Source organism: Bradyrhizobium sp. USDA 4369 (assembly GCF_054056435.1).
In genome coordinates this window covers 338,695-393,547 of the sequence record NZ_JBSRYH010000001.1, presented here as the reverse complement: position 1 = coordinate 393,547, position 54,853 = coordinate 338,695, and the positions used below count along the sequence as shown (strand labels likewise).

Genomic DNA, 54,853 nt, shown 5'->3' with positions numbered 1-54,853 from the left:
TGGCGAGGCGATCGCGATCGATCGCATCGCGGGTCTGCTCGAGGAGACATTGAGCGACGTCGTCGAGAAGATCCTGCTGCTGTCGAAGGATGCGATGTCGATGGTTTATGCGTTGAGCGAGCTCAACGGGAACGTCAACCGCGTCGACTCCTGCATGGAGGAGTTGAACAAGATCAACCGCGTCACCAACATGCTGGCGCTCAATGCCAGGATCGAGGCGGAGCGGGCTGGAACGGCGGGCGCAGCGTTTCGTGTGGTCGCCGGCGAGGTTCGCGAGCTGTCGAGCGCCACGCAGCGGTTGTCCGTCGACATGGCGACGGAGCTGCATGCTGTCACCCAGGGCATCGAGAACGGCCACGAAACGCTGCAGCGCGTCGCGACCATCGATATGTCGCAGAACCTGATGGCGAAGGACCGTCTCGAGCGGCTCATGAATGCCCTGATCGAGCGCGGCGGCAACCTGACCGAAGTCGTCAATGAAGCCATGAAGGAAGCCGAGGTGATCTCGGCCGACGTCGCCGGCATGATCACGGGCATCCAGTTCCAGGACCGAACGCGGCAACGGCTCGAACACGTGGTCGACACGTTGCGCGTGGTCGACGAGGCGCTCGACGAGCTCAAGACGACGACGGCCGATGTCCTGGATGAACCGGTCGTGGAGGTGACGAGCGACAATGAATGGGTCAAGACGCTGCTCGATCGCTTCACGCTCGGCGAATTGAGGTCGCGCTTCGTCGCGCAGATTCTCGAAGGCAAGCAGCCGGCCGATCCGAGCGAAACGGAGGCCAGCCCTTCGCAAACCGGGACCATTGAGCTGTTTTAGGAGAGACAAGCATGCAGATCCACATGGACAACGCAGGTGGTCCGATCGCGATGAGCGGCGAGTTCACCTTCAGCGATCATGTTCCGTTCAAGCAGATGGTGACGGAAATCTTCGCCGCTCCCGGCCGGTCGGTCGTGATCGATCTTTCCAAGCTGGACTTCATCGATTCGGCCGGTCTCGGCATGCTGTTGCTGGCCCGGGACGAGGCCAAGAAGAATCATCGTGAGCTCATCCTGCGGCGGCCGAGCGGGCAGGTGAAACGCATGTTCGCGGTCACCAAGTTCAACACGCTCTTCACCGTGGAGGAGTGATCCTCGATGTATGTGTCGGTCGACCGGCAGGTTCCTGCAGACGCGTTCCTGTCCTGCTGGAACGGCGCTTCGGAACAGACGCTGCAAGCTGCCTTGGCGCGGCCCGCGCGTCGATGCATCGAAGCCGGGCTTCTCGACCGCTCCGCTGAGACTTACGAAGGCGCGGATCTGTCCGCCGACAAAGTTCTCAGTCTCGTCATCACGACGCGCTCCGCGTATCGCCACTCTGTCGTGAAGACCTATGTTCAGGCGCTCGGCGAGCGTCTTGCGCTCACCGAGGATCTGCGGATCAGGGTTTATAGCGCCGTGCAGGAGGCGCTGATGAACGCGGTTCTGCACGGCAATCTCAGGATCGACGGTGGGCTGCGTGGCAGCCTCGACGGCCTGATCGCCGCCCAGGCGATCATCGAGACGAAGCTCGAGTCTCCGGAGGTCGGCAGTTCGATGATCTGGTTGGACGCAGATTGGACGTCGTCCGCGCTCGCCATCACGGTCCGCGACAGTGGCGATGGTTACGATTACAGCGGCGTGCGGCCCGCAGCCGAAGATGGCATGTCGGGGCGTGGGCTCGAGATTCTCCAGGTGTTCTCCGACCGGGTGACCGTGCTGAACGGCGGTACGACGGTCAGGCTGGAGTTTCAGCTATGCCCTTGAGCGTACAGGGGAGCGAGGTGACCTCCGAGGACAGAATCCTGAGCGACGACATCACCGGCGCAAAGATCCTGATCGCGGATGACGATCCGCTGTGTCGCCAGCTCGTCGCCGGCGTCCTGCGGCAGCAGAAATTCACCAGGCTGGAATTCGCCGATGGCGGCCGCTCCGCCCTGGAGCAGGTCAGGAGCTTCCGGCCGGACCTGGTGCTGCTGGACATGCAGATGCCGGATCTGAACGGACTGGACGTCTGCGGCCAGTTGCGCGCCGACCCCGACTTTGCCGACGTTCCGATCCTGCTGCAGACCGCGACCGTCGACCGCAAGAAGATGGGAGAGCTGTTCTCCGGCGGTGCCTCTGATTTCCTGTCCAAACCGGTCAATCCGTCCGAGCTGATCGCACGTGTAGTCGCGCATATCGAACGCTGGAACTCGTTGCGCGAGTTGCGCTTCTATCGTGAGCGCATCTCACGCGAGCTCGAGGCGGCGCGGCGCATGCAGTTCGAGCTGCTGCCCGAGCCTGCGGCCTTGCAGGAGGCGGCGCACGCGCTCGGTCTGCGGATCGCGTCCTATAATCGGCCGTCCTCGGAGCTCGGGGGAGATCTCTGGGGCGTGCTCCCGATCGACGACGGATCGTTTGGAATCTTTCTGGCTGATTTCACCGGCCATGGCGTCAATGCCGCTCTCAACACCTTCCGCCTGCATGCGCTGATCCACGAATACAAGGAGCTGCACGGCGATCCGGGCGCGCTGGTCTCGATGCTCAATGAGCGCCTGGTCCGGCTGCTGCGCATCGGGCAGTTTGCGACATTCCTCTACGTCGTCGTGGATCATCAGAAAGGCGAGATCAGGTTCGCGTCCGCTGGCGCGCCGCCGGCGATCCTGGTTCAGGGCCCGGCGGCGCGAGCCCGGCTGTGCGATACGAGCAGCCTTCCGCTCGGCATCGAGCGAGGCGTGCAATATCTCACCTCCAAGCGCAGATTTCCCGCCGGCTCGCTGCTTCTGCTGTTCAGCGATGGCCTGCCCGAATTCCCGAATGCGAAGGGCCGCAGGATCGGCGACAAGGGGCTGGTCACGGCGCTGAATGCCTGTCCTGCCGGACTGACGCCCAAGGAGGTGATCGACCAGCTCTGTGCCGCTGCAGGCATCACAGCGACCAGCCCGCTGCCCGACGATACCACGATCGTCTGCCTTGACCGTCGCATCGCGCTGCAGGCAACGCCGTGCGATGACGGCAGGGCCGTCCGCGCGCCGGCGGCCAAGCAGGTGCCGACGAACCCGTCGAACGGAGCGCGGTGAGATGATCGCGGCCCATGATCAGCCGCTGCTCGATCAGGATCAGCTCGATCTGCTGCGTGCGGCGCTCGACCCTGGCGCGCTGCGGGCGATGTTGGCGCAGCTGCCTGCCGCGGCCGCGGCCGCGCTCGCCGCCATCACGGCGGCGCTTGCGGCAGGCGATCTCGACGGTGCGCGAAAGGCTGCGCATGTGCTCAAGGGATCCTGCTCGAGCCTCGGCGCCGCGCGGCTGGCTGAGATCGCGCGGGACATCGAGCTTGATTGCGCGACCACGGCCGAGATGGCGGCATGCCTGCCGCTGCTGTCGGAGACCATCGAGGCGACCGCGGATGCGCTGAGCAGAGTGGCGGAGCGCGCATGACGCCGCCGATGCCGAACCCGACGGGGGCGTCGTCCGGGACGCTGCTTGAAGCGATGCAGGTGCAGGCGCCGTCGGCCGCTGCGGGCGCACCGTCCTTCCGCATGTTCCTGGCGTCGGTTCTGGCCGCTGCGGCGACGGTCGTGGCGGTCGAGCTGCTGACGGATCTGCAGAAGGATCGTATCGTGTCGCTGCTGATGCTCGCCTTTGGCGCCGTGGTCGTCATGATCGTCCTGACATCGATGCTGATCCGCAAGAGCCGGCACGCCATCGCGCTCGCGAACGCACTGGCCAGGCAGAACGATCAGCTGGCGCAGACCACGCGGCTGCTGAGCGATGCGCAGCGGATCGGCAGGCTCGGCCATTGGGTGACCGATCCCAGCGGCGAGTTCGCGGTATGGTCCGATGAACTGTTCGAGATCGTCGGACTGGAGCCGGTCGATCAGGTCGCCTTCGCCAAGATGCTCGAGATCATCCACCCGGATGATGTCGGAGCCTATGTGCGCGCGAGAGACCGGTCGCGCGCGACCGGCTGCGCCTTCATCCAGGAGCTTCGCTTCGTCACACCGAACGGCCAGGTCCGCTGGGTGAGGATCGAGGCCAATGCCAGCGACGAAGCCGACGGCGTGTTTCGCGAGCGCTTCGGCATCGTCCAGGACATCACCGAGCGCAAGCTCGCCGAGATCAACGCGGATCAGGCCCGGCTGCTGCTGATGGATGCCATCGAGTCGCTGACCAATGGCTTCGTGCTGTTCGACAAGGACGATCGCTTCGTGATGTCGAATACGACATTCCGCGAAATGTTTCCGGCTTGGACCGTCCTGATGAAGCCGGGCATCTCGTTCACCGAGCTGATGCGACGGGCTTATGAGCACGGGCTGATCCGGTCGAAGGGCGATCGCTTCGAGGAGTGGCTCGCGCGCAAGACGGCCTGGCATCTCGGCGGCAGCCGGATGATCGAGCACCGCGAACTCAACGGCCGCTGGATCCAGAGCGTCGATCATCGCATCTCCGATGGCGGAACGGTCTGTCTGGTGACCGATATCACCGCCTTCAAGACGGTTCAGGCCGAGCTCGAACAGAAGCTTGCCTATGTCGAAGCCATCCGCTCCGACCTCGAGCAGCAGACGCAGGAGCTGGAAGCGAGAGGGGCCGAGCTGCGCGCGGCGCGTGATGCCGCTGAAGCCGCCAATCGGGCCAAGTCGGATTTTCTGGCCATCATGAGCCACGAGATCCGGACGCCGCTGAGCGGCATGGTCGGCATGGTCGATCTGTTGCGCGGCACCTCGCTCAGCGAGGAGCAGAAACGGTACACGGCGCTGGCCAAGGAATCGGCGGACCTGCTGCTGGAGGTGATCAACGACATTCTCGATTTTTCGAAGCTCGAAGCCGGGCGGCTGCAATCGGAATGCATCGATTTCGACGTTCCGAATCTGGTCGAAAGCGCGGTCTCGTTCATGGGCGAGAAGGCCAGGAAACGCGGCCTCGATCTCAAGGTCAGCCTCGCGCCGGGCCTGCCGCAATATCTCGAGGGCGATCCGACCCGCATCCGCCAGGTGATGCTGAACCTGGTCGGCAATGCGATCAAATTCACGGAGCACGGCTCGATCGAAGTGCGCGCCTCGCATCGCGAACTGGATGGCGGCGTCGTCGACCTCAGGATCGAGGTGATCGACACCGGCATCGGCATGTCGCCGGAGATCCTGGCGCAGATCTTCGATCCGTTCGTCCAGGCCGACACGTCGATCTCGCGCAAATATGGCGGCAGCGGCCTCGGGCTTGCGATCTGCAAGCAGCTCTGCACCATCATGGGCGGCAGCATCGGCGTCGACAGCGAGCTCGGCCGCGGCAGCCGCTTCTGGTTCGAGACCAAGTGCCGGTGCGGCGAGGCGCTGGCGCTGCCGGCCGAGACGGTCGTGACGAGTGTCGACCGCCCGCTGGACATTCTGGTCGCCGAGGACAGCCCGATCATCGCGACCCTGATCCAGAGTCTGCTGGTGAAGCAGGGGTTCAGGCCGACGATGGTGGTCAATGGCGCCGAGGCGATCGTCGCCATCTCCGACAAGGTCTACGATCTCGTCCTGATGGACGTGCAGATGCCGGAGATGGACGGCATCTCGGCCACCAAGGCGATCCGTCAACTCCCGGGTCCCGAGCGCTACGTTCCGATCATCGCGCTGACCGCGAATGCGCTGGTCGGGCAACGCGAAACCTATCTGGCGGCGGGCATGAACGACTATGTGACCAAGCCAATCCAGCCGCCGCTGCTGTTCGCCGCGATTCGTCGCTGGGCGCTGCCGCAATATGCCGACGCGCCGCCGCTGCAGGCGGGCGGCAACGGGCAGCTTGAGATGTTCGTCTCCTGACCCTGTCGCCGCAAGCGGCGATCGCCGGCGGCTTGGACCATCCGGGGCCGACGCCGGCGCCCGCGCACGTGCAGCCGCGGCGCCCAATGAGAATGGTCCAAAGCAGGATTTGCTACGGTGGACCCAGCCGGCAGCAGGACTGTGCCTTCGTCGCAGCAAGCAAAAAAATTCTGTGAGATTGCGACTTGCTCACGACACGACTTTGATGGCGCATCATTGGCGCTGGCCGCGCGGCGTGTCGCGCGGGAGGAAAGATCGATGTCGGACGTTGCAATCAACTCGGCCAATCAGGCCGTGACCAAGGGAAACCTGACGGAGGACTGGCCGGCGCTGGTCATCGGCTGATCGGCTATAGTCTCGGCCTCGGCATCATTCTCTTGGTGATCCTGGTGGCGATTAATCACCTGTTTCCCGTGCAGCTGTAAGGACACCGCCACACGCGGCCGTCATTGCGAGGTGCCCCAAGGCGACGAAGCAATCCAGAGTCCCTGTGAGGCCCTGGATTGCTTCGCTGCGCTCGCAACGACGCAGTCATGCAGTGGGACGAGCGAAGAGTGGGCAAAGCGGCGCGTGCGTCCACCCTGCGTCGACGGTTCCGGCCAACTACACCACGTGGAAATTCGACACCGAGTCGTTGGCGAGCTGGGCGACCAGCTGCAGCTCCCAGTCGATATAGGCCTGCATCGCTGCGGTGGCGTTGTCAGTGCCCTCATAGGGGCGCTTGTAGACGTCGTCAGGCGTGGAGATCCATGACTGGCGCTCCGTGTCCAGGGCGTGTCCCGCATCCGTCCAGGCGCGCGTGCCGCCCGAGAGCACGCGGAGCTCCCGCTCGGTGGCCGCCCGGGCGTCGGCGAGCGCAAAAGCAGCCTCCGCGCCGTCGGCGCTGACGAGCACGATCGGGCCATCACCGGGCAGCCTGGCGAGATCCGTGGCAAAGCGGGACGCCAGCACGAAATGCGCGGCCGGAATGTGCCCGGCCTTGTAGGCCGGACTGCGGGAGAGGTCGACGATCGTCCAGGACGCGGTGTCGGCTGCGAGTTCTGCAACATCGATCGCGGCGCCGCCAAGGTCGGGCAGCGCCGGCCGTCGCGCGGCCGGGATCACGGTTTCGGTCGGCGCAACGACGTCAGGTCCGATGATCGATGCATCCCACCCCATCTGTGTCAGCCAGGAGGCCGTCATGCGGGCGCGCACGCCGTCATCATCGAACAGCACCAGCCGCGCGCCGCGGACGCCGACCCATTCGTCGGTCGCCTGCACCAGCTGGCCGCCGGGCGCCAAGGCGAAGCCGGCCGGATGGCCGGCGGCATATTCCTCGGGCGTGCGGACGTCGAGGCAATAGAGCGTGCGCGTGCCGGCCTCGGCCTGGAAGCGCGCGAAGGTTGAGGCATCGAGCTCGCCGACCCCGACGCGCGCGGCCCAGGCCTTGGCGTCGGCCAGCGCCGCCGCGTAGCTCGCCTGCGGCCGATCCAGGACGCGCGCGGTCCTGCCGCGCTCGACCTGGTGGCCGGCCAGCGTCCAGCCGATGGTGCCGTTGCGCAGCGCATAGATCTTGTTCGGCAGCCCGGCATTGATCAGCGATTGCGTGCCGATGATCGAGCGCGTGCGGCCGGCGCAATTGACGATGATGGTGGTGTCGGGTGAGGGCGCGATCTCGCGCGCCCGGAATGCGAGCTCGCCGCCGGGCACGCTGACCCCGCGCGGAATGCTCATGGTGCGATATTCCTCGAACCGCCTTGCGTCGAGGACGACGAGATTGGACTCGCGCTCGATCAGCGCCTTGGCGTCGTCGGCGGACAGTGACGGGGTGTGCCGGATCGCCTCGACCAGCTCGCCGAACGCCTTGCTCGGCACGTTGACGTCGCGGAACACTTCGCCGACCCGGGCATAGCCCGCGAGCCCGCCGTCGAGGATCGACACGTCGCGATAACCCAGTGCATGGATACGCGGCACCGCGCGCGCCGCATGGCCTTCGCCGTCGTCATAGACCACGACCGGTGCGCTCAGCCGCGGGATCAGGTCGTGAATGCGCAATTCGATCTGCGACAGCGGCAGCGACACGGCGAAGAACGGATGCGACAGCGAGTAGGGGCCTTCCTCGCGGACGTCGAGCAGCGCCACCTCCTCCTGGGCTCGCCACCGCCGACGCAGCTCCGTCGGGGTGGTGAAGCGGACCTGGTCAGGCGGCGTTGCGGTCGGGCCAGAGGTTGGGGACGGTGTCATTCGAATATCCGGAGATGAAGTCCTTGGCGGCGCCGGTCTCCGCGTCGAACACCGCGCGGCGGATGCGGCCGATATTGCCGCCATAGACGTGGATGCTGATCGAGGAGCGGTCCGCCAGACCGTTGCTGATGGCGTGGATGTCGCCAATCTGTGGCGATACCGCGGCGGTTTGTCCAGCCCGCAGCCGTTCCGGCGGACCAGCGCGCAACGTCCCGTCCGGCAGCCGGTCATAGCTCACCGAGAGCTCCTCGCCCCTGAGCACGCCGACCAGGCCCCAGACGCGATGATCGTGCACGGGCGTACCTTGGGCCGGACCCCAGACGAAGCTGACGATCGAGAACCGCTCCAGCGGATCCGCATAGAGCAGATATTGGCGGTACTTCTCGCCGCCGGCCACGGCATAGGCCTCGGGCAGCCAGTCGTCATGTCCGACCAGCTCAGCAAGCTTGGGCGCGAGTGCGGCGAGCAGCGTCGCCTCGTCTGCGGTGCCTGCAATCAGGCGTGCGGTAGCGGCGACGAAGTCGCGGAACCGCGCGATATCAGTCATGGTCGACTCGTGGGATTGGACGGAGTGTCGAAGCCGAGGCTGCTTCGCTCACACGTGAGGGCCGAGCATCGCGATGTAGAACAGATCCTCGTTCGACAGCTCCGCCGCAGGACGCCGGATAAGAGGGCCACCAGCAACGGCACGGCTATCAGGCTGCCATTGCGCCATCAGATGGCCGAGCAAACTTCCGAGCCAGCCTTCAAGCCAGCTTTTGAGCCATGAGACGTAGCGCACGATCGCCTCCGCTTCGTTTGATCATGAGTTTGATATCATGCCTCGATCGGGATCGAACAGGGCCGGTTGCAGCCCTGCATCAATTTGGCAGATCATGCCTGCTGAAGCGCGTCGTCTGCAAATTCCTTTTCCGTGTCATGTGACTCGCGCTCGTCTGCTTCTCCCAATCCTGAGTCCGCGTCGGCATTCCGGCCCATGAGGCTCGCATGCCAATGGGTCCGGAACGCCATCCACGAGGCGTGATCTTGAAACGCGACCTCGGCGAACCATTCTACGGTCACGGCGCCGCTCGGCCAGTAGCGCTCCTGATCGTGCCAGCACACCACCGGCCAGCGCGGATTGCGGTAGGAGCGCCCGCTCTCGTCATGCAGCGACGGCCGGCCGAGATGATCGATCAGCCATGACATGACCTCTGGAAGAAAGGTCGCGGCGAACGACACGCCGTGGCGGCCGAGCCGTTGCGGCATCCGCATGACCCGCTGATCGATGATCGCGAAGGCCGGTGGCACGGCGCCGACATTGAACTGCCGGATCATCAGCAGGCGGAAACCGCATTCGCCGAGTTCGGCGGGAACGGCGTGGATCGCCGTCGGCTGCAGGGGAGCCGTCATGTTCATACCAGTGCTCCTTTCGCCTGTTCGAGCATCTCGTCGGGGGCAAGCTCTTTGCCGTCGCGCAGCACCAGCGCGCCGAATTTCGCGGCGAGCGCAGCGCAGATCGCAAGCGCTACTGCCTCTTCGCGCGGATCGCCGCCCCATGAGAGCGTCATCGCGACATCGCGTTCATCATGACGCGGCGGCGTGACCTCGGTGAAGCGCAGTCCGAATCCGGCGTCCTCGCCATCCAGCGTGCAAGGCAGGTAGCTCGCGCTCTGCAGCGGCGCATAGGTCTCATCGAGTGTCAGTGTGAATGAGAAGCGATCGATTGCCTGCTGCAAAGATGCGCGCGCAGGCACCTCAGCGCGCTTCAGATAGGCGGTAAGAACGCGGGCCATCCCATCTCTCCCGTCGGCATGCGCACGATGCCGGGCGCACAACCGTCACCTCAGGCGTGGAGACGGGCATCTGGCCCGAATCCGACGCGACGACATCAACAATCTCCGACATTGCTGCCGGTCAGGATTGTCTGATCAAGTTTCGTGCCAGTTGCCGGAGTCTCAATGCAGACGATGGCCGTCCGGGTCGTCCTGCGGAGATACGAATTGCGCAATCGCACCCGATTGATGGTGCACCATCCGCCAGACGCCGCCGATGCGTGCGAAGTGATTGGCGGCGGCGAGCGCCGCCCCATCCACCAGCTCGATGCAGAGAACGTGGCCGTGGTCGCCGTCGACGATCGCGTGCGGATCGGCACAGACGATCTGCGGCCGACCCGGATGGTTGATGATATCGCGCCAGGTTCTGATCACGGCGGCGCGGCCAACGATCGGCGACCATCCCGGATGGATGCAGGAGATGCCGTCGCGATCGGCCCAGAGCGCCGCAAGCGCGGCAAAATCACCGGCCGCGAAGGCTGCATAGAAGGCCGCGTTGGCCGCCAGGAGGTCGCTCTCGTCACTCATCTAGATGAGGTGGGCCAAGCCGCTGGTAAAATCAAGCGATGTTTGGAACCTCACAACGCTGGCTCGCAAAAACTTGCAAGCTTTTTGCAAGACCCGCTTGCAACGTCCTTGCAACGCATCAGCCGAGGTCCTGTCATGCTCGAAACGGCCATTGTCGGGGGTGGATTGTGCGGAATCGCACTTGCACGCAGCTTGCGACAACGCGGTGGAAGCTTCGCCTTGTTCGAAGCCCGACATCGCTTGGGAGGACGTGTCCTCTCTGCGCGCAGCAGCACGGGACTGGCGCTGGATCTCGGCCCGACCTGGTTCTGGCCCGACACCCAGCCGCTGCTGACCGGGCTGATTGCGGAGCTTGGCCTGTCTGATTTCGCCCAGCACGACGACGGCACGGTTCTGCACCTGAAGGAGGCGGACAAGAGCCCGGAGCAGATCAGCGGGCCGCCGCTCCACCAGGGAGCGCGCCGGCTCTCGGGCGGCATGACGAAGCTGATCGAGGCGCTCGTCCGTGATCTCCCGCCATCCAGCAGCCATACTGGCCACGAGCTGATGCGCGTCATCGATTGCGGCACGCATGTGCGACTGATCTTCGCGACATCGACAGAATCGGTCGCCATCGAGGCCAGGCGTGCCGTGCTGGCGCTGCCGCCGCGGCTGCTGATCGATCACGTCGGTTTTCTTCCCCGAACTCGACGATGCGACCTTCGAGGCGATGCGCAGTACGGAGACCTGGATGGCGGCCCAGGCCAAGGTCGTGATCGCCTATGACCAGGCGCATTGGCGTGACAAGGGCCTGTCTGGCAATGCTTTCGCGAGCCACGAGCAGGCTGTCGTCGGCGAGATATTCGATGCCTGCGATGAAGGAGGTGACAGAGCTGCGCTTGGCGGCTTTCTCGCCTTTGCGCCCGCTCTGCGCGGGACTTTCGCCGTCGGTCTTCCGATGTTGATGGACAGCCAGATGGTGCAGTTGTTCGGCGCGGAGCTGGATGGCGGCGAGCAGCATTATCAGGACTGGGCGACGGAGCGCTTCACCTGCAGCGCACTGGACCGCACCACGCCGCGCGGCGAGCACAGCGAAATCGCCAACCCGATGCTGCGGCGGCCGCTATGGGACGGGCGGCTGCATCTCGGCGGTGCCGAGACAGCAAGCCATGCGGCCGGTTATCTCGAAGGCGCAATCAATGCGGCCCGGCGCATCGAGCGCGCGATCGCCCGCGCCGCCGACGCGCCGGTCGGCGCGCGCGCCGGCATGGCCCTCGACGAGCCACTGACCGGCAATGAGGCCAGCCTCGCCTGGTTTGCCGCCTGGGTCGCCGCGCAGCGTGATGCGGCCTTCGACGACTACCGCCAGCGGCTCAACCGCAGCCTCGCGACGCAGCAGCGCGAGCAACTGACACAGCTCGCGGTTCTCGGCGCCATCGAGCAGGTGTTCGCAGCCGCGCTGCAGGTGCTCGATGCCCTGACCTTCGACATGCGCAACGTGGCGGTCGAGCGTGGGCGCTCGGCTTTGATGCCGGAAATCCAGAAGCCGTTCCGCGATGTCATGCAGTCGCTGCTCGACGACGCCATCGCCTTCAACCGCACCTCCTGCGCGCTGTCGAACTTTCCGTTCGAGCACAGGCCGCCGAAGGATTATGTGCAGACCATCCTGCGCGACATCGCCGCCGCCTGGCAGGAGTTCTCGCTCGCCGCCAATCGCCTGCTGCTGGCCAAGGCTGACGCGGTGCGCCAGCCGAGCGGGGTGTCGTCGTGACACCGGAACCGTCGGGTGACGACCGATGAAGCTGCAGATCGAACGTCCGACCATCGAAGCCATGGCGGCGGCCTTTCCGCACCTCACCCCACTCAAGGAGCAGCTGCGGTTCGGTGACAAGGTGGAGGTCAACGTCGCGCAACTCGCAGGCGCCGAGCTGGAGTTCTTGCGCGACGTCTATCAGAAGGCCGGTCCCGAATGGCACGCCCGCGCGGCGCATATTACGACCCTGCAGCGGGCATTCAACGATGCCGGCGCGCGCTTTGCCGAGAACGAGCTGGAGCAGGTTCTGCCCGCGATCGCGCGCTATCTGACCTCAGGTGCCATCCGCGGCTGGATGTTCACGGCCAACGTCGCCAGCCGGCCGCTGCCTTATGTCGTCACACGGCTCGACTACACCGCGCCGTCCAACGACGAGGCCGGCCGCGTCTTCATCGAGCTGAAGGCCAACGCCAAGGGATCGATCACCACGGCCACCTTGCGCATTTCGGCTGGTGACATCGTCGGCCGGACCGTCGCCGAGATCTTCGCCGCCAAGGGGGTCCTCAAGGAGACGCCGGAGCTGATCGCTGCCTATGATGAGACCGCCGAGCGCTATTTCGCCTGGCGCGGTCGCTATGGTGCGCAGTTTTCCGGCCGCGGGACCGGCTTTTTCGCCGATGATCCTAACGCCTCGCATCGGGACTTGGACTGGTCGCGAAAGGACGTAATCGTGCTGTCGTCCGGTGGCGGCAGCGCGCGGCTGGTCAACGACGAAGGGATTCTGACCGAGCGTGCGCTCACGCTCGAGGTCACCGGCGACATTCTCGGGCAGTATTTGCGCAAGGCCGCCAAGAGCAATCTCTACGATGCCGAGCAGGAGGTCGAGGACTCCAAGGCGGCGATCCCGAAGGGGATGTTCTGCAAGATCCCCGTTCATCCCTACATGCTGATGTTCCACCTCGATCTGCACCATTATCTCTGGGTGCATGCCGACGATATGACGCCTTATGCCTATCAGCCCGAGCTGAAACAAAAGCTGGTGCTGCCGGAGGAACAGACCGACCTGATCGACATCCTCACGGCCGAGATGGATCTGTTGATGGACGATATCGTGGCGGGCAAGTCGGGCGGGACCACGGTGCTATGCGCGGGGCCGCCCGGCGTGGGCAAGACGCTGACGGCGGAGGTCTATGCCGAGATCATCGGCCGGCCGCTCTACCGGGTACATTCCGGGCAGCTCGGGCTCAGCGTAGCAGCGATGGAGACTGCGCTGAAGGATGCGCTGACGCGGGCGCAGCGCTGGGGTGCGGTGATGCTGATCGACGAGGCGGACGTCTACATCAAGCGGCGCGAGGACGACATGACCATGAATGCCGTCGTCGGCGTGTTCCTGCGCGTGCTCGAATATTTCAACGGCCTGCTGTTCCTCACCACCAACCGCATCGACGATATCGATGAAGCCATCGTGTCGCGCTGCATCGCGCTCATCAAATTCCAGGCGCCGGACGCCGCAGCGCGCCGGCGGATCTGGCAGGTGATGTGCGAGCAGTTCGGGCTGAAGGTCGAAGCCGGCCTGGTCGAGTTGCTGGTCGAGACGTTTCCGGGCGCCTCGGGGCGCGACATCAAGGGGCTGGCCAAGCTCGTCGCCAAATATTGCCACCATAAGAGCGTGCGCCCGACCATCGACGTGTTCCGCCGCTGCGCGATCTTCCGCGGCATCGATCTCGGTGATCATACATTGGTGGCGGAGGCGGCGGAGTAGAACGCCACTCTGCTCGCCTCCGACTGGCGAGAGGTGAGACCCTGGCGTCGACGCCAACGGCCGAAATCCCGTTGGCACGTCATTGCGAGGAGCGGAGCGACGAAGCAATCCAGGGCCGCACGCGTGGCTCTGGATTGCTTCGCTGCGCTCGCAATGACGCCGTCGCGTTGATGGAGCTCACAAGCTCCAGAGTTGGCTGCCTGGCACCAGCAGTGCCTGTGCGTCGGCCGTGGTCGAGAAGGACCTATAACTCTCGCACGAGTAGGAGCTACTCGGCACTCTTCCCCAGCGTCGCCGGATTATAGCCCTCTTCGCGCAGCACGCGCTGCACGACGGGCCGTGCCAACATCCGCCGGTAGTGTCCCAGCAGATTGGCCGGCAGCGCGATGCCGGTCTTGTCGGCCCAGAACGCGACATAGAACAGGATCGGATCGGCAACCGAGAATTCGCCGCCGAGATAGGGCTGGTCACCAAGCATATTCTTCAGGATCGCAAAGCCTTTCACCACGATGTTGCGGCCGAGTGCGCGCACCGACTCCTGGTCGGCCTCGTTGCGGCTGAAGGAAGGCGTGGCAAAAATGCGCGCGAAGCCGTGGCCATGCACGGTCCCCGCGATGTAGGTCATGGCTTCGAGCAGCCGCGTTTCGGTTTCGACATCTGACGGCCAGAGTTTCGCCCGAGGCCGCGAGCGGCCGAGCCAATAGGCGATCGCTGGCACCTCGGTCAGCACGCTGCCGTCGCTGCGCACCAGGGCAGGGATCGTGGATTTTGGATTGATGGCGACGTAGTCCGGCTTGAAATTGTCGCCCGCCGGGAGATTGACGATATAGGCCTCGAACACCTCCTCGAGCTCCTCCAGAATGATGTGGATGCCGGTCGAACACGAGCCCGGCGTCATGTAGAACTTCATCGCGGCCATCATTGTCTCCAACGCGACATCGCACATGCCTTGGATGCACTCGGCACGCTTCATGCAAGGATCGGGACAATTTCGAGAGGGACGTGCCGTGGCTCGGCAAGCCGAGCTGCCGTCGTCGGCTTTGCGACAGGAGACGACATCACGGTCCCGCTGCTGCCGTCGTATCGATCAGGGAGCGCCGTGCATGACCGAACGTGAGCCGGAAGTCTTCGTCATCTGTCCGACCACGAGCATCGCGAAGGGCGAGGCGAAGGCGTTCAGCCTGTCGCGGATTGGCGACAATGGCGAGGCGCGGCCGTTTCCGATCGTGATCGTCCACACCGCGTCGATTGGCTTCGTCGGCTATGTCAATACGTGTCCGCACGAGGGCAAATGGCTGAACATCGGCAGCGGCCGGTTCTTCAACGCTGACCGGACGCTGCTGCGCTGCGGCCGTCATGGCGCGACGTTCGAGATCGACACCGGCCTGTGCCACGCCGGGGCCTGCGAAGGCCAGAGCCTCGAGCCGATCGCGCTCGCCGTCATCGACGGCGACGTCTGCCTGTGCGGCGTCGCGCTGGTCGAGGACGTCAACTATCCCGATCCGTTCGATGATCTCGATGAGACCATGGAGATCATGATCCACCCGGATTGATTGACGGATGCTGCCCGCCGTCATTGCGAGGAGCGAAGCGACGACGCAATCCATAGTCCTGGTCCAGCTCTGGCTTGCTGCGCTTCGCTCGCAATGACGCTCATTGGGTCAACGGAGTTCGACGCATCATCTCAAAACCCATCCGCCTTCTTGCCCCAGGGATGGCTGCCGCGCACCAGCTGGGCCTTGATTCCGGCCTTCTCGACATCGGCTTGGGATTTGAAGAACGTCGCCTCGTGCACCAGTGTGCCGTTCTTGGTGGTGACAGCGACATAGCGCGCCACCGTGTCGATGTCGCAGAGATAGTCGCCGCCGGGATCGGCGGCGCTGCGCAGATTGCCATCCCAGTCCACGAAGAAGCCGTCGCTCATGTCTTTCTCCACCTTCGTCTATTCAAGTCTCGGGCTGATCGGCGACCAGTTGCGCATAAGCGCGCGCGACGATGGCCCGGCATTGCAGTAGGCGCGCATGCTCGGCCTTGCCGATGCTCACCGTCTCGCCGTCGCCGTCGGTCGCGGCCATTGCCGCCTGCCATGCCTCGAACAGCGCCTTCTCAAGCTGATAGATCCGCTCGCTCGCCCGCTCCAGATAAGGGATCGGATTGGCGCGGACATTGGCCTCGTGCAGCGCGTCGAGGCTGAGCAGCGTCCGGAACCGGCGTTCAACTTGGCGCTGCTGTCGTCCGAAATCGTGCTCGATGACGGTCATGGTCTCACCTCCGGCACCGGACCGGCCGAGGCCTTGGCCGCCTGACGCAGCAGGCTGAGGCATTCGAGCGAGGCGGCCATGTCGAGCGCCGTGAAGCCGTCCAGCGTCTCGGCGCTGACATCGGCGCCCTTGGCGAGGAGATGTGCGACCACGTCCGCTCTGCCGGATGACGACGCATACATCAGCGCCGTCGCGCCATTGTCGTTGCAGTTGTCGAGCTCGATTCCGGCCTCGACCAGCGCATCGATGGCATCCAGGTGCTGGCCGACGCAGGCGAGCCACAGCGCGTTGTTGCCGTCGGCGTTGGTCGCAGCGACCGCCGCGCCGGCGGCGAGCAACTCGCGGATGATGGCGACATTGCCGAGATGGGCTGCCTTCATCAGCGGCGTGGTGCGATTGGCGATGCGAGCGTCGACGTCATCAGCGGGAAATCCCTCAGCGGCGAGCCAGGCCGCCAATGTCGGGCCGACATTCGCTGAGCCGTTCCGCGCCGGGACGCGCTGCCGCCAGGCTTCGTAGCCGCCATCGAGGCTATAGACCTCCGCGAAGCCGAAATCGGAGAAGGTCTGTGCGTACTCCTGGCTGGCATGGCCGTGATAGCAGTAGATCAGGATCGGCGTGCGCCGGGTGGTGCCGGAGATCAACGCCGAGAGATTGCCCTGGGTGAGATGCTGCGCGCCGGTGATGTGGGCGGCGTTGAACGAGGCCCGGTCGCGCACGTCGAAGCGCAGCACGTCGTCGCGCTGCAGCAGCTCGGCGGCCTGACCGACATCGATGCGTTGGAACGGGATACGCGGTCTCATGTCAGGACTCCCGCTTCGTTGCGCGTGCGGCCGGGATAGGCCGGCAGCGTGGTGATGCGATCGTCGGTCAGGGGGCGGCCGACGGTGAAGTGGTAGAGCGTCTGATGATCGGTGCCGGCGACGCCGAGCATCTCGTGCACGGACTCGTCGAAGAAGCAGCCGATCCCGGTGCCGCGCAGGCCCGCCGCCTCGGCTTCGAGATACAGCACCTGGCCGATCAGGCCGGCCTCCCAATGAAGTTGGCGATAGCGCCAGGGACTCTCGCGGATGAGCGGGGCGAACTCGGCGAGCATGGCCACCGCAAAGCAGCTGTCGCCGGCGATGGCCTGATGACAGCTCGCGGTCCGGATCACGCCGCGGCTGTCGGTCGGCAGCAGTTGAAACAGCGGCAGATCATCGTGCGTGCTCGCGACGCGTTGCCAGTCGAACTCGGCACGCAGCGCACGGCGCAGATGGCTTTCGGCGTCGCCGCTACGCGGCAGCGCATAGAGGCCGGGCGTGAGACCATCGACGCGATGCACGAACAGGAGTGGATGCAGCCGGGGCGTGAACGGCCAGGCCTCCCAGGGCGGTGCGGCGCGCGGCAGCAGCGCGGCGAGCAGCTGATGGAATGCGGCGAGCGCCATCGTGAATTTCGCATCGAAGCGCTGGGCGCTGCGTCGGCTGAGAATGAGGTCGGCTGCGCGCGACCGCGATGAAGCGGCGCGCGGTGGGTGGGATGGCGGCGCGGGGGCCGCATCACGACCGTCGCCGCTCGTCGCGACGCTCACCTCGGCGATCACCGGCCAGCGATAGAGCGGGTGGCGGTCGAGCCGATTGGCCTGTCCCGTCCAGTCATCGTCGATCGCGGCAGCAGAGGGCAGTGGCGGCCGCGCGCCTGCGGTCGCGTCACGCGGCGTGATCGTGAACAGCACGTCGGCATCCTCGGCCTCGACACCGGCGAAATCGCCGGCGCGATCGAGCCCCATGATCGCGGCCAGCCTGCTGCCGTCGAGGCCGTCGACGATTCGGGCGGTCCAGCCCAGCGCGGCGGCCGCGTAGCAGACAGCGCCGATTGCGTGTCCGATGTCGAGCTGGCAGTAGCGGAACGCGCGCTCGCCATATTTCCACGCCTCGCGCCAATGGATCGAGGACAGGCCGAGCCACAGCCGCGGCTCGCCTGATGATGCGGTGATACGGCGGCAGCGCTGCTCCAGCACGTGATCGCGGCTGACATAATGATGCAGGCCATCGCTGAGGCCGTTCACATGTTCCGCGATCACATAGGCTTCGGTCGGGTGCAAATTGCCGCTCGACGGATTGCAGCGCAGCGCCCAGCGATCCGGGCCGAACTCCTTCCACGCGCTGAGCCCGAACGACAATTCCAGCACCAGCGCGACACTATCGATGGTCAGCGGCTGCACGGGGGCGCTGCCGCTGCAGGCGTCGGCGAAGCTTGTGACGAGACGGTCCGAGGTCAGCGGCAGCGCCGTGCGCGGGCTGCCGGCGAATTCGCGGAACGGATTGGGCTGCGCATCCCAATCCAGCGTCTCCGGTCCCGCCGCATAGCGCTTTAGGCTATGCCTGGTGCGGGCATGGTAGGCGAGCACGATGTCGGCGGCAGCCGGGAGCCCTGCCGCGCTGGACGGTGACACGGACATGATCCCTCACAGGGCGCGACGCGTGCATTCGCGCATGGTGGATGGTCGCTGGGTGACCGGATGCGACGGAGCAAAATCCGTTCCGACGTGGTGCGGCTGTCTCGACATCGTCATTCCGGGCTTACCGCTGCGCGTCGCCGCGCAAATCGTGTGCGACTCCGGACAGAGCCATCCGGCTCTGTCCGTTTGTCGACATCAGTGCCGGTGCACACTGCGCGACGCCGTGGCGTCGATCAGCACGGCGACCTTGGCTGCGATCGACAGCCACGCCCGGTGCGCGTCGACCTTGTGGCCCAGCTTGAAGCTGTCGGCCATGCGGGTCGCGAAGGCCGGTCCATCGCTGCCATGCTGGTGCGCGATGATCCATGCCGTGCGCCAGAGGTCGCTCTCGGTGGTCACAGCGCTACAGATCCAGCACCAGCCGGTCGCCCTTGGCGCGCGACACGCAGGGCAGGAAATAGCCCTCGGCGCGCTGCGCCGCCGACAGGCGCTTGTCGCGATGATCGATCTCGCCCTCGACAATCCTGGTCTTGCAGGTGCCGCAGAGGCCCTGTTCGCAGGAGGTCGCGATCTTGACGCCGTTCTCCTCGAGAAATGCGGTCACGGTCTTGTCGCCCGGGATCTTGAACGTCGCGCCGGTGCTCTTGATGGTCACATCGAACACCTTGTCGAGCAGCGCGGCGGCCGCCTTCGCGGTGAAGCGCTCGACATGGATACGCTCCTCGGCGAAGCCCTTCTGCTTGGCCTGCGCGATGATCGGATCCATCCACCAGTCGACGCCGCAGATGAACAGCTGGGTGTCGTCGGGACGGTCGGCGAGCAGTTCGGCCGCTTTCAGCAGCTGATTGTCCTCGCTGGATTCTTTGTAGTACCTGGCATTATCGGCGAAGGCCGAGCCCTCGATGGTGCCGCGAAACGAATCCGGCGACATCAGCGCGAACACGTAGTGCAGCTCGAACGGGATGGCCTTGGCCTTCAGCGTGTCGGCGATCGACAGGATCGGCGTCACGCCGATGCCGCGCGCCAGCAGCAGCGCGCGCTTGGTGTCCTTGGGGATCTTGAAGCGGTTGCGCGGCCGGCTGACCTGCAGCCTGTCGCCTTCATTGATGTCGAGATGCAGCGCCTTGGAGCCGCCGCGGCTGTTGGCGTCCTTCCAGACGCCGATGCAATAGCGGTTGCGCTCGGCGGCGCTGTTCAGCAGCGAATATTGCCGCGTCAGCCCGTTCGGCAGGGTGACGTCGATATGGCTGCCGGGGGTGAAGCCCGGCAGCGGCTGGTCGTCCGCCGGGACGAGCTCGAACGAGGCCATGTTGTGCGCCTCGATGGCCTTCCTGGCCACGACGACGGTGTGCAGGGTGTCGGACATCTGACAACTCCATCTTGCGACCCGGCTCATGAGCAGCCGATGCAAAGGGAGGGCCAGAGGTCGGGCGTGCGTCACTGCGCGTCGATCGCGTCCGCCTTGGCGCCGCCGGCGACCGAGTAGCGCATCGGCACCTTGCGCGTCTTGAGGAAGGCCTCGAGGGTCTCGCCGCGGAACGCCGCATAGACCTCCGGGTTGGAGACGCCGATCACGGCTGCCATCTTTTCCAGCACGAAGAAGCTGACACCGCGTCTGATCATCTCGATCCATCTGCGGTTCCGGATCAGCTCTCGCTCCTCTTGCGAGAGGCTGTATTCGTCCGCCAGCGCGTCGAATTCCTCAATGAATCTCTTGCGATGCGCCGGGATGACGAGCCGGTGCAGGAAGTCGTTGATGCGGAAATTGGCCTGGCTGCGCGCGTGAGTGAACGGGTAGGTGCCGGGCAGCGTCTCCGCGCCCTGCAGCTCATGGGCGATATGCGCGCGATAGGCCGCGACCTCCTGCGGGGCGGGTAAGGCGCCGAGATCCTCGAACACCAGCGTCGCGATATTGGTCACCGATGGCGCGTAGGTCTGTTTGTGGACCAGGCGGACCTTGTCGGAGAGCGCGCCGCGCATGATCAGCCACATGATCACCTCGGCGCCTTCCATGCCGCCCTTGAAGGCGTAGTCGGCGATCCGCATCGCCGTCAGCTTCTCGGGCTCCTTCTCCAGCAGATCGAGGAATTCGTTGTCCCAGTCTTCGTTGAGGAAGCCGGCGCGCTCGCCATGGACCTGGTGCGACAGTCCGCCGGTGGCGAAGATCGCCACCTTCAGATCCTCCGGATAGCTCTCGATCGCCTTGCGCAGCGTCCTGCCGAGCTTCCACATCCGCTTGGCACTGGGAATCGGCAGCTGCAGCACGCCGACCTGCAGCGGGACGACGGTGCCCGGCCATGGATCGCTGGCGTCGCCCATCATCGACAGCGGCGACAACAGGCCATGATCGACCGGCTTGCCCTGGAAGAACGACAGGTCGAACTCGTCGGCGACCATCGCAATGGCGATGTGCTGCGACAGGCCGAGATGGCCTCTCGCCGGCGGGACGTTGCGTGGTCCGCCGCCTTCGTCGGCCGCGACATAGCTGTCGTCAATGCCGAGCGCGAAGGCCGCGTAATGGTCGAAGAAGAAGGAGGTGACGTGGTCATTGTAGATCATGAACAGGACGTCGATGTCCTTCTTCCTCACCCAGTTGCGCACTACCGCGAAGCCGTCGAAGATCGGCTTCCAGGCGGGGTCGCTCTGCTTGTTGGTGTCGCGTGCAAAGCCGATGGTGGGCGAGTGCGACGCGCCGATGCCACCGATGATCCGGGCCATGTCTCCCTCCGCGAAATGCGATGCCGCCTCTGGCTGACGCGCGGCGGCACGTGGGCGGCGAGCCTACGAAGTTTCCCTGGCTAGACAATGATGCTATTATGCACGGATCGTTTCTCTGCATGGACGCGTAGACCGAAGATGAAGTGGCGGATCGAGGACATTCCCGTGTTCCATGCCGTGGTGGCCACGGGCGGCATGACCGGGGCGGCGCGCTCCCTGGGCATGCCGAAATCCTCGGTCAGCAAGTCGGTCGCCCGCCTGGAGCAGGACCTCGGCATCCGCCTGTTCGACCGCAATTCGCGCCGCGTCCGCGTCACCCGTGAGGGCGAATTGTTCTTCCAGCAATGTCAGAAGATTCTCGACCAGGTGTCGGAGGCCGATGCCGTCATGACCGGGCTGGTCGGCGTGCCCAGCGGCCGGCTGTCGGTTGCCCTCCCGCCGGCCTTCTGCGAGGAGATCCTGGCGCCCAAGCTCGCCGAATTCCACCGCCGCTATCCGCGCATCGAGCTTGATGTCGAGGCGACCACGCGGGCGATCGACATGCTGGCCGATCGCTTCGACATCGCGGTGGTGGTCGGGGTGCAGGAGGATTCCGAGCTGGCGCAGAAGGTCTTGATCGGCGGCCGCCTGATCTGGGTGACGAGCCCCGCCTATCTCGCCGCGCATGACATCGGCGACGATATCCGCGCCTTGGAGGCCCATCTGATGATCTGCGAGCGCCGCTACGGCGACCGCACCTTGACGATCAAGCAGCACGGCCATCTCGTCCGCTTCGACGTCGGCCCGCATGTTGCCCGCATCAACAATCCCCTGGCGGTGCGCCGCGCGGTGGCGCATGGCGCGGGCATCTCGTTCCTGCCGGAGCATTATTGCGTCGAACTGCTCGACGAGGGCCGGCTCGTCGAGATCGGCAAGGAGGTCGTGTTCGACACCCGTGCCGCCCAGCTCACCGCGATCTTCCCGAGCCGCAAGCTGATCTCCTCGCGCGCCCGCGCCTTCCTGGATTTTCTCGAGGAGATCTGCGCCGAGCCCCGCAAGCCTTGATCGCTCGGGCCGCGAATGCGCCGGCCGCCGCCTTCACGGCAGCCGGTGGAAGGATGGCGGCAGCGGCGCGCGGACCAGTTGGCTCAGGTCCAGGGTTTCGCCGCTCTCGGCGATGTCGGAGAACAGCACGTCGACGAAGGGATGCTGGCGGTTGGCCGCCGCGCCGCGCTGATATTTGGCGCTCACGATCCGTGCGAGGGCCGCGAGGTTCCGTTTTCCGAGCGCGTTGTACTGGCTGCGAAACAGGCTCTGTCGTCCGCCCGCATGCTCGATCTGCTCGGCCCAGATGTCCATCACCTTGCGGCTGATGAAGGCCTCGACGCCCGTGGTGCCATCCTGGGCGAGAAGGCGCAGTCCGTCCATCGTATGCGGCTGCTCGTCGACGCAAAATTGGCTGAGTGACATCTGCGGTCCTCGTCTGTTGTCGTGCACCGGCGGTCTTGCCGGAGAATTGAGCGCGGTGATCGGCGCATCGAACGTGTAGCAGAAGCCCGTCGGCGCATAGCTCAACTGTACCTCGCCGCCGAACTGCATGCCGAGCGTTTCGATCAGCCGGGTGCCGAAGCTTCGGCTGGCGGGCTCTTGAACCGTCGGGCCGTCGCGTTCGGTCCAGACGAGATGCAGGTGCTGCTTCGGCCGATCGATGGTCCAGACGAGATCGATGCGTCCCGCGGGGACCGACAAGGCGCCGAACTTCAGCGCATTTGTGCATAGCTCGTTCAACGTCATCGCCATGACCACGATGGCATTCGACGTCACCGGGACCTCGGGGCCCGAGATTGAAAAGCGCGAGACGTCCGGGTTGTCGAAGGCCTGGATGGAGTTGCGGATCACCGTGCCGAGGTCGGCGCTGGACCATCGTGCCTGCAGCAGCAGGTCGTGCGCGCGCCCGAGGGCCTGGAGCCGCCCCGAGATGGCATGCTGGGCGTCCTTGGCTGCCGGCAGGCCGGCAAGGCTCTGCGAGACGATGGCGCCGACGGTTGCGAGCGTGTTCTTGATGCGGTGTTGCAGTTCCTCGAGAATGAGCCGTTGCAGCCCACCGACGACCTCGCGCTCTCTCGCCTCGATCTCAGCCTTGTCGAACAAGGCCTTCGCGTTGCTCTCGGCCTCGGCGAGCAGCCGTTTCAGGCCGCGAATTTCCTTCATCAGAAAGTCCGGGTCCACGACCGTGCCGTGAGGGTGCGCCTTCGTCGTGAGATCGATCGTGAGCATGGGCCGATATGTCCTTGCACTGGATGCCGTCATCTGAAGATGCCGATCAGCGCGCGAAAGAAGACCGCGGCTCCGGACCTCACTTCGTCCGCAGGCCGATCCGTCCGCTGAAATGCCTGAGGATTTCGGCGGCGTTGGCGAGGACCTTTGCCTTCCTGACGGCTGCGGCGCGTTCCCCGCCGGGTTGCATCAGGCCGGCTTTCTCCAGCGCGCTCTCTGCCTGCAAACTGAGCGCCGTATCCAGCGCCGAGGGATCTCGTTGATCCGGCGCGGAGGAGCCGTTCGGCTTGGCCGGCATCGGCGGCCCGCCACGGGGGGCTACCATCGGACGAGCACCGCAACGATGATCAGCAAGCCGAAGAAGATCGGCACGAGGATGGGCGGCACCAGCCATTCGCGAATACCGGCCTTGGTGCTCAATTGCGGGATGTTCGACATGCTGTCCGCCTTCTGGTCGCGGCGGGAGCGCAGGGCTCTCAGTCACCGATGGCAGCCAGGGGGACGCGCGGTGATGACCTTTATGTAGTGCGTGCGCCCGCAATAGCGAGGCCTGGCTGAAAACTATTATCTCGATGCGACGTTCGCAGTGTCGTTGCCTCACCTGCGAACGTCGGCTTGCTCGAATTCCTACTGATTTGTCGTCCTGATCAGCCGGCGCTGATCAGGACGCCGATCGCGTCAGTGTCAGTAGCGGCCAATTCCGACGCTCACGCCGGGGGCACGGATGCCGATGCCGCCACGGTCGTCATCATCACGACGCTCGCGCCGGCCGTAACCGTAGGCGCCGCGATCTTCGCGGACGATCGTGCGGTGTCCGCGGTCTTCGCGCCAGCAGCGGCCGTTCTCGGTGCAGACCATGCGAACCTGCTGGACGCTGTTATCTGGGACACCCGACAGGCCCGCTGTGAGTGGCGCAGCCGAGGCGGCTGCAGTCAACAATGTCGTCACAGCGGCGGCGAGAGTGATTGTGAGAGCCTTGATGGCCATGATGGATCTCCAGGGGGGGGGACGTGTCACAGGGGTGATATGTCATGGAGCCAATAGGCTCGCGGCCGCATGGTTCCCTGGGCCCGGAATTTCGTCGTCGCGCAGGTCAAGCGCCGATGCGGCCGCGCTGCCGCTGGCCGATGCCTGCGCCGATCTCGTCATCGCATTCATGTCGCTGCAGGATGTCGATGGCATGCCGGCCGCAATCGGCGAAGCGGCGCGGGTGCTCCGGTGCGGCGGCCGGTTCTGCATGGCGATCGTCCATCCCTTGAATTCGGCCGGACGGTTCGAGAGCCTGGCGCCGGATGCGCCCTTCGTGATCAAGGGGAGCTATCTGGAGGCGTTCACATCCAGCGATACGGTCGAGCGCGACGGGCTGAGCATGACCTTCCACAGCGCGCACCGCCCGCTGCAGAGCTATTTCGCGGCGCTGGAGAGTGCCGGCTTCCTGATCGAGGCGCTGCGCGAGCCGTCGACACCCGAGCAGATCATCACGCGTGACAGCAGCCGGCGCTGGCTACGGGTGCCGCTGTTCCTGCATCTGCGCTGCCTGCGCCCGTAAAGCCGGAACGCCGCCGCGCGTTCCGGCTGGATGGCGATTTCAGCCTCGCCGGGCCGCCTCGATCGCGGCGACGTCGATCTTGTGCATCGTCATCATCGCGGCGAAGACGCGCTTGGCGACGTCACCGCCTTCGGTCATGGCGTTGGTCAGCGCGCGCGGCGTGATCTGCCAGGAAATGCCCCATTTGTCCTTGCACCAGCCGCAGGCGCTTTCCTTGCCGCCATGGCCGACAATGGCATTCCAATAGCGGTCGGTCTCGGCCTGGTCGTCGGTCGCGATCTGGAACGAGAAAGCCTCGTTATGTGTGAAGGCGGGTCCGCCATTGAGGCCGAGGCAAGGGATGCCGCACACGGTGAATTGCACCGTCAGGACGTCGCCGGCCTTGCCTGATGGGTAATCGCCAGGTGCGCGATGGACGGCGGTCACGCGGCTGTCGGGAAACACCTCCGCGTAAAAGCGTGCCGCGGCCTCGGCGTCCTTGTCGAACCATAGGCAGATCGTGTTCTTGTCGTTTGCCATCGGGCTTCCTTCTCTCGCAAATGCAGGCCGCACGTCACGCTGGATGCACAGCCGTTTGGATAGGCTCAACGCCAGCTCATCTTGCCTGGCTGATCCAAGGACGGTCCTGCCGGACACAGCCCGACACATCGCTCGCCTGATACTGCGTATTTTTTCAGAGTCTGCAGCTTGGCGGCGTGGATGACCAATCCGGAAAGCCGCGCCTGGTGCATCGCTTATCGATCGCGCCTGGGTCACGCCCCAAGGCCAGCCCAATGCCGCGATCGTAGCAGTTCGCCGCGCGGTGGACGCCACGCCAGCAGGTGCGCCGCGTCCGGATGGAACGGCGCCCGCACGCTCAGGATCCCGGGCAAGGCAGGCGATCGAGCGCAGCCGGCGGGTGGCGCGCGGCAAACATTTGTATTGCTATTTTTCCGAAATCATGGTCTTCTCGGCCCATCCCGCCTCGAGCAGAGGGACGGACGCGTCGTCACGAACGTGGAGGTGGGCTGCGATGGACGTGACGGCTGCGCCGGACGAGCGCGGGTGTGACGGACGGCGAAGTCGTGTGGTCCTGGCCTCTCGACGCTGAGGTCTGCGCAACGCGCCACAGGCGCGTTGTCGCAAATGGGGGCAAGAATGCCGATCCCCAGGGAGAGCACGAAGGACACCGTTAAAACCGTCGCGCGGGGAAGGCCGGGTCTGTCCGGCTGTACCTGTGGTGACTGCAGCCTGCTTTCTTTGTTGCAGGCGGGCCACGGGCCTCAGCCGAGGCCCGGCCTTCCCCGCGCCCTCTCATTGTTCAGGAGGGACATGATTGCCGCATCACTCGGGCACGAAGTGCCGCGGGATCATGAGATCGTGTCTTGATGACGAAAAATCCGCCAACCAACCCCTCAGTGTCGTCCCGGACAAGCGCGCAACGCGCGCGCCGATCCGGGACCCATAATCCCAGGGAGATGTGCGAGGCACGATGTCCGCCCCATCCCGCCCAGCCACGACGCCGCGGCGTATAGGTTCCGGGTCAGCGTCCGCCGCCGCTGCCGCGTCGCCGGACTTGCCCGGGACGACAGCGGACATCAGGCGAGTTCCGGGGCCGCCATGACCCAGCTGCGGGTTTTGCAGCGTTCACTTGATCCATGTATCCAGCAGCCGCACAACCAGGAGGAATATCACCATGACCAAGACCGCCGCCGAGATCGAGGACGACCGCCTGATCCGCGAGCTCCTGCAGAACTGGGCGATCTGGCGCGACGCCGGCGACTGGGAGCGCTTTCGCACGGTCTGGCATCCGGACGGACGGATGATGGCGACATGGACGCAGGGGACGGGCGACGAGTTCATCGAGATCAGCAAGGCGGCCTGGGCCAAGGGCGTCAACATCCTGCACTTTCTCGGCGGCATCTCGGTCGATCTCGCAGGACCCCGCGCGATCGCGCAGACCAAGATGACGATCTCGCAGCGGGCCGAGGTCGAAGGCGTGCTCTGCGATGTGCTCTGCACCGGCCGCTTCTACGACTTTCTCGAAAAGCGCCAGGGCAAATGGGGGATCGTGCTGCGCCAGCCGATCTACGAGAAGGACCGCATGGACCCGGTGACCCCCGGCGCCGTGCCGGCGCTCGATGATGTCCTGCTCGAGCAGTTTCCGGTCGGTTATCGCCATCTCGCTTATCTGCAGACCCGGATCGGCTACACGGTCAAGCGCGACATGCCGGGATTGAAGGGGCCGGAGGTCGAGGCGCTCTACGCGCGAGGTGCGGCCTGGCTCAAGGGCGACCCGTTCTGATCAATCCGCACGGCGCAACCGGACACGCTCGCGACGTGCTTCCGATCGGCGCCGCCAGCCGAGCCCAATTGGCGTTCTAAGCCCGGCAATGTGAGGGGAAATGTAGGAGGTGGCGCGGAGGCCGATCAGGGTCCAAAGCCGCCCGGCTTGAACGGCGGCGCGCTGAGCCAAGACCGCCGGCGGCCGATCGAGGCTGCCGCTAGGGATGAAAATACCCGGCCGAGAAGTGGATTGTATACAGAAAGCGGTGGCGTAGAACGAAATTACGAGAGAACTTGCCCGAATGGCGCGTCTGATGTATACAATTTATGGCGGTTGAGTATACCGACCTGCCAGCATACTAATATATCAGCGAGGAAACGTGATGGCTGCTTCGTTCCCCATGAACGCCTGGTATGCCGCTGCCTGGGATGCCGAGGTCAAGCAGGCTCTGCTGCCGCGCACCATCTGCGGCAAGCATGTGGTGATGTATCGCAAAGCTGACGGCTCCATCGCGGCCCTCGAAGACGCCTGCTGGCACCGGCTGGTTCCGCTGTCCAAGGGCCGCCTGGAAGGCGACACGGTCGTCTGCGGCTATCACGGCCTGAAGTTCAGCCCGCAGGGCCGCTGCACCTTCATGCCGTCGCAGGAAACCATCAATCCGTCCGCCTGCGTGCGCGCTTATCCGGCCGTCGAGCGTCATCGTTTCATCTGGCTGTGGATGGGCGATCCGGCACTGGCCGATCCGGCCACGATCCCGGACATGCACTGGAACCACGATCCGGCCTGGGCGGGCGACGGCAAGACCATTCAGGTCAAATGCGACTACCGCCTGGTGGTCGACAACCTGATGGACCTCACGCACGAGACCTTCGTGCATGGCTCGTCGATCGGCAATGATGCGGTGGCGGAAGCGCCGTTCGATGTCACCCATGGCGAGCGCACCGCGACCGTGACGCGCTGGATGCGCGGCATCGAGCCGCCGCCGTTCTGGGCCAAGCAGCTCGGCAAGCCCGGTCTGGTCGACCGCTGGCAGATCATCCGGTTCGAGGCGCCGTGCACGGTGACGATCGATGTCGGCGTCGCGCCGACGGGGACGGGCGCCCCCGAAGGCGACCGCTCGCAGGGCGTCAACGGCATGGTGCTTAACACCATCACGCCGGAGACTGACAAGACCTGTCACTATTTCTGGGCTTTCGCCCGCAACTACCAGCTCACCGAGCAGCGGCTGACGACCGAGATCCGCGAGGGTGTCTCGGGTATCTTCCGCGAGGACGAGCTGATCCTGGAAGCACAGCAGCGCGCCATGGACGAAAATCCGGGACGCGTCTTCTACAATCTCAACATCGATGCAGGGGCGATGTGGGCGCGGCGGATCATCGACCGGATGATCGCGCGCGAGACACCGCTGCGCGAAGCCGCGGAGTAATCGGACATGGCAGAGCGTGAGAACGAGCGCTCGATTTCCCAGACCGTTCGTGCGCAGCTCACGCTGCGCGACCTGATCCTCACCGGCGCGCTGCGGCCGGGCGAGCGCATCTCGGAGCTGCAGGCGGTGGAAGCTGCCGGCGTCTCGCGCACCCCGGTGCGCATGGCGCTGGTGCGGCTGGAAGAGGAGGGGCTGCTGGAGGCGATTCCGTCCGGCGGCTTCATGGTCAAATCGTTCTCCGAGCGCGACGTGCTCGATTCCATCGAGATTCGCGGCACGATGGAAGGTCTGGCGGCGCGCATCGCCGCCGAGCGCGGCGTCTCCGTACGCGATACCGAGCCGATGCGCGAATGCCTGGCGCAGATCGACGAGCTGATCGCGCCGGCCGAAATCTCCTTCGACGCGTTCTCGGCCTATGTCGCGCTCAATGCGCGCTTCCACGCGCTGCTGGCCGAGCTGTCGCGCAGTCCGCCGGTGATCCGGCAGGTCGATCGCGCCAGCGCGCTGCCCTTTGCCTCGCCGAGCGGTTTCGTGATGGCGCAGTCGGCGCTGCCCGAGGCGCGCCACATCCTGGTCGTGGCCCAGGAGCACCATCGCATCGTCGTCGATGCGATCGAGAACCGGGAAGGCGCGCGCGCCGAGGCGATCATGCGGGAGCATGCCCGGCTTGCGGCCCGCAATTTGCGCCTGGCGGTGAGGACGCGCGGCCCCATGGACCTCATCCCGGCCGCAGTGCTGATCAAGACGCAGACCGAGAGCTGAGGAGACCATCATGCGCTTCCAGGACAATTGGTCGCCCGCCACGCTAGTGGCGACGCGCGATCTCGCGCCGGGCATTCGCGAGTTCATCCTGCGGCCGGACGGCTATGCCTGCGCGCCCTATCCGGTCGGCAGCCATATCAAGGTCAGCGTTCTCATCGCGGGTCAGGCGGAGGTCCGCTCTTATTCACTGGTCGGCGAGGCCGACCCGCGGGGCTACCGGATCGCGGTGCGCTTCGCTGAGGATTCGCGCGGCGGCTCACGCTATCTGTGGTCGCTGCAGCCGGGCGCCCGGCTCGACGTGACCAGCCCGAGCTCGTTGCTGCAGGTCGACTGGCAGCGCCAGCATTATTGCCTGGTCGCCGGCGGCATCGGCATCACGCCCTTGGTCGGTGCCGCGCACGCGCTGATGCGCAAGACGCAGAACGTCACGCTGCATTATGCGGTGAGATCGCACGCCGATGCGGCCTATCTCGATGAGCTGTCGCCGCTGCTCGGCGACCGGCTTGCGGTCTATGCGGCCGACCAGGCGCAGCGGCTCGATCTGGCAGGCCTGTTCGCCGGCTTGCCGGCCGGCACCGCCGTCCTGTTCTGCGGGCCGATGCGGATGCTCGACGCCGCGCGCGCGGCCTGGGCCGCATGCGGCCGGGCGTCGTCCGACCTCAATTATGAGACGTTCGGATCATCAGGTCGTCTGGCGACCGAGCCGTTCAAGGTGCGGCTGCGCGGCAGCGGCGAGGAGATCATCGTGCCGCGCGATCGCTCGATGCTCGATGTGCTGAATGCGGCGGGACACGAGGTCATGGCCGATTGCCGCCGTGGCGAGTGCGGGGTCTGCGCGGTCGACGTGGTTGCGGTCGAGGGCGAGATCGATCATCGCGACGTGTTCTTCAGCGAGGAGCAGAAGCACGACAATCGCAAGCTCTGCGCCTGCGTGTCCCGCGCCCATGGCGTCGTGACAATCGACACGTTGGAGCGCGCTGACGCGTTGTGAGGTCTGTTGTTGTGAGCTCGGCCTGAGGTCAGCTTCTATTTGTCGGCCAGGCTGACCGGCGTTGGCATTTGTGTTCCGGCCGACGACCTCCGGCCGCTCTGCTCGGCGGCCAGCGCGGCGCGGGCTGCCTTGAGTCGCGCATCGGCATCCTTGTCGGCGAGCAGCGCGTCGGTGAGGTTGGCGTCTGCGGTGTGCGCCGCCTCGGTCGCCGCTTTCGCGGCGGTGATATTGGCGGGGCTGGGATTGGCCTTGGCCAGCGCGTCGGCCGCGTTGCGATCGGCCACCGCCTTCTCATTGGCCGCCAGCGCGGCATCGAGATTGGCGTCGGCGACGGTCTCCGCAGCCTCCGCGGCGGCCAGCGCCGCGGCGGCGGGACTGAGTGGCGGACGTGGCTTGGCCGTGCGGTCCGGCGCTGGCGCCGGCGGCCTCGCGCTCGGCTGTGGGGGCGGCAGCGGCTGCGCGGCCACCGGCGGCGAGTTCGGGTGTTGGATTGCAGGAGGTTGCAGCGACGGCATCGCTGGGACGAGGTCGAGCGGCACCATGCGCGCGAACGAGCTGCGCGCGTCGCGCATCAGGCCGCCCATGACGTCGTCGAGCGGATCGGCCATTGCAGTCCCGCTTGACGCTGCGCAGCCCAGCACGGCGATTGAGCCGAGGACGTGTCTTGCGGTGATGCAAACGGTCATCCGAGCCTCCATATCCGAAGAGGTCGGCCCAGCCGACCTCGCGGCGCTCGCCGTCTGCCTTATTCCGAAAATGCGGGCGCAGGGTGGTGTGATCATGGAGGACGCTGCCCGACATGCGCCGCTTCTGCCACATTGGTTTCAGGCGAGCTCCTCGCGGACCTGCGCTGCCGCCGCACACATCGCCTGCAATTTGCCGAAGGCGGTCGCGCGCGGCAAATACTTCATGCCGCAATCCGGCGCGACGACGAGACGCTCCGGTGCCACGATGTTGAGACCGCTGCGGATGCGCGCGGCGATCACGGCGACCGGCTCGACCTCGGGATCGCCAAGATCGAGCACGCCGAGCACGATGGTTTTGGCTGAAAGATCCTTGAGAACGCCGAGATCGAGCCGCGGCTGCGCCGACTCGATCGCGATCTGCTTCGCGCAGCAATCAGCGAGTTCGGAGAGGAACGGGTATCCGGTCGGTTTGCTGGAGCCGGGCACGATGGCCGCATAGCCGAAGCAGACATGAACGATGGTGGGAACCGTGATATGATCGAGCGCCCGGTCGATGGCCTTCACCGCATAACGCCGCGCAGCCGGGGGATTGTTGCGCACCCAGGGCTCGTCGAGCTGGATGACGTCGGCGCCGGCCCGCTGCAGATCGCGCGCTTCGGCGTTGACGACCTCTGCGAAGGCCATCGCGAGCGCCTCGTCGTCGCGGTAGAAATCATCCTGCGCCTGCTGGGCCAAGGTGAACGGTCCGGGCAAGGTGATCTTGGCCGCGCGGCGGGTGTTGCGGCGGAGGAACTCCATGTCGCGCAGCTCGATCGGATACTTTCGCCTGATCGGCCCGACCACGCGCGGCACGGGCGTCTTCAGTCCCGAGGGCGAGACGATGATGGCGGGATTGTCGGCATCGATGCCGTCGAGCGCGGTGGCGAAACGGTTCGAGTAGCTCTCACGCCGGATTTCGCCGTCCGACACGATGTCGATCCCGGCTTGCTCCATGTCATGGATCGCGACGATCGTCGCATCGTCCTGAGCGTCGTCGAGCTGCGGCCGTTGGATCCGCCACATGCCCTGCATGCGAATGCGGGGAACCGATTTTGCGAGCATGGCGCGATCGACCAGCCAGTCCGGCTGCGGGTAGCTTCCGACCACGGTGGTCGGCAGAAGATGTCGAGGCATGGTCACCGCGATGGTCCTCCGCGCAATCCGGCTCGCTTGGGCCCAACGTCAGCATACGATATTATCGGGCTGGCGATACAACCTGGCGTTTTATTTGTTTTTGGATCGTCATGAAAACGGATCGTATTTTCCGCAGTTTGCGCGCTGGCGCGCGGCCAGAACAAGGACCAGCGGCATGACGATGCGCCACATCCTGCCCCTCAATGCCGGCTCGTCGTCGATCAAGTTTGCGCTGTTCGAGGACGCGGCCGGCCCGGTCGAAATCCTGCGGGGCCAAGTCGAAGCGCTCGGCACCGCGACGCCGCATTTCGAAGCCCGCTCGAGCAGCCGCATTTTTGCTGATGAGCGGCTCGATCCGGAAAGCGCGACCGATCATGAAGCGGCCATCGCCGTGGTCATCGATGTTCTGCAGCGCGCCGCCGGTCGCGCCACCGTCGATGCGGTTGGTCACCGCATCGTCCATGGCGGGCTTGGATTCACACAGCGCGTCGTCATCGCCGATGATGACGTGACGCGTATCGAGGCGCTCAATCCCCTGGCGCCGCTGCATCAGCCGCATAATCTCTCCGGCGTCCGCGCGGCTCACCGGGCTTTTCCCGGCGCGCTGCAGGTGGCTTGATTCGACACCGCCTTCCACCGCTCCCATCCCTGGGTCAATGATACCTACGCCTTGCCGCGCGAGTTCTATGAGCAGGGCGTCCGGCGCTACGGCTTTCACGGTCTGTCCTATGAATACGTGATCTCGCGATTGCAGGAGATTGCACCGCAGGCCGAGAAGGGGTGCGTCGTCGTCATGCATCTCGGCAATGGCGCGTCGATGGGCTTCACCGCGCTCGACGGATTGCCGATGGGCACGCGCTGCGGGCAGTTGGATCCTGGCGTCGTTCTCTACCTGCTTCAGGAAAAGCGGATGAGCGCCGCGGCGGTCACCGATCTCCTCTGCAATCATTCGGGTCTCAAGGGCCTGTAGGGACTGTCGCAGGACATGCGTGAGCTGGAGGCGGCGGATACGCCGGAAGCCCGGCAGGCTGTCGATTATTTCGTCGACCGGAGCAGGCGCGAGCTCGGCGCCATGGCGGCGGTCCTCTCCGGCGTGGATGCCATCGTGTTCTGCGGCGGTATCGGCGAGCACGCCTGGCGCGTTCGGGAGCGCGTCTGCCGAGACTTTGAGTGGCTTGGCATCGCGCTGGATGAGCGCCGGAACCGTGCGAGCGACACCGTGATCTCGTCGGAGGGCTCGGATGTCAGCGTGTTCGTCATCAACACCAACGAAGAGCTGATGATCGCGCGGCGCACCGCACATTTGCTAGCAGCAGGAGGGACGACCTGATCCGGCCGGCCAGCCCTGTCGATTTGCCGCTTGCATGTCCCGGTTTTTTGGTATCTCCAGGATGAAAGAACAAGAGAGCCAGGGCGGGGAAACGATGGAAGGCAGCGTGGCGTTACGTGGGGCAGACCTGGAGTTCGACTACATCGTGGTCGGGGCCGGCTCGGCCGGCTGCGTGCTCGCCAACCGCCTCAGCAATGACGGCAAGCATACCGTGCTGCTGCTCGAGGCGGGCCCGAAGGACACCAATATCTGGATCCACGTCCCGCTCGGCTACGGCAAGCTGTTCAAGGACAAGACCGTCAACTGGATGTACCAGACCGAGCCGGAGCCCGGGCTCGGCGGCCGTTCCGTGTTTCAGCCGCGCGGCAAGGTGCTCGGCGGCTCCAGTTCGATCAATGGTCTGCTCTATGTCCGCGGCCAGCACGAGGACTATGACCGCTGGCGGCAGCGCGGCAATGTTGGCTGGGGCTATGACGACGTCCTGCCTTTTTTCAAGCGGGCGGAAAATCAGTCGCGCGGCGGCGATGATTACCATGGGGTCGGTGGCCCGCTCCCGGTGTCCGACTGGAGGCACGAGGATCCGCTTTCGGAGGCGTTCGTCAAGGCAGCTGGCGAGACCGGTCTGCCGTTCAATGCCGATTTCAACGGTGCGAGCCAGGAAGGCGCCGGCTTCTTCCAGACGACGACACGGCATGGCCGGCGCGCCAGCAGCGCGGTATCCTATCTGCGGCCGGCGCTTGGTCGCAGCAATCTTCACGTGGAGACCAACGCGCTGGCCCGGCGTATCCTGTTCGACGGCCGCCGCGCGTCCGGCGTCACGTTCAGCCAGCGCGGCCGGCTGCGGACGGCCCGTGCCCGCAGAGAAATTCTTGTATCCAGCGGCGCCTACAATTCGCCACAGCTGCTGCAGCTGTCCGGCGTCGGTCCGGCCGATCTCTTGAAGCAGCATGGCATCGACGTCGTGCTCGATGCGCCGGGCGTCGGCAGCGACCTGCAGGATCATCTGCAAGTGCGCATCGTGATGCGCTGCAGCCAGCGCGTTACGCTCAATGATATTGTCAACAACCCGGTGCGCAAGCTGCTCGCCGGCGCCCGCTATGCCGCCTTCCGCAAGGGGCCGCTGACGATCGCGGCCGGCACCGCGGGCGCCTTCTTCAAGACCGATCCGCGGCTGGCGAGCCCGGACATCCAGATCCATTTCATCCCGTTCTCGACGGACAAGATGGGCGAAAAGCTGCACGCCTTTTCCGGCTTTACGGCCTCGGTGTGCCAGCTGCGGCCGGAAAGCCGCGGCTCGCTGCGGATCAGGAGCGCCGACCCGGCAACAGCCCCGGAAATCCGCATCAATTATCTGGCCAGCGAGACCGATCGCCGCGCCAATATCGACGGCCTCCGGATCCTGCGAAAAATCCTGGCGGCGCCGGCCCTGAAGCCGTATGTCTCGGATGAAGCCTATCCGGGGTCCAAGATCGTGAGCGACGACGATATCCTGGCCTATTGTCGGCAGACCGGCAGCACGATCTATCATCCAACCTCGACCTGCCGGATGGGGACGGATGACTTGGCGGTGGTCGATCAGCGTCTGCGGGTGCGAGGCATAGACGGTCTGCGCGTCGTCGACGCCTCGATTATGCCGGATCTGGTTTCGGGCAACACCAATGCGCCGGTCATCATGATCGCGGAAAAGGCCTCCGACATGATCTTGCAGGACGCGCACTGACGCAGGAATAAATTCGTGACACGTTTCCGGATCGGCACCCGCAAGAGCACGATGGCGTTGGCGCAGACGGAGGAAATCGCACGCCGTCTGCAGGCGGCAATTCCCTCGCTCGACATCGAGATCGTCAAGTTCGAGACGACAGGAGATTCCGACCAGACCAGCAAGCTCTTGACCCATGGCGGCAAGGGCGGGGCGTTCGTGGCCGAAATTCGCCGTGCGATGCTGGACGGCAGACTGCATGCGGCGATGCATTCGTTGAAGGACATGCCGGGCAATGAAGAGACCCCGGGCCTGGTCATCGCGGCGCTGCTGTCGCGTGATCCGCCAGGCGACGTGCTGGTTTTGCGGCGTGGGCTGTCGTTGGACGAATTCCGCAAGGATGGTGGCCGGGGCTTCAAGATCGGCACCAACGCCGTTCGACGCGCCGCCTATGCGCGGCGGCTGTTCCCGCAGGCCGAGCTCATCCATTTCCGCGGCGCGGCCGATACCCGTATCCGCAAGCTCGACAATGGCGAGCTGCAGCGGCTTCCCGATGGCGGGGCGGTCGGTCCGGCGGATGCATTGATCATGGCGCGGTCCGGCCTGGAGCGTGTCGGTCTCTCCGACCGCGCCTCGTTCGACTTCGCAGCCGCCGATATGCTGCCAGCGGTTGGGCAGGGCATCGTCGCGGTCGAGTGCCCGTCCCTGGACTGGGAGACGCGGCGCATCCTCGCGACGATCGACGATGGCGCGGCGCGAAGCTGCGCCGACGCGGAGCGCGAGGTGCTGTGGGTGCTCAATGGGCACTGCAATTCGCCGATCGCTGGCTTCGCGACCATCGACGGGGATCAGATGACCTTGACCGCCTCAGTGCTCGACGAGGATGGCGGCCGCTTCATCGAAGCCCAGCGCGCCGGTCCCGCTGATCGCCCCCGCGAGCTTGGCCGCGCGGTCGGGCTCGAGCTGCTTGCCAATGGCGCGGCCGAGCTGATCGAGCGCAGCCGGCCGCGTTAGAGCATGATCCGGAAAAGTGGAAACCGGCTTTCCGAAAAGATCATGCTCAAACAAGCAGGAAAGATCATGATGCGTTTCCGTGGAAACGCATCATGATCTAGTGCGTCACCCCTTGTAAGCGCGGACGCGCTTGAGCATCTGCTCGACATGGGCGATCGGTGTCTCCGGCAGGATGCCGTGGCCGAGATTGAAGATGTGGCGGCCGCCCGCATAGCTCGCCAGCACGTCGTCAACCGCCTGGTCGAGCGCCGCGCCACCGGTCATCAGCGCCAGCGGATCGAGATTGCCCTGAACCGCGACCTTGCTCTGCACCCGTTCGCGCACCAGGCCAGGCTCGGCGGTCCAGTCGATGCTGACGGCGTCGACGGCAGTGTCGGCGACATAGCCCGGCAGCAGCGCACCGGCGCCGCGCGGAAAACCGATGATCTTGGCGTCGGGTCGCGCCTTGCGGACACCCTCAACGATGCGGCGCGTCGGTGCCACCGACCAGCGCGCGAACTCGCGCGGTGACAACACACCGGCCCAGGTGTCGAAGATCTGCAGCGCGTCGGCTCCGGCTTCCAGCTGCTTGAGCAAATAGGCGACCGAGCTCTCGACCAGCGCGTCGATGATCCTGCTGAAGGCTTCCGGATGGGCATAGGCGAGCAGCCGCGCCGGTGCCTGGTCGGGCGTGCCTTGACCTGCAACCATGTAGGTGGCCACTGTCCAGGGCGCGCCACAGAAGCCGATCAGCGCGGTGCTCTTGGGGAGCTCTGCACGGACGCGGCGCAGCGCCTCGAACACGGCGTCGAGCTTCGTCAGGTCCGTATGTCCTGCGAGCGTGGCGATCTTCTCGGGCGTATCGAGCGGATCAAGCCGCGGCCCTTCTCCGACCTCGAAGCGCACGCTGCGGCCGAGCGCGTGCGGGATCACCAGAATATCGGAGAAGATGATCGCGGCGTCGAAGCCGAACCGCCGGATCGGCTGCAACGTGACCTCGGCCGCCATCTCGGGGTTGAAGCAGAGATCGAGGAAGCCGCCGGCCTTCGCGCGCACTTCGCGATATTCGGGCAAATAGCGGCCCGCCTGTCGCATCATCCAGACCGGAGGCGCGCTTTGCCGCTGACCGGCCAGCACATCGATGAAAGGCTTGTTCACGGCAGTCTCACTCACGCTGGGGCTCCGCAACCTCGGGAACAGTATACCTCCCGTGATACATGGCCACGCGGTTCCGGCCAAGCTCCTATCGGTCGCAGCTCGGCGGTTGGCGAGGATTCTGGTTGCCGCGCGGCAGGACCTCCCGATCTCGGCTACGGAGGGCGGTCCCAGCTGGCGGGGAACACCGCCGATCTCGCTGCGTTGTCCCCAGACAGGGAGACAGATCATGGCCGAGAAATTCAATCCCGCACCGCCGGACAAGCATGCGGTTGATCCGCGCGAAGCCGCCCGTCTCGATCGTGAGATCAAGACGCAGCTCGACAAGGGGCTGATGGACACGTTTCCGGCGTCCGACCCGGTGAGCCTGCAACAGCCTTCGACCACTCGCGTGAAGGATGATGACGCAGACCCGCATGGTCATGGGCGAGATGCGCCGTCGCTGTGGGAAAAGGTGCGTTCGGTCTTCGCTCGCTGAACTAACAGAAGAGGTCATCCCGGTGTGTGCGTTGTATGATCCCGTAATTGTACGGTGGATGCCGTAGTCTTACGGGGCGCTGCAGACGCCGGCGGACCAGCCTCATTTCAGAGTTAAATAAGATGTTCCATGGGACTCTCTCCTGGTCCGGAGAGTCCCGCGGAATGGACGTTGTTGCGACCAGAGTTGATCCCAGCCGCTTGCCGATGTGGGCTGCTGGCATCCTTGCGTTTGTGTGCGGGGCGATCCTCGCATTCAGCGGCTGGAGCGAATGGGAGTCGCGCAACAACGAACTGCGTAATGCGGAAGTCGAGCTCGGCAATTTGACCCGGTCGCTGACGCAGCATGTGGAAGACACGTTCGAGCTGGCGGATTCGCTGATCAGGGGCGTGATCACCGCTCTGGAGAGAGACGATGGCAAGCCCGGCGGTATCGAACGGCTTCAGGCGTTCCTGACCGCGAGAAAAGCCAATCTCGGACGGGTCAGAGGAATCTTCGCCTACGACCAGAGCGGAGCGTGGCTTGCGACGACCGAGGACGTCAATCTGTCCAATTACAACAACGCCGATCGCGACTACTTCGCCCGTCACAGGATCTCGGCTGACCGCTCGCTTCTGATCGGCCGTCCGGTGCGGAGCAAGTCCGGAGGGCAATGGGTCATCACATTGTCGCGGCGCTGGAATCATGCTGACGGTCACTTCGGCGGCGTCGTGGCCGCGACGATCGAGGTCGCTTACTTCGCTCAGTTCTATCGTCAGTTCGATGTCGGACACCGCGGCACCATCAGTCTGATGGGGCGCGACGGTGCCCTTCTCGCTGACAACTCGATCCCCAATCCGCAGGAGCTTGGACGTCCCATCCTGGAAACCATTCCCTATCACCCGTCTTCGGGCGTCTTGCGCTTTCGCCTGGCGGACGACGATCTCGATCGCATCGGGACCTATCAGCATGCCCAGCGCTACCCGTTCCTGGTGCTTGCAACAAGGACGCAGGCCGACGTACTTGCGGTGTGGAGACACGATGCGCTGATCCGGGTCGGGGTGCTGGTCTGCCTTGTTGCCCTTGTCGTCGCGATCGGCGCCTTCCTCGTCAAGCAGTTGCTGCAGCGGCAGCGCCTGGCCGCCGCCTTGGCCGCCAAGGAGGAGAACTTCCGGCTGCTGGCCGAAGGCTCCAGCGACATCGTGACTCGGATCGAGTTGGACGAATGCATCGGCTATGTTTCGCCCTCCACGATGCGCGTTCTTGGCTGGCATCCCTCGCAACTGCTCGGTAAGCGCGCGATCTCCGGCGTGAATCCGCTGGATCGTCCACAGCTGCAGGAAATGCTGGATCAGATCAAGAAGGGCATCGTCGACGAGGCGCGCGCGACCTATCGCATGCGGCGCCGGGACAAGTCCGAGATCTGGGTCGAAGCCACGATCCGCGCCACCCGCCGGCCGGACGGTACGCTCGACGGCTTCGTCGCGGTTACCCGCGACGTGACGCAGCAGAAGGCCTTGCAGGGCCGGCTCGAGACGCTTGCGATCGAGGATGGCCTGACCGGCCTGGCCAATCGCCGGCGCTTCGACGAGCGGCTGCTGGAGGAGTGGGGCAGGGCGTATCGCGACAAGACCTCGCTCGCATTGCTGATGATCGACATCGACCATTTCAAGGCCTTCAACGACAATTACGGCCATCCGGCGGGTGACGAGTGCCTGCACACCGTTGCCGGAATCCTTGCCGACGAGGCGCAGCGCAGCTCGGATCTCGCGGCCCGCTATGGCGGTGAGGAGTTCGCGATTCTGCTGCCGAACACCGATGCTGCGGGATGTGCCCGGCTCGGCGAGCGCATCAGGCGGGCCCTGCACGAGGCCCGCATCGCGCACGACCACAATGCGCCGGGCATCGTGACGGCGAGTATCGGCGGCGCGGTGTGCCGTCCCGGCTTCGAACGCTCGGCCGGTCCAGCGTCGCTGATCGAGGCGGCGGACCGCGCTCTCTACGCCGCCAAGGATGGTGGCCGCGACCGCGTGGTCATGGCCGGCGAGGTCATCGAGCTGCCGTCCGGCAAGACGCCGGCGACAGTTCCGGCGTGATGGCGCTTCGCCGTCAGTAATGCGGCGGCCGCTCGTTGCGCGGCCCGTCGGCGGTGTTTTGCGCATCTTCGAGCCGCTCGACGAGCAGGGCGATCTGCCGCTTCAGCGCATCGATCTCGCGCCACTGCGCCGTGATGGTCTGGTTGAGCGTCTCGATCGTGTCGTCCTGGAACGTCAGCCGCATCTCCAGCCGGTCGATCCGCTCGCCGAACTCCTGGTCCGGCTGCTCAGAGCTGCTCATCGCGGGGCCTCCGGGACGTTGGGCTGCGTCGCATGGCCCTGCTCGCGCAGGCCGTGACCGAGCGTGCCCCGATCGTCGAAGACGAAGCAGCCGCCACGCCAGCGGCTCTCGGCTTCCGGGATCTCCTCAAGATAGCTGAGGATACCGCCCTTCAGGTGGTAGACCTCGGAGAAGCCCCGCGCGAGCAGCAATGCACTGGCCTTTTCGCAGCGGATGCCGCCGGTGCAGAACATCGCGATCCGTTTGTGCCTCGCCGGATCGAGCGCGCGCGCCACGAAATCCTTGAACTGGCCGAAGCTCTTCAGCCCGGGATCGATCGCCCCGTCGAAAGTACCGAGCGCGACCTCGAATGCATTCCTGGTGTCGAGGACGACGGTATCCGGCGCCGTGATCAGCGCGTTCCAATCGGCGGGACTGACATAGGTCCCGACCTGCCGGGTCGGATCAGCGGCCGGATCGCCCAGCGTGACGATCTCGCGCTTCAATCTCACTTTCAGGCGCTGAAAGGGCATCGCCGTAGCCGAAGAGAATTTCAGCTCCAGATTGTGCAGCCGGCCGGCAAACAGCGGCCCGTGGCGGAATTCGTCCACCAGCGCGGCGATCGCCTGGTCGGTCCCGGCCACCGTGCCGTTGATGCCCTCCGCGGCAAGCAGGATGCTGCCCTTGATGGCGCGTTCGGCGCAGAAGGCATGAAGCGGCGCGCGCAAGTCACGGAAATCCGGCAGCGCGACGAATTGATAGAAGGCAGCGACGCTCAAGGGCATGCGGCCGTTTAGCAGCAGACCTGATCATAGAAAAGCTGGTATCCCCGGCCATTGCCGAGGCCGGAAGGAATATGCCATGTAGCCGACCAGCCCCTGGCATTCCAGCCACCACCCGATCATGCAGCGAGCCACGATGAGAAGCTTCCATTTCCCTGGCAGGTCCACGGTTCACGCCCAGAACGGCATGATCGCAACCTCGCATCCACAGGCTGCGCTGGCCGGCATCGAGGTGCTGCGGGCCGGCGGAACGGCGGCGGACGCGGCGGTCGCGGCCTGCGCCCTGCTCGGGGTGATCGAACCGCAGTCGACCGGAATCGGCGGCGACTGTTTCGCTTTGGTACAGCCCAAGGGTGAGGGCCGGATCACGGCCTACAACGGTTCCGGCCGTGCACCGATGGCCGCAACGGTGGACTGGTACCTGGAGCGCAAGATCCATTCGGTGCCGCTGACCTCGGCCCATGCCGTGTCCGTTCCCGGCGCGATCGATGCCTGGGACCGAATCCTGCGCGACCACGGCCGGCTCGGGCTCGACCGTCTGCTGCAGCCTGCGATCCGCGCCGCGGAGGACGGCTATGTGGTGGCGCCGCGCGTCGCCTTCGACTGGAACAATCAGTTCGAGAAGCTCAGGAACGGCACCAACACCGCCCGCTATTTTCTGCCGCATGGCAAGGTCGCCGCGGTCGGCGATGTCATCCGCCAGCCGGAACTGGCGCAGACGCTACGCATCATCGCCAAGGAGGGGCCAAAGGGCTTCTACACCGGCGCGGTGGCCGAGGACATCGTGCAGACCTTGCGCGGCATCGGAGGCCTGCACACGCTGGAGGACTTCGCCAGCCACCAGACCGAGGTGACCGCGCCGATCGGCACCACCTACAAGGATTACGACGTCTGGCAGTGCCCGCCCAACGGCCCGGGCATCACCATGCTGGTGATGCTCAACATCCTGTCGCGTTTCGACCTGACACGGATCGCGCCGCTCAGCGTCGAGCGCTTCCACCTCGAAGCCGAGGCCGCGCGCATCGCCTACATGATGCGCGAGCAGCACATCGGCGACCCCGCGCATATGACGACCGAGGTCGCGAGCATCCTCGCCAAGGAGTTCGCGGACGAGTACATTTCGCAGATCAGCCTCGACAAGCTGCTCGACCTGCCGAACGTCGCGCCGCCGATGAATCCGGAGACGGTCTATATCACCGTCGTCGACCGCGACCGCAATGTCTGCTCGTTCATCAATTCGATCGCGCATTCGTTCGGCTCGGCGATCGTCTCCAACGAGACCGGCGTTCTGCTGCAGAACCGCGCCGGCGGCTTCCGCATCCAGCCGGACCATCCGAACTGCATCGGGCCGGGCAAGCGTCCGCTGCACACGATCATCCCGGCGCTCGCCACCAAGGCCGGCCGCGCCCAGATGTCGTTCGGCGTCATGGGCGGCCAGTATCAGCCGGTCGGCCAGACCCATGTGCTGACCAACATCCTGGACTATGGTTGCGACGTGCAGGAAGCGATCGATATGGCCAGGGGTCTGCACTACGAGGGCGTCTATCAGCTCGAGGACGGCGTGCCGGCCGACGTGGTCGAAGGGCTGCAGAAGATCGGCCACAAGACCACCAAAGTGGTCTCGCCGCTCGGTGGCGGCCAGGCGATCTGGATCGACTGGACCAAGGGTACGCTCACCGGCGGCTCCGACCCACGCAAGGATGGTTGCGCGCTGGGGTATTGAGGCGGGCGCGCCATCGCTGTTAGCTCCATCGCCGCGCGCCGGCCCGTAGGGTGGGCAAAGGCGCGCGCGCCGTGACTGTGCTGGCGCGCGGCACGGCTTGTCCGGGACGACAGCGCCTTGCGAGGTGAATGCACGGCTCAAACAGCGCAAGCGTGGCCATCCGGGCACGAGATCATGTTCCCGCGGCACAAGGCGCCCGAGGTCATGATCCGCTTGTCCCTCTTGAAAATGCAGAGGGCGCAGGGAATGCCGGGTGAAGACCTCACCCATGGCCCGCCTGCGAACAAGAATGCAGGCGGCAGGTACCACAGGCAAAGCCGATCATCCGGCATTCCCTGCGCGGCGGTCTTCACGCTTATACGCAGTCTCCCTGGTGCGCCGGGCTTGTTGGCCACCATAGCGGCAATGCGCTTCAAGCGCACTGCGCGTGATACCAGCATCGGGGTATCAGGACGCTGCGACTTCACGTCCGCAAGCAATCGTTCGTCCGCGCATCGGAAGACACGCTGCGATCGCTCGCGGCCGCCGCTCCCCGCCTCGCGTGTCGTGACGATCGCGATGCGCCCCTCCGCAGTGAGGCGGGATGCAGGTAGACAAACATGATTTCTGAAAAAACGCAATAAAATTATTTAATTCAGAAATCGATCGCGGAGGTCCGCATCCTGCATCGGGAGATGCGGAGGCGCTGGGCAGGCTGGTCACCGGCCTCGCCATGCGCTAAACCGCGGCTCCCCGTGAACGAGCAGAGGCAGTCTGAAGCATGCGGCGTCCGATCGATCGAAGAGTAGCGCTGATGGCAGCGGCCGGCCTGGTGCTGGGCTCGCATGCAGCTTCGGCACAGACCCGTCCCGCAACACCGACAGGAAAGACCATGACGACTCCCTCCGGACTGCAGATCATCGACACCAAGGAAGGCAGCGGCGCAACGCCGACCCGCGGTCAGACCTGCGTGATGCACTATACGGGCTGGCTGTATGAGAACGGCCAGAAGGGCAAGAAATTCGACTCGTCGGTGGACCGCAACGAGCCGTTCGAGTTTCCGATCGGCATGAAGCGCGTGATCGCGGGGTGGGACGAGGGCGTCGCCACGATGAAGGTTGGCGGCAAGCGCACGCTGATCATTCCGCCCGAGCTTGGCTATGGCGCCCGCGGCGCCGGCGGCGTGATCCCGCCGAATGCGACGTTGCTGTTCGATGTCGAGCTGCTGGGTGTGAAGTAAGTCCGCGCTCGCCGCGGCTCGGAGCGCCCATTGCGAGGAGCAGCGGCCACAACGACGTGATCCAGAGCCGCATCGCTCTGGATTGTGTGGCCTTAGATCCGGTCGTTTTGGATGTCGTGGCCCTGGATCGCGTCGCTTCGCACGCGATGACGGTACTCATGGATGCGCCTTTTTCCACGAGGTGGGAGGGCGCCCTATGATACACCCCAGTCTCTGCCACTTCGGCAGATCAACTGACAGCAATGCAAAAACCCGGCCCCGCAAGGGGCCGGTTCTGTGATCATCATCGACCATCATCGGCGTGCCGCGCCGATCCCGTTCAGAGATTCTTGTTGGCCGCGCCGGCGGCACTGTTCACGGCGTCTTTGGTGGCCTGCTTGGCATCGCCCATCGCCTGCTGGCCCTTGCCCTTCACTTCCTGAATGACGCCTTCGCCCTGCAGACGCTCCGAGCCGATGGCTTCGCCGATGCCCTGCTTGGCCTTGCCGATCGCCTCGTTGGTCGCGCCTTTGATCTTGTCCGTCGTCGAACCCATGATCCGTCTCCATTGTCTGTTTGAACAGCACCTGACCAACGCAGGCGATACGAAAAGGTTCGGCCCGGAACCGGAATGGCGCCGGCGCGGGAGTTGGATTAGGATGGCCGGGTTCCACAGCACACGAGCAAACACGAGAAGACGAGAAGAAGAGAGACATGTCAGGTTCTCACGATCACGCCCACGGCCATTCCCATCACAGCGACGAGCGCTGGAAGCACGACGGCGTGCGCGTCATTCCCGGCAATCAGCTCGATTCCAACGTACCGTCGACGCCGGGAATGGACCGCAAGGCCGCGATCAATTTCGCGCGTGTCGGGGCGCAGAAGCTGTGGGCCGGCACCGTCACGATCAGGCCGGATGCCAAGACCGGTGCGCACCATCACGGCCATCTTGAAAGCGTGATCTATGTGGTGAAGGGCAAAGCGCGGATGCGCTGGGGTGAGCAGCTGCAGTTCACCGCGGAAGCCGGTCCTGGCGATTTCATCTTCGTGCCGCCCTACGTGCCGCACCAGGAGATCAACGCCAGCCCCGACGAGGTGCTGGAATGCGTGCTGGTGCGCAGCGACGGTGAGGCCGTGGCGATCAATATCGACATCGAGCCTGTCGAAAAGCCGGAGACAGTGCTTTGGATCGACCCGGTACATCGTGATCCGGCCGAGTCGCAGAAGCCTTGATCGCAAGGGCAAGTGGCGGAGCCATCTTGCGATGGCTCCGCCGGCCGGGAAGCGGCTGCACCGCTTCCTTCACACGCGGAGCAGGGGCGACTGCACGCGTGTCTCTGGATCTTTGCAGGTGAATTTGCGGGTGAGCTGAACCGTTCGACCTCCGCCGTGATCAGGCTGCCTCATTGGCCCGCCGCCAGACGGGAAACGGATCGGACAATCTGGCCCAGGCGGCGACATCCATCGCCGGCTTGCCGGCCAGCAGGCAGGCGTCCAGGCGCGCACGCAGCCCAGCCTCGTCCATGTTGCTGCCGATGAAGACAATCTCCTGACGGCGGTCGCCGTAGATGTCGTCCCAGCGCTCGAGCATGCGTGCGCGCCAAGCGGGGTCCTCCGGCCATAATTTCTGCGGCACCGCAGCCCACCAGAAGCCGAGCGCGCTGGTGCGCACGATGGCACCGGCCTGGCTGATCTCGCCGAGCCATTGCGGCCGCGTGGCCAGCCAGAAGTGCCCCTTCGCGCGGATGACCCCAGGCCATTGCTCGCGCAGGAACTGATCGAACCGAACCGGGACGAACGGACGCCGGGCGCGATAGACGAAGCTGGTCACGCCATAGGTCTCCGTCTCCGGCGTGTGCTCGGCAAAGCCGTAGAGCTCATTGTACCAGAGCGGATGCTGCTGAGCGCGCGCGAAGTCGAAACGGCCGGTGGCGAGCACGCGCTCCAGCGGCACGCAGCTATGGCTTGCTTCGATCAAATCGGCATCGGGATTGAGCGAGCGGATGATCTTGCGCGCCGCCTCGCGCTGATCCTCGCTGGCGTCGTCGACCTTGTTCAGCACGACCACGTCGGCGAACTCGATCTGCTCGACCAGGAGATCGACCAGCGCACGCTGGTCGCCGTCCAGTGCCTCGCCGCGCTGCGCGAGGAAATCCGACGAGGAATAATCCTTCAGCAGATTCACCGCGTCCACGAGCGTCACCATCGTGTCGAGGCGTGCGACGTCCGACAGGCTCGCGCCGTGCTCGTCGCGGAAGTCGAACGTCGCGGCGACCGGGAGCGGCTCGGAGATTCCGGTCGACTCGATCACGAGGTAATCGAAGCGGCCGCTTTCGGCGAGCGCGCGAACCTCCTTCAGGAGATCGTCGCGCAGGGTGCAGCAGATGCAGCCATTGGTCATTTCGACCAGCTGCTCATCCGTCCGCGAAAGATTGGCACCGCCATCGCGAACGAGGTCCGCATCGATGTTCACTTCGCTCATGTCGTTGACGATCACCGCCACCTTCAGACCCTGGCGGTTGTTCAGGATGTGGTTGAGCAAAGTAGTCTTCCCAGCCCCAAGGAAGCCGGACAAGACTGTGACGGGGAGTTTGGGCATCGAGATCGAACAGCCTCTTCAACGGGAGGGGGCGGTGCCGGCGAGCGGGCATGCAGCCTCATGTGTTATGTTATAACATAACATCATCTGAAAAGACTGTGCGTGTCAAGGGAGGAGCGGTGACGAAGGCGTGAGCCGCACGCCCGGATTGCCGAAACGGGCCTACAATTAAGATGAAGGCGAGCGCTCTCCGCACCTTTTGTCGATGCTCCATTGCGGGCGCAGATGCGCAAGCCGGTTATGGTGGCTTTGCAAGCCGGAGGACTGCTCGCGTCGGGCGGCAGTCGCCGAGGTACAATTCCCGTGATGGGCCCAGCAGTGCTGGTGGCGGCGGCTCAGATGCATGATGCAGGAGCGCAATTACCTCGACAGATACGCCGTGCCGGCGGGACCGCTGGCCACCGACATCGATAGCGCGCCCGGCGCGATGCTCCAATTGGTCTGGTTGAGGATCAGTGTGTTGAACACCATGGTCACGCTGTTGCTGCTCATGGTCGACACCGAATTGATGGTGACGTTGCGGCTCGGCAGGTAGATCAGGCCGGTGTAGGACGAACTGCTGGTCCCGTTGATCGGAAGCTGCGAGGTCGAGAGACCGTTGGGCTCGAACATCAGGATGTTGGCATAGGTGCCCGTGGACGGCGCGGCGAGCGTGGCGTTCACATTGCCGTTGAAGGTGAGGGTTGCGTTCTGATCCACGAGGTAGAAGGTGACGCCGCTGCCGGTCACCGTCCAGCCCGAGTTGAAGGTCATGGCGCCGCCTTTGATGATGTAGAGGCCGGGATTGAGCGTCAGCGTGCCGGAGCCGTTGAAGTTGGTCGCGCCGCAATAGACGCCGGGATTGAGGGTGACCGCGCCCGGATCGAAGACCTTGTTGTTAGTGGTGCATGATCCGACCGTGACCGCGGGCAGCTTGCCGACAAAAGGATCCGATATCGCTGCGCAGCCGGTCTCGACCGGCGGATTGACACCGCCATTCTTGGTGATGTTGCTGCCCTTGATGCAGATGCGCTTGGCATTGAGCGTGGCGTTGAACATCGCGGCCGGGCTCTGTGTCGAGAGAACGTGGATCTCGCAAGACGGCGCATTGAGTTGGGCCCCGGAGTTCACCAGCAGCGATTGCGCATTGACGGTGCTGACCAGCAGGATGCAGACCGGCGACTGGACCTGGGCTCCGGCCTTGGCGGTGGCGGACGCGGTCACGCCGAGTGCCGAGGTGCCCATCACGTTGAGGAACGACGTCTTCACCGACGTCGTCGCCGTCCCGGTCAGCGAGCCGTCAGTGTTGGACGCGAAGCTGGCGGTCGCGGCGGTGTCGAACCGGCCTCGATAGGCGCCCGAGAACACGGCGGCCGCGGTCGAGATCTGCTGGTCGTTCGGCCGGACGACGCCGGCCAGGACGGCAGCATCGATCGACTTCTGCAACTGCGCCTTCACATCGCTCGACTTCGCGAAATCCACGGCGGCGCCGACCGACACCAGGATCGGAATGCTGGCGATGGCGAAGATCATGCTGATCTGACCGTCGCTGGCCCACCCGAACCGGCGACAGAGATTGCGAAAAGTTGCGAGCGAGATCATTGCAGCCATTGCGACGCTCCTGCTGATGGCTCTGGCTCAGTGCCAGCGCGTTCTCGCAGAAAGGAGCGCAAGATGTTACCGCACGCTGAATCGGGTTCCGTAAAGGGAACTCCATTCAAGCGGGGGCTGGCCGAAGGTTATCAGTCTGTTTTTTGATTCGATGAGAGCTGGGTGTTGGCACATCTCGCGAGTAGTGCTTGCGCCGATTTCTTGTATTTGGTGGTGCTCAGCTCTGCCGCTTATTAGTTGTAAAGCGGCAGGCTTCGCCAATCGATGCGAGCTATCGGGCCGCACGCCAGATCCGGTCGGCCCACAATATGGCACTGCAGATCAGCGCATAGGCGAGGAGCGACAGCGTCACCATCGCGGCGAGCGAGGCCATGCTGCCGCCCATCATGGTGGTGGCGACATAGCCGCCGCCGGCGGCGATCAGGATGCGCAGCACGGACGCCACGAACGGCCATAGCACATGGCCGGCGCCCTGGCCGGCAAAGGACAGCACGAAGCCGAAGCCGAGCGCGGCGTAAGCGGGCGCGACGATGCGCAGATAGATCGCGCCCTCGCGCAGCACGTCGGGATCATGGCTGAATAGCCCGAGCCATAGCGGCGGATGCACCGCCGCGATCGCCCCGATCGTTCCGACCAGAATTGCCCCGGTCAGGGCGCTGAGTCCGGCAATGCGGCGGGCGCGGGCGCTCTGGCCGGCGCCGACATTGATGCCGACCATGGTCAGGGTCGCCGTACATAGGCCGAACAAGATCGGGATCATGATGTAGTCGAGCCGTGAGGCGCTGCCGTAGGCGGCGAGCTCCGACGTGCCGAAGCGGCCGGCCAGCGCGGTCACCAGGATTACGGTGAGATTGACTAGCACGGCGTTGAGCGCCGTTGGCAACCCGACCTTGAGAATATCGGCGAACAGACGCCACTGCAGCGGTGCGAGACGGACATGCAGGCTGGAGCGGCCGGAGGCCATGTAGCGCAACAGGATCAGCATGGCGCCGCAATAATACAGCCCGAAGGCGATGCCGGCGCCGGCGATGCCGAGACCCGGCAGCGGCCCGAGACCGAAGATCAGCAGCGGGGACGCCGGAATCATCACCAGGGCGCCGACCAGGGTGACGAGCGCTGGCACCCGCACATTGCCCGCGCCGCGCAGCGCCGCCGCCTGCAGATTGACGATCCACACCGGGATGGCGCCGGCGAACAGATAGTTGGAGTAGCGCAGCGCTGCCTCCAGCGCGTCGGCGTGGCCGCCGAGGGCGCGATACAGCGCCGGGCCGAGCAGGGCGGTGGCGAGCGTGAACATGCCGCCGGCGACCACCGCCACCACGATGGCATGGAAGGCAATCGCCTCCGCATCACCATCCCGCCCGGCCCCGATGGCGCGGGCCACCGCCGAGGAGACGCCGCTGCCGATGCCGCCATTGGACATCATCGTCATCAGCATGAAGATCGGAAAGACGAGCGCCGCGCCGGCCAGCGCGTCGGTGCCGAGGAAGCCGACATAATAGGCTTCGGCGATATTGACTGCGGTCTGGGCGACCAGCACCGACATCGTCGGCAGCGCCAGCCTGAAGAGCGCTGGAAGGATCGGGCCGGAGAGCAGCGCCGCGCGCGCGGCCGCGGTCCTGCGGCGCGTGGGGGCCGGACGCGGCGGGGAAGAAGGCAGAGCCGCCGGAGCAGGGCGTGGCGCCAAGCGGGTTGCCCGCGTCGAGACGTTCATCCTGCCTCCGGGCGACGGACGATATCATCGCGTTTTAATGATGAGCGTCATTCAATATGACCGTCGATGCACGGGGGTCAAGGAGACCCGGGCGCAGGTCGATCATGAATAATTGAGGGAGCACGGCGCCCAGGCTGGCCGGGCCGTGTCCCGGGCTCACGGCTGGCGCAGCCAGGAATGTGACCCTCGACCGGCTGTCGTGACGTCGGAGGACGGACTTCTGGCAGTCCGGAGAGATGCGGGGGGCTCCGATGGGTCTTCATCACGAGGCCGGCGCGCGACAGCGGCGCGAAATGCTGTAGGATGCAGCATCTTCGTTTCAAGGCGCTGGGGCGGTTGCGCGCATGCACACGAAGTCACCTGCTGCGCGCCGCGACGATGACGACGGCGCCGACGAGGCGATGCCGGAGGGCGTGCTGTCCGTCCGACGTTCCGTGCTGACGGCGCTGCTGATCTTCGCGATCACGCATGTGCTGCTGATGGTCGGGGTGGCCGCGCCGTCGAAATTCGTATTCGACGAGGTCCATTACGTGCCGGCGGCGCGGCAGATGCTCGGGCTTGCGCCGGCGGCCCCGCAGCTCAATCCGATGCATCCCTCCCGCTCGCCAAGGAGTTCATCGCGCTGTCGATCAGGACATTCGGCGACAATGCCTTCGCATGGCGCTATCCCGGGACGGTGCTCGGCGCCCTGGCCGTCGTCGCGATCTATCTGTGCGGCCTCGCCCTGTTCGCGGCGCAGCCGGCGGCGCTCGCCGCCGCGCTGCTCGCCCTCATCAATCAGATGCTGTTCGTCCAGGCGCGCACCGCGATGCTCGATATCGGCGCGCTCGCCTTCAGCCTGCTCGGGATTGCGGCGTTCCTGTTCGCCTACAGGCAGCGGCGGCCGCAGCTTCTGTTCGCGATGGCCGGCGCCCTGTTCGGCCTTGCCGTCGCGTGCAAATGGAGCGGGCTGTTCCCGCTTCTGACCGTGCTCGGGATTGTGGGCGTGATCAAGCTGCTGCAGCATTGGCAGACGGCGTTCGGCGACCCGCAGCCGACCGACTGGTATCGGCCGGAGCAATGGCCGGAGTTGAGGGGATGGCATATCCTTCTCTGCCTAGTCGCGATCCCCGCGCTGTGCTATCTTGCCACCTTCGTTCCGCTGCACGGCATGTCGATCCCAGGGATTTTCGACGCGCAGCGACGGATTTTTGCCGACAGCACCACGGCGGCGATCGCGGGCCACACCTATATGAGCGCCTGGCCGAGCTGGCCCTTGCTGATGCGTCCGGTCTGGTTTCTGTTCGACAAGGCCGGAGACAGCGACATCGCGGCCGTGGTGCTGCTTGGCAATCCGCTGGTGCTATGGCCGGCGCTCGTGGCGCTCGCCGTCTGTGCCAGGGATGTCGTGGCGGCGCGCAGCGCGCCGGCGTTCCTGATTCTGGCGTTCTATCTCGGCTGCTATCTGCCCTGGGCGCTGCTGCCGCGGGCGTTGAGCTTTCTGTATTATTACTTGCCGTCGGCGACGCTTACGAGCCTTGCGCTGGTCCATGCGCTGACGCGACTGCCGCGCTGGGCCATCTGGGCCTATGTCGCCGTCGCGACGATCGGATTCCTGGTGATGCTGCCGATCAGCGCCGCCTTCATCGGCACGACGATGCAGGGCTTCAGCCGCCTGATGCTGTTCCAGAGCTGGATCTGACCGCCAACGATACGCTCCGCCTGCCCGGGGGACCATCGGCAGGCGGAGCGCTCTCACTTCGCCGCGGTTTTGGTGTCCATGTTGACGACCTGGACCCGGCGGTTGACCGGATCGGCGGGGTTCGCTGCATCCTTCAGCTTGGTCTTGCCGTAGCCGACGGTCACGAGGTCCTGCCCGGCCAGGCCGAACTTCTCGACCAGATAGCGCTTGAGGGTGTCGGCGCGGCGCTCCGACAGATCCTGATTGAAGCCGTCGCTGCCGATCCCGTCGGTGTGGCCGGCCACCATGAAGGTCGAGCCCTTCAGGTTCGGATCGGACAGCGCCTTGCCGAGTTCCTGCACCGCCTGGATCGAGGTCTTGCTGATCGCGGCCGAGTTGTAGTCGAACTGGATCTCGAGATCGATCTTCGGCTTGGTCGCGGCGATCTCGGCCAGCTGCTCGCGCTCGCCGAGCGACAGCGACCGGGTCTTGCGGTTGCGCATGCTGTCGATGAAGGTCGACTGCTTCGCCTGGGCGGTCGCGTCGATTGGCGGGGCGGCCTGCGGCCCGACGGACAGGCCGCGGGTGGCGGGTTTCGGTTTCAACGCGTTCAGGATCTGATCGGCGGACACGGCTTCGCCGGCGAGAGCGGCACCTGCGCCCATGGCCAGCACGGCAGCCGCCGCGGTCGCTCGCATGGCAAAACGTCCAAAAAATGCGGTCATCGTGGTCATCCTCGGGTGTGCCCTCTGGGCATTGGATGGGGCGACGATAGAATCGGTTCAAAGTTTCGAATGTGATTGATGTCACCCGCCGGCTGGCCTCACGGCCGTGGCCGGGCCGCCGGGCTTGCAAGTTTGTCGCAAAGCGATCGGCCCGGGGCCGGTCCACGAACAACAAATCGGCAAGATGCGGTTCTACCGGATATCCATCGCCGGAAAAAAATCGCAAACCATGGAAAGCGAGGTCGGCAACAAGCATCGAAACAAGAAACGCAACAGAAAAGCAAAGCGCAGCCGTGTTCAACTCATCCCAGAGGCGCGACTATCAATCCCATCGGCCGAGCGGCCAGGACCACGCCGGCTCCACCGGTTCCATGTCGACCCTGATCGGCGCCGGCATCATCGCCGCCGCCATTTTATTGTCGACCCTGATCTCGGCCGTCGGCAATCGCTATATCGGGCTGGAAAGCCCGTCCGAGGACACAGCCTGGCTGGTCGACCGGCTCACCGGCCGCATGTACAAATGTCGTGCGCCCGATCCGGGGCGGGCCAATTGCCGAGCCGAGATCGCCACCGGCAGCATTCCGGACAAGCCCAAGCCGTAGGGGCTGGGCGGATCCGGCGGACGGATTGGACGTTGCGCGGACGCCGCCGAATCTCGCACGATCTCGTGGTCATGCCCGCGCCTTCCTCCCACCATCCGCTGTCCAACACCGCGGCGCGCCGAATCTGGCTGCGCGCCCAGCGCCTCGATACCGAGGCGCCGTTTGGCGCCGGCCCTGCGGCCGTGGCGGCCGCGGTCGCCCATCTCGGCTATGTGCAGATCGACACCATCAACGTGATCGAGCGCTGCCATCACCATATCCTGTTCAGCCGGATCCCCGCTTATCGCCGCGCCGACCTGCGCCAGGCCCAGAGCGCGGACAAGACCGTCTTCGAATATTGGACGCATGCGCTGTCCTACGTTCCGGTGCAGGATTTCCGCTATTTCGTGCCGGCGATGCGGCGTTATCGCCGTGAGGGGCATGGCTGGTTCAAGACGGTGAAGCCCGAGGATATGCGCAAGGTGATGCGCCTGATCCGGCAGGGTGGGGCGCTGACCATCCGCGACATCGACGACGACGTGCTGCAGGAGAAGGACCACGCCTGGGCCAGCCGCAAGCCGTCGAAGCGGGCGCTGCAGCTCGGCTTCTACGAAGGCGTGCTGACCGTGGCGGGGCGCGACGGCATGCTCAAGACCTATGACCTGACGACCCGGCATTTCGGCTGGGAGCGGCTGCCGAAGGGCGCGAGCGAGCGCGAGATCGCCACCTATCTGCTCGACCGCGGCTTGCGCGCGCAGGGCGTCGTCAGCCTCGACTCGCTGTGTCATCTCAACGCCGCGCGCAAGGCCGACGTGCGGCGGGTGATCGACGGCCGGGTGCGGCGCGGCGAGCTGGTGCCGGTCGCGCTGGAGGGCGGCGGCAGACAGGAACACTGGGCCACGCCGGGCGCCTTGGCGGAGGTGATCGAGATCTCACCGGAGCGGGTCCACATCCTCTCGCCGTTCGACCCGCTGATCATCCAGCGCAAGCGGACGCAGGCGATCTTCGGCTACGATCACCGCTTCGAGGCCTATGTCCCGAAGGACAAGCGGCTGTTCGGCTATTTCGCGCTACCGGTGCTGGTCGGCGAGGAGATCGTCGCGGCACTGGACCTCAAGACCGACCGGCAGAACGGCAGGCTGTTGATGCAGCAATGGAGCTGGGTCGGCGCGGGGAAATCGGCGCGGGGCGCCGGACGCAAGGATATGAAGCGGCGCATCGAGGACGAGCTGCACCGGTTCCAGAAGTTCCAGCTTGGAGATTGAGGGCCCGCGCGACGCGCGTTGACGATACCTTCGATGCTGATGCCGAGCAAAATGCCTGCCGCATAGGCCACGATGTTCCACAGCGAGAAGATCCGGCCGAGCAGCAGCGCGCCGGCGAGCGTCGGGCGGAAGCTATCGAGCTAAAGCGAGATGAGATTAAGTTCGATATCCTGAGTTTTTGAGGTAGTTGGCACACTCTTCTGCGGAGAAGGCGTCGAGGGCACCAGCAATTGCGGCGCAAACCGTGTCGACGGTTCGCGCCGCGGCTTTGCGTAGAAGGTGCTTGAGCTTGGCAAAGACCTGTTCGATTGGGTTCAGGTCGGGCGAGTATTTGGGCAAGAAGAAGATCCTGGCTCCTACCGAGCGGATCAATTGGCGGACGGCTTTGCTTTTGTGGCTGCCGAGGTTGTCCAAGATCACGATATCGCCCGGATGAAGGGTCGGCAAAAGAACGTGCTCTACATAGGTGCGAAAGCTTTCGCCGTTGATCGGCCCTTCAATGAACCATGGTGCATCAATGCGGTCGTGGCGCAGTGCCGCCAGAAAGGTCATTGTTTTCCACCGTCCGTGAGGGACTTTGGCGGTCAGCCTGCTACCACGCGGGCTCCATCCTCGCAACGGCGCCATGTCTGTCCTGGTCCAGGTTTCGTCGATAAAGACAAGGCGCGTGGC

The 54,853-nt window shown here is 65.1% G+C and carries 54 protein-coding genes and 5 pseudogenes (2 of these 59 running past the window's edge); 27 read left to right on the top strand and 32 right to left on the bottom strand.

The window, feature by feature from the left end:
• The 7 genes from ACVIJ6_RS01850 to ACVIJ6_RS01820 form a co-directional block, all read left to right on the top strand.
• Positions 1-823, top strand: partial view of a methyl-accepting chemotaxis protein gene (locus ACVIJ6_RS01850; RefSeq protein WP_456771224.1) — the 3' portion only. 200 nt of this gene lie to the left of the window's left edge; 823 of the gene's 1,023 nt are visible here — the last part of the coding sequence; its start codon lies beyond the left edge, outside the window; it ends in the stop codon at positions 821-823.
• 11 nt (positions 824-834) lie between these two features.
• Complete coding sequence (locus ACVIJ6_RS01845; protein WP_012042366.1) at positions 835-1,134, top strand: STAS domain-containing protein; 300 nt, start codon at positions 835-837, stop codon at positions 1,132-1,134.
• 6 nt (positions 1,135-1,140) lie between these two features.
• Positions 1,141-1,788: an ATP-binding protein gene (locus ACVIJ6_RS01840; protein ID WP_456771223.1), complete on the top strand. Its 648-nt coding sequence runs from the start codon at positions 1,141-1,143 to the stop codon at positions 1,786-1,788.
• Complete coding sequence (locus tag ACVIJ6_RS01835; protein WP_456771222.1) at positions 1,779-3,083, top strand: PP2C family protein-serine/threonine phosphatase; 1,305 nt, start codon at positions 1,779-1,781, stop codon at positions 3,081-3,083. The genes ACVIJ6_RS01840 and ACVIJ6_RS01835 overlap by 10 nt, the downstream gene beginning before the upstream one ends.
• A 1-nt stretch (position 3,084) precedes the next feature.
• Complete coding sequence (locus ACVIJ6_RS01830; RefSeq protein ID WP_456771221.1) at positions 3,085-3,441, top strand: Hpt domain-containing protein; 357 nt, start codon at positions 3,085-3,087, stop codon at positions 3,439-3,441.
• On the top strand, positions 3,438-5,804 hold the full coding sequence (locus tag ACVIJ6_RS01825; RefSeq protein WP_456771220.1) for an ATP-binding protein: 2,367 nt from the start codon (positions 3,438-3,440) through the stop codon (positions 5,802-5,804). Before ACVIJ6_RS01830 ends, ACVIJ6_RS01825 begins: the two co-directional genes overlap by 4 nt.
• A 117-nt stretch (positions 5,805-5,921) precedes the next feature.
• Positions 5,922-6,149 carry a hypothetical protein gene (locus tag ACVIJ6_RS01820; protein WP_456771219.1) on the top strand — a complete coding sequence of 76 codons (228 nt, stop codon included), beginning with the start codon at positions 5,922-5,924 and terminating at the stop codon, positions 6,147-6,149.
• A gap of 258 nt (positions 6,150-6,407) precedes the next feature.
• On the opposite strand, the gene ACVIJ6_RS01815 is transcribed toward ACVIJ6_RS01820, so the two are convergent.
• The 6 genes from ACVIJ6_RS01815 to ACVIJ6_RS01790 form a co-directional block, all read right to left on the bottom strand.
• Positions 6,408-8,027, bottom strand: a complete 1,620-nt coding sequence (locus ACVIJ6_RS01815) for a rhodanese-like domain-containing protein (protein ID WP_456771218.1) — start codon at positions 8,025-8,027, stop codon at positions 6,408-6,410.
• Entirely contained in the window at positions 7,984-8,574 is a 591-nt protein-coding gene (locus ACVIJ6_RS01810) for a cysteine dioxygenase (RefSeq protein ID WP_456771217.1), read from the bottom strand. The genes ACVIJ6_RS01815 and ACVIJ6_RS01810 overlap by 44 nt, the downstream gene beginning before the upstream one ends.
• 48 nt (positions 8,575-8,622) lie before the next feature.
• Positions 8,623-8,808, bottom strand: a complete 186-nt coding sequence (locus ACVIJ6_RS01805; RefSeq protein ID WP_456771216.1) for a hypothetical protein — start codon at positions 8,806-8,808, stop codon at positions 8,623-8,625.
• A 92-nt stretch (positions 8,809-8,900) separates the two neighbouring features.
• Positions 8,901-9,419, bottom strand: coding sequence for a hypothetical protein (locus ACVIJ6_RS01800; protein WP_456776874.1), 519 nt, complete (start codon positions 9,417-9,419; stop codon positions 8,901-8,903).
• Positions 9,420-9,421: 2 nt separating this feature from the next.
• Positions 9,422-9,802 (bottom strand): hypothetical protein, encoded by a 381-nt coding sequence (locus ACVIJ6_RS01795; RefSeq protein WP_456771215.1) that lies wholly within the window; start codon positions 9,800-9,802, stop codon positions 9,422-9,424.
• A gap of 162 nt (positions 9,803-9,964) precedes the next feature.
• Complete coding sequence (locus ACVIJ6_RS01790) at positions 9,965-10,369, bottom strand: nuclear transport factor 2 family protein (RefSeq protein ID WP_456771214.1); 405 nt, start codon at positions 10,367-10,369, stop codon at positions 9,965-9,967.
• Between the two features lie 135 nt (positions 10,370-10,504).
• Between ACVIJ6_RS01790 and ACVIJ6_RS01785 the strand changes: the two are divergent.
• Both ACVIJ6_RS01785 and ACVIJ6_RS01780 read left to right on the top strand, forming a co-directional pair.
• Positions 10,505-12,119, top strand: a pseudogene (locus ACVIJ6_RS01785) (flavin monoamine oxidase family protein).
• A 25-nt stretch (positions 12,120-12,144) separates the two neighbouring features.
• Entirely contained in the window at positions 12,145-13,863 is a 1,719-nt protein-coding gene (locus tag ACVIJ6_RS01780) for an ATP-binding protein (protein WP_456771213.1), read from the top strand.
• Positions 13,864-14,131: 268 nt separating this feature from the next.
• Here the strand turns inward: ACVIJ6_RS01780 and ACVIJ6_RS01775 are convergent, their stop codons facing one another.
• Entirely contained in the window at positions 14,132-14,773 is a 642-nt protein-coding gene (locus ACVIJ6_RS01775) for a glutathione S-transferase family protein (RefSeq protein ID WP_456776873.1), read from the bottom strand.
• 193 nt (positions 14,774-14,966) lie between these two features.
• On the opposite strand from ACVIJ6_RS01775, the gene ACVIJ6_RS01770 reads away from it, so the two are divergent.
• The gene (locus ACVIJ6_RS01770; protein ID WP_456771212.1) at positions 14,967-15,416 is read left to right on the top strand and encodes a Rieske (2Fe-2S) protein; all 450 of its coding nucleotides are present in this window, start codon (positions 14,967-14,969) and stop codon (positions 15,414-15,416) included.
• 131 nt (positions 15,417-15,547) lie between these two features.
• On the opposite strand, the gene ACVIJ6_RS01765 is transcribed toward ACVIJ6_RS01770, so the two are convergent.
• From ACVIJ6_RS01765 to ACVIJ6_RS01735, 7 genes are all read right to left on the bottom strand, one after another.
• Entirely contained in the window at positions 15,548-15,787 is a 240-nt protein-coding gene (locus ACVIJ6_RS01765) for a hypothetical protein (RefSeq protein ID WP_456771211.1), read from the bottom strand.
• 22 nt (positions 15,788-15,809) lie between these two features.
• Positions 15,810-16,124, bottom strand: a complete 315-nt coding sequence (locus tag ACVIJ6_RS01760; protein ID WP_456771210.1) for a hypothetical protein — start codon at positions 16,122-16,124, stop codon at positions 15,810-15,812.
• The gene (locus ACVIJ6_RS01755; protein ID WP_456776872.1) at positions 16,121-16,858 is read right to left on the bottom strand and encodes an ankyrin repeat domain-containing protein; all 738 of its coding nucleotides are present in this window, start codon (positions 16,856-16,858) and stop codon (positions 16,121-16,123) included. The genes ACVIJ6_RS01760 and ACVIJ6_RS01755 overlap by 4 nt, the downstream gene beginning before the upstream one ends.
• A 65-nt stretch (positions 16,859-16,923) precedes the next feature.
• Positions 16,924-18,567 carry a SagB/ThcOx family dehydrogenase gene (locus ACVIJ6_RS01750; RefSeq protein ID WP_456771209.1) on the bottom strand — a complete coding sequence of 548 codons (1,644 nt, stop codon included), beginning with the start codon at positions 18,565-18,567 and terminating at the stop codon, positions 16,924-16,926.
• A gap of 195 nt (positions 18,568-18,762) precedes the next feature.
• Entirely contained in the window at positions 18,763-18,966 is a 204-nt protein-coding gene (locus ACVIJ6_RS01745; RefSeq protein ID WP_456771208.1) for a hypothetical protein, read from the bottom strand.
• A 4-nt stretch (positions 18,967-18,970) separates the two neighbouring features.
• Positions 18,971-19,933 carry a PDR/VanB family oxidoreductase gene (locus ACVIJ6_RS01740; protein ID WP_456771207.1) on the bottom strand — a complete coding sequence of 321 codons (963 nt, stop codon included), beginning with the start codon at positions 19,931-19,933 and terminating at the stop codon, positions 18,971-18,973.
• 71 nt (positions 19,934-20,004) lie between these two features.
• On the bottom strand, positions 20,005-21,285 hold the full coding sequence (locus tag ACVIJ6_RS01735; protein ID WP_456771206.1) for a gallate dioxygenase: 1,281 nt from the start codon (positions 21,283-21,285) through the stop codon (positions 20,005-20,007).
• Between the two features lie 138 nt (positions 21,286-21,423).
• Here ACVIJ6_RS01735 and ACVIJ6_RS01730 point away from each other — a divergent pair, with 138 nt between their 5' ends.
• Entirely contained in the window at positions 21,424-22,329 is a 906-nt protein-coding gene (locus tag ACVIJ6_RS01730) for a LysR family transcriptional regulator (protein WP_456771205.1), read from the top strand.
• Between the two features lie 33 nt (positions 22,330-22,362).
• Here the strand turns inward: ACVIJ6_RS01730 and ACVIJ6_RS01725 are convergent, their stop codons facing one another.
• The 4 genes and pseudogenes from ACVIJ6_RS01725 to ACVIJ6_RS01710 form a co-directional block, all read right to left on the bottom strand.
• Positions 22,363-22,734 carry a signal transduction histidine kinase gene (locus tag ACVIJ6_RS01725; RefSeq protein WP_456776871.1) on the bottom strand — a complete coding sequence of 124 codons (372 nt, stop codon included), beginning with the start codon at positions 22,732-22,734 and terminating at the stop codon, positions 22,363-22,365.
• A 372-nt stretch (positions 22,735-23,106) separates the two neighbouring features.
• Positions 23,107-23,475: pseudogene (locus ACVIJ6_RS01720) on the bottom strand (HWE histidine kinase domain-containing protein); the annotation flags it as partial.
• A 145-nt stretch (positions 23,476-23,620) separates the two neighbouring features.
• The gene (locus tag ACVIJ6_RS01715; protein ID WP_456771204.1) at positions 23,621-23,839 is read right to left on the bottom strand and encodes a hypothetical protein; all 219 of its coding nucleotides are present in this window, start codon (positions 23,837-23,839) and stop codon (positions 23,621-23,623) included.
• Positions 23,840-24,225: 386 nt separating this feature from the next.
• The gene (locus ACVIJ6_RS01710; RefSeq protein ID WP_083780631.1) at positions 24,226-24,528 is read right to left on the bottom strand and encodes a hypothetical protein; all 303 of its coding nucleotides are present in this window, start codon (positions 24,526-24,528) and stop codon (positions 24,226-24,228) included.
• On the opposite strand from ACVIJ6_RS01710, the gene ACVIJ6_RS01705 reads away from it, so the two are divergent.
• On the top strand, positions 24,521-25,090 hold the full coding sequence (locus ACVIJ6_RS01705; RefSeq protein ID WP_456771203.1) for a methyltransferase domain-containing protein: 570 nt from the start codon (positions 24,521-24,523) through the stop codon (positions 25,088-25,090). The genes ACVIJ6_RS01710 and ACVIJ6_RS01705 overlap by 8 nt on opposite strands.
• A gap of 39 nt (positions 25,091-25,129) precedes the next feature.
• Here ACVIJ6_RS01705 and ACVIJ6_RS01700 read toward each other — a convergent pair whose 3' ends face one another.
• A complete protein-coding gene (locus ACVIJ6_RS01700) occupies positions 25,130-25,609 on the bottom strand; it encodes a VOC family protein (protein WP_456771202.1) in 480 nt (159 codons plus the stop codon).
• A gap of 1,156 nt (positions 25,610-26,765) precedes the next feature.
• On the opposite strand from ACVIJ6_RS01700, the gene ACVIJ6_RS01695 reads away from it, so the two are divergent.
• The 4 genes from ACVIJ6_RS01695 (at position 26,766) to ACVIJ6_RS01680 (ending at position 30,535) form a co-directional block, all read left to right on the top strand.
• On the top strand, positions 26,766-27,374 hold the full coding sequence (locus tag ACVIJ6_RS01695) for a nuclear transport factor 2 family protein (protein WP_456771201.1): 609 nt from the start codon (positions 26,766-26,768) through the stop codon (positions 27,372-27,374).
• Between the two features lie 364 nt (positions 27,375-27,738).
• The gene (locus ACVIJ6_RS01690; RefSeq protein ID WP_172235516.1) at positions 27,739-28,782 is read left to right on the top strand and encodes an aromatic ring-hydroxylating dioxygenase subunit alpha; all 1,044 of its coding nucleotides are present in this window, start codon (positions 27,739-27,741) and stop codon (positions 28,780-28,782) included.
• 6 nt (positions 28,783-28,788) lie between these two features.
• The gene (locus ACVIJ6_RS01685) at positions 28,789-29,544 is read left to right on the top strand and encodes a GntR family transcriptional regulator (protein WP_456771200.1); all 756 of its coding nucleotides are present in this window, start codon (positions 28,789-28,791) and stop codon (positions 29,542-29,544) included.
• A 10-nt stretch (positions 29,545-29,554) separates the two neighbouring features.
• Positions 29,555-30,535: a PDR/VanB family oxidoreductase gene (locus ACVIJ6_RS01680; RefSeq protein ID WP_456771199.1), complete on the top strand. Its 981-nt coding sequence runs from the start codon at positions 29,555-29,557 to the stop codon at positions 30,533-30,535.
• 35 nt (positions 30,536-30,570) lie between these two features.
• Here the strand turns inward: ACVIJ6_RS01680 and ACVIJ6_RS01675 are convergent, their stop codons facing one another.
• Positions 30,571-31,221, bottom strand: coding sequence for a hypothetical protein (locus ACVIJ6_RS01675; RefSeq protein ID WP_456771198.1), 651 nt, complete (start codon positions 31,219-31,221; stop codon positions 30,571-30,573).
• A gap of 138 nt (positions 31,222-31,359) precedes the next feature.
• Positions 31,360-32,394 (bottom strand): 5-methyltetrahydropteroyltriglutamate--homocysteine methyltransferase, encoded by a 1,035-nt coding sequence (locus ACVIJ6_RS01670; RefSeq protein ID WP_456776870.1) that lies wholly within the window; start codon positions 32,392-32,394, stop codon positions 31,360-31,362.
• 175 nt (positions 32,395-32,569) lie between these two features.
• On the opposite strand from ACVIJ6_RS01670, the pseudogene ACVIJ6_RS01665 reads away from it, so the two are divergent.
• The 3 genes and pseudogenes from ACVIJ6_RS01665 (at position 32,570) to hemC (ending at position 36,437) form a co-directional block, all read left to right on the top strand.
• Positions 32,570-33,724, top strand: a pseudogene (locus ACVIJ6_RS01665) (acetate/propionate family kinase).
• Positions 33,725-33,818: 94 nt separating this feature from the next.
• Entirely contained in the window at positions 33,819-35,444 is a 1,626-nt protein-coding gene (locus ACVIJ6_RS01660) for a GMC family oxidoreductase (protein WP_456776869.1), read from the top strand.
• Between the two features lie 15 nt (positions 35,445-35,459).
• Complete coding sequence (gene hemC, locus ACVIJ6_RS01655; RefSeq protein ID WP_456771197.1) at positions 35,460-36,437, top strand: hydroxymethylbilane synthase; 978 nt, start codon at positions 35,460-35,462, stop codon at positions 36,435-36,437.
• Positions 36,438-36,542: 105 nt separating this feature from the next.
• Here hemC and hemE read toward each other — a convergent pair whose 3' ends face one another.
• Positions 36,543-37,574 carry a uroporphyrinogen decarboxylase gene (gene hemE, locus ACVIJ6_RS01650; protein WP_456776868.1) on the bottom strand — a complete coding sequence of 344 codons (1,032 nt, stop codon included), beginning with the start codon at positions 37,572-37,574 and terminating at the stop codon, positions 36,543-36,545.
• Positions 37,575-37,800: 226 nt separating this feature from the next.
• On the opposite strand from hemE, the gene ACVIJ6_RS01645 reads away from it, so the two are divergent.
• Positions 37,801-38,049: a hypothetical protein gene (locus ACVIJ6_RS01645; protein WP_456771196.1), complete on the top strand. Its 249-nt coding sequence runs from the start codon at positions 37,801-37,803 to the stop codon at positions 38,047-38,049.
• Positions 38,050-38,213: 164 nt separating this feature from the next.
• On the top strand, positions 38,214-40,124 hold the full coding sequence (locus ACVIJ6_RS01640) for a diguanylate cyclase (RefSeq protein ID WP_456771195.1): 1,911 nt from the start codon (positions 38,214-38,216) through the stop codon (positions 40,122-40,124).
• Positions 40,125-40,137: 13 nt separating this feature from the next.
• Here the strand turns inward: ACVIJ6_RS01640 and ACVIJ6_RS01635 are convergent, their stop codons facing one another.
• Together ACVIJ6_RS01635 and trhO are read right to left on the bottom strand one after the other, a co-directional pair.
• Positions 40,138-40,365, bottom strand: a complete 228-nt coding sequence (locus ACVIJ6_RS01635; protein ID WP_456771194.1) for a SlyX family protein — start codon at positions 40,363-40,365, stop codon at positions 40,138-40,140.
• Positions 40,362-41,129: an oxygen-dependent tRNA uridine(34) hydroxylase TrhO gene (trhO, locus tag ACVIJ6_RS01630; RefSeq protein WP_456771193.1), complete on the bottom strand. Its 768-nt coding sequence runs from the start codon at positions 41,127-41,129 to the stop codon at positions 40,362-40,364. The genes ACVIJ6_RS01635 and trhO overlap by 4 nt, the downstream gene beginning before the upstream one ends.
• Positions 41,130-41,262: 133 nt before the next feature.
• Here trhO and ggt point away from each other — a divergent pair, with 133 nt between their 5' ends.
• Positions 41,263-42,849 carry a gamma-glutamyltransferase gene (gene ggt, locus ACVIJ6_RS01625; RefSeq protein ID WP_456771192.1) on the top strand — a complete coding sequence of 529 codons (1,587 nt, stop codon included), beginning with the start codon at positions 41,263-41,265 and terminating at the stop codon, positions 42,847-42,849.
• Between the two features lie 760 nt (positions 42,850-43,609).
• Entirely contained in the window at positions 43,610-44,068 is a 459-nt protein-coding gene (locus tag ACVIJ6_RS01620; RefSeq protein ID WP_456771191.1) for an FKBP-type peptidyl-prolyl cis-trans isomerase, read from the top strand.
• A 319-nt stretch (positions 44,069-44,387) separates the two neighbouring features.
• On the opposite strand, the gene ACVIJ6_RS01615 is transcribed toward ACVIJ6_RS01620, so the two are convergent.
• Positions 44,388-44,603, bottom strand: a complete 216-nt coding sequence (locus ACVIJ6_RS01615; protein WP_456771190.1) for a CsbD family protein — start codon at positions 44,601-44,603, stop codon at positions 44,388-44,390.
• 158 nt (positions 44,604-44,761) lie between these two features.
• Here ACVIJ6_RS01615 and ACVIJ6_RS01610 point away from each other — a divergent pair, with 158 nt between their 5' ends.
• Complete coding sequence (locus ACVIJ6_RS01610) at positions 44,762-45,280, top strand: cupin domain-containing protein (protein WP_012042411.1); 519 nt, start codon at positions 44,762-44,764, stop codon at positions 45,278-45,280.
• Between the two features lie 160 nt (positions 45,281-45,440).
• Here the strand turns inward: ACVIJ6_RS01610 and zigA are convergent, their stop codons facing one another.
• The 4 genes from zigA to ACVIJ6_RS01590 form a co-directional block, all read right to left on the bottom strand.
• Positions 45,441-46,646 carry a zinc metallochaperone GTPase ZigA gene (gene zigA / locus ACVIJ6_RS01605; RefSeq protein WP_456771189.1) on the bottom strand — a complete coding sequence of 402 codons (1,206 nt, stop codon included), beginning with the start codon at positions 46,644-46,646 and terminating at the stop codon, positions 45,441-45,443.
• Between the two features lie 360 nt (positions 46,647-47,006).
• The gene (locus ACVIJ6_RS01600) at positions 47,007-48,236 is read right to left on the bottom strand and encodes a TadE/TadG family type IV pilus assembly protein (RefSeq protein ID WP_456771188.1); all 1,230 of its coding nucleotides are present in this window, start codon (positions 48,234-48,236) and stop codon (positions 47,007-47,009) included.
• Between the two features lie 271 nt (positions 48,237-48,507).
• The gene (locus ACVIJ6_RS01595) at positions 48,508-49,950 is read right to left on the bottom strand and encodes an MATE family efflux transporter (protein WP_456771187.1); all 1,443 of its coding nucleotides are present in this window, start codon (positions 49,948-49,950) and stop codon (positions 48,508-48,510) included.
• A 356-nt stretch (positions 49,951-50,306) separates the two neighbouring features.
• Positions 50,307-50,477 (bottom strand): hypothetical protein, encoded by a 171-nt coding sequence (locus ACVIJ6_RS01590; protein WP_456777176.1) that lies wholly within the window; start codon positions 50,475-50,477, stop codon positions 50,307-50,309.
• Between ACVIJ6_RS01590 and ACVIJ6_RS01585 the strand changes: the two are divergent.
• Positions 50,430-51,631: pseudogene (locus ACVIJ6_RS01585) on the top strand (phospholipid carrier-dependent glycosyltransferase). The gene ACVIJ6_RS01590 and the pseudogene ACVIJ6_RS01585 overlap by 48 nt on opposite strands.
• Before the next feature lie 53 nt (positions 51,632-51,684).
• On the opposite strand, the gene ACVIJ6_RS01580 reads toward ACVIJ6_RS01585, so the two are convergent.
• The gene (locus ACVIJ6_RS01580) at positions 51,685-52,335 is read right to left on the bottom strand and encodes an OmpA family protein (protein WP_456771186.1); all 651 of its coding nucleotides are present in this window, start codon (positions 52,333-52,335) and stop codon (positions 51,685-51,687) included.
• A gap of 371 nt (positions 52,336-52,706) precedes the next feature.
• Here ACVIJ6_RS01580 and ACVIJ6_RS01575 point away from each other — a divergent pair, with 371 nt between their 5' ends.
• A complete protein-coding gene (locus ACVIJ6_RS01575) occupies positions 52,707-52,937 on the top strand; it encodes a hypothetical protein (RefSeq protein ID WP_012042417.1) in 231 nt (76 codons plus the stop codon).
• A gap of 71 nt (positions 52,938-53,008) precedes the next feature.
• A complete protein-coding gene (locus ACVIJ6_RS01570) occupies positions 53,009-54,181 on the top strand; it encodes a winged helix-turn-helix domain-containing protein (RefSeq protein ID WP_456771185.1) in 1,173 nt (390 codons plus the stop codon).
• 23 nt (positions 54,182-54,204) lie between these two features.
• Here ACVIJ6_RS01570 and ACVIJ6_RS01565 read toward each other — a convergent pair.
• Both ACVIJ6_RS01565 and ACVIJ6_RS01560 read right to left on the bottom strand, forming a co-directional pair.
• Positions 54,205-54,321, bottom strand: a pseudogene (locus tag ACVIJ6_RS01565) (DUF2809 domain-containing protein); the annotation flags it as partial.
• Between the two features lie 16 nt (positions 54,322-54,337).
• Positions 54,338-54,853, bottom strand: a protein-coding gene (locus ACVIJ6_RS01560) for an IS630 family transposase (RefSeq protein ID WP_456771184.1); it runs 424 nt beyond the window's last position. Within the gene, positions 54,338-54,853 belong to an annotated coding region that runs on past the window's edge; the region does not span the whole gene.

Bases quoted from the DNA above. Each gene is read 5' to 3' on its own strand.
- ACVIJ6_RS01740 (WP_456771207.1), bottom strand. From the start codon at position 19,933: ATGTCCGACACCCTGCACACCGTCGTCGTGGCCAGGAAGGCCATCGAG.
- ACVIJ6_RS01675 (WP_456771198.1), bottom strand. From the start codon at position 31,221: ATGACCGTTTGCATCACCGCAAGACACGTCCTCGGCTCAATCGCCGTG.
- ACVIJ6_RS01780 (WP_456771213.1), top strand. From the start codon at position 12,145: ATGAAGCTGCAGATCGAACGTCCGACCATCGAAGCCATGGCGGCGGCC.
- ACVIJ6_RS01710 (WP_083780631.1), bottom strand. From the start codon at position 24,528: ATGGCCATCAAGGCTCTCACAATCACTCTCGCCGCCGCTGTGACGACA.
- ACVIJ6_RS01610 (WP_012042411.1), top strand. From the start codon at position 44,762: ATGTCAGGTTCTCACGATCACGCCCACGGCCATTCCCATCACAGCGAC.
- ACVIJ6_RS01760 (WP_456771210.1), bottom strand. From the start codon at position 16,124: ATGACCGTCATCGAGCACGATTTCGGACGACAGCAGCGCCAAGTTGAA.
- ACVIJ6_RS01705 (WP_456771203.1), top strand. From the start codon at position 24,521: ATGGCCATGATGGATCTCCAGGGGGGGGGACGTGTCACAGGGGTGATA.
- ACVIJ6_RS01830 (WP_456771221.1), top strand. From the start codon at position 3,085: ATGATCGCGGCCCATGATCAGCCGCTGCTCGATCAGGATCAGCTCGAT.
- ACVIJ6_RS01695 (WP_456771201.1), top strand. From the start codon at position 26,766: ATGACCAAGACCGCCGCCGAGATCGAGGACGACCGCCTGATCCGCGAG.
- ACVIJ6_RS01575 (WP_012042417.1), top strand. From the start codon at position 52,707: ATGTCGACCCTGATCGGCGCCGGCATCATCGCCGCCGCCATTTTATTG.
- ACVIJ6_RS01800 (WP_456776874.1), bottom strand. From the start codon at position 9,419: ATGACGGCTCCCCTGCAGCCGACGGCGATCCACGCCGTTCCCGCCGAA.
- ACVIJ6_RS01825 (WP_456771220.1), top strand. From the start codon at position 3,438: ATGACGCCGCCGATGCCGAACCCGACGGGGGCGTCGTCCGGGACGCTG.
- ACVIJ6_RS01750 (WP_456771209.1), bottom strand. From the start codon at position 18,567: ATGTCCGTGTCACCGTCCAGCGCGGCAGGGCTCCCGGCTGCCGCCGAC.
- ACVIJ6_RS01690 (WP_172235516.1), top strand. From the start codon at position 27,739: ATGGCTGCTTCGTTCCCCATGAACGCCTGGTATGCCGCTGCCTGGGAT.
- ACVIJ6_RS01835 (WP_456771222.1), top strand. From the start codon at position 1,779: ATGCCCTTGAGCGTACAGGGGAGCGAGGTGACCTCCGAGGACAGAATC.
- ACVIJ6_RS01775 (WP_456776873.1), bottom strand. From the start codon at position 14,773: ATGAAGTTCTACATGACGCCGGGCTCGTGTTCGACCGGCATCCACATC.
- ACVIJ6_RS01730 (WP_456771205.1), top strand. From the start codon at position 21,424: ATGAAGTGGCGGATCGAGGACATTCCCGTGTTCCATGCCGTGGTGGCC.
- ACVIJ6_RS01840 (WP_456771223.1), top strand. From the start codon at position 1,141: ATGTATGTGTCGGTCGACCGGCAGGTTCCTGCAGACGCGTTCCTGTCC.
- ACVIJ6_RS01790 (WP_456771214.1), bottom strand. From the start codon at position 10,369: ATGAGTGACGAGAGCGACCTCCTGGCGGCCAACGCGGCCTTCTATGCA.
- ACVIJ6_RS01845 (WP_012042366.1), top strand. From the start codon at position 835: ATGCAGATCCACATGGACAACGCAGGTGGTCCGATCGCGATGAGCGGC.
- ACVIJ6_RS01700 (WP_456771202.1), bottom strand. From the start codon at position 25,609: ATGGCAAACGACAAGAACACGATCTGCCTATGGTTCGACAAGGACGCC.
- ACVIJ6_RS01620 (WP_456771191.1), top strand. From the start codon at position 43,610: ATGCGGCGTCCGATCGATCGAAGAGTAGCGCTGATGGCAGCGGCCGGC.
- ACVIJ6_RS01670 (WP_456776870.1), bottom strand. From the start codon at position 32,394: ATGCCTCGACATCTTCTGCCGACCACCGTGGTCGGAAGCTACCCGCAG.
- ggt (WP_456771192.1), top strand. From the start codon at position 41,263: ATGAGAAGCTTCCATTTCCCTGGCAGGTCCACGGTTCACGCCCAGAAC.
- ACVIJ6_RS01795 (WP_456771215.1), bottom strand. From the start codon at position 9,802: ATGGCCCGCGTTCTTACCGCCTATCTGAAGCGCGCTGAGGTGCCTGCG.
- ACVIJ6_RS01815 (WP_456771218.1), bottom strand. From the start codon at position 8,027: ATGACACCGTCCCCAACCTCTGGCCCGACCGCAACGCCGCCTGACCAG.
- ACVIJ6_RS01640 (WP_456771195.1), top strand. From the start codon at position 38,214: ATGGACGTTGTTGCGACCAGAGTTGATCCCAGCCGCTTGCCGATGTGG.
- ACVIJ6_RS01810 (WP_456771217.1), bottom strand. From the start codon at position 8,574: ATGACTGATATCGCGCGGTTCCGCGACTTCGTCGCCGCTACCGCACGC.
- ACVIJ6_RS01715 (WP_456771204.1), bottom strand. From the start codon at position 23,839: ATGCCGGCCAAGCCGAACGGCTCCTCCGCGCCGGATCAACGAGATCCC.
- ACVIJ6_RS01600 (WP_456771188.1), bottom strand. From the start codon at position 48,236: ATGGCTGCAATGATCTCGCTCGCAACTTTTCGCAATCTCTGTCGCCGG.
- ACVIJ6_RS01735 (WP_456771206.1), bottom strand. From the start codon at position 21,285: ATGGCCCGGATCATCGGTGGCATCGGCGCGTCGCACTCGCCCACCATC.
- ACVIJ6_RS01685 (WP_456771200.1), top strand. From the start codon at position 28,789: ATGGCAGAGCGTGAGAACGAGCGCTCGATTTCCCAGACCGTTCGTGCG.
- ACVIJ6_RS01645 (WP_456771196.1), top strand. From the start codon at position 37,801: ATGGCCGAGAAATTCAATCCCGCACCGCCGGACAAGCATGCGGTTGAT.
- ACVIJ6_RS01765 (WP_456771211.1), bottom strand. From the start codon at position 15,787: ATGAGCGACGGCTTCTTCGTGGACTGGGATGGCAATCTGCGCAGCGCC.
- ACVIJ6_RS01570 (WP_456771185.1), top strand. From the start codon at position 53,009: ATGCCCGCGCCTTCCTCCCACCATCCGCTGTCCAACACCGCGGCGCGC.
- ACVIJ6_RS01680 (WP_456771199.1), top strand. From the start codon at position 29,555: ATGCGCTTCCAGGACAATTGGTCGCCCGCCACGCTAGTGGCGACGCGC.
- trhO (WP_456771193.1), bottom strand. From the start codon at position 41,129: ATGCCCTTGAGCGTCGCTGCCTTCTATCAATTCGTCGCGCTGCCGGAT.
- ACVIJ6_RS01595 (WP_456771187.1), bottom strand. From the start codon at position 49,950: ATGAACGTCTCGACGCGGGCAACCCGCTTGGCGCCACGCCCTGCTCCG.
- ACVIJ6_RS01615 (WP_456771190.1), bottom strand. From the start codon at position 44,603: ATGGGTTCGACGACGGACAAGATCAAAGGCGCGACCAACGAGGCGATC.
- ACVIJ6_RS01770 (WP_456771212.1), top strand. From the start codon at position 14,967: ATGACCGAACGTGAGCCGGAAGTCTTCGTCATCTGTCCGACCACGAGC.
- ACVIJ6_RS01580 (WP_456771186.1), bottom strand. From the start codon at position 52,335: ATGACCGCATTTTTTGGACGTTTTGCCATGCGAGCGACCGCGGCGGCT.
- ACVIJ6_RS01590 (WP_456777176.1), bottom strand. From the start codon at position 50,477: ATGGACCTCGTCGAATACGAATTTCGACGGCGCGGCCACCCCGACCAT.
- ACVIJ6_RS01660 (WP_456776869.1), top strand. From the start codon at position 33,819: ATGGAAGGCAGCGTGGCGTTACGTGGGGCAGACCTGGAGTTCGACTAC.
- ACVIJ6_RS01635 (WP_456771194.1), bottom strand. From the start codon at position 40,365: ATGAGCAGCTCTGAGCAGCCGGACCAGGAGTTCGGCGAGCGGATCGAC.
- zigA (WP_456771189.1), bottom strand. From the start codon at position 46,646: ATGCCCAAACTCCCCGTCACAGTCTTGTCCGGCTTCCTTGGGGCTGGG.
- ACVIJ6_RS01725 (WP_456776871.1), bottom strand. From the start codon at position 22,734: ATGTCACTCAGCCAATTTTGCGTCGACGAGCAGCCGCATACGATGGAC.